The organism is Ruegeria sp. CDSA021 (assembly GCF_059612325.1).
The window spans coordinates 1-45,361 of the sequence record NZ_JBXWQJ010000024.1; the positions used below are offsets into that span (position 1 = coordinate 1).

Genomic DNA, 45,361 nt, shown 5'->3' on the forward strand with positions numbered 1-45,361 from the left:
GACAGGCAATGTTCATCGGGATTGATGGCCATTGCGACGGCCGCAAAGCAGGTCATTGTGGATGGTCAGAATGTCTCGGTGGCAGGCGGGCAGGAAAATATTTCCATCCTGCAGAATGCCTATCTGAAATGGGCGGGCGATGAGAAAGATCCAAACGTTATCGCCCAATCTGAACATGCCTATATGCCGATGCTGATGACGGCGGAAAATGTGGCGCAGGTATATGGGATCAGTCGTGACGCCCAGGATGAATACGCTGCACTTTCCCAAGGTCGGACGGCCCGGGCTCAGGCCGCTGGCGCCTTTGATGACGAGATCGTTCCGATCACTGCGATAAAGCGGGTCAAAAACCGCGAAACCGGAGAGGAAACCCTGGACGAGGTGACCTTGTCAAAAGACGAAGGCAACCGGCCGGGCACGACGGCCGAAACTCTCGGGGCATTGAACCCAGTTGTCGAAGGAGGCGTGATTACTGCCGGAAACGCAAGCCAACTCTCTGACGGGGCCTCGGCTTGTGTGCTCATGGAAGGCAAAGTGGCTGAGCAGCAGGGCCTCACACCGCTAGGTATCTATCGCGGCATGGCTGTTGCAGGAAACGCACCGGAAGAGATGGGGGTCGGCCCGATCTTTGCAATTCCAAAGCTGCTGAAGAATGCAGGTCTTCGCATCGAAGACATCGGCCTTTGGGAGCTTAACGAAGCCTTTGCCTGCCAGGTTCTGTATTGCCGTGACCATCTTGGGATCGATCCCGAAATCTACAACGTGAACGGCGGTGCAATATCGATTGGCCACCCCTACGGCATGACAGGTGCGAGACAAGTCGGGCATGCTCTGATTGAGGGGAGGCGTCGTGGCGTGAAATACGTGGTGACCTCCATGTGTGTCGGCGGAGGCATGGGCGCCGCAGCACTGTTCGAAGTCGCCTGACCCCACTGAAATTAGTTCAAGCAGAGCGTTATCTGGTTGAGACATTGACATTCTGTCATCTGCGAGGGTCGCCATCTGCAAGCCTGCGTTTCATGTCGACCGGAATTGGTGATACCTCCTGAGGCGTTATGACCAATGTCGCGCCAACGATCCTTTCCACGGTTTCCAGCCAGTTTGTCGATGACTGGCTGGCGGCGCTGCGTGCCCTGTGCCCAGAGGCGCAGATGGCTTCGCTGCTGAGCCGGTCCGGTCTGAACGCGGATACGCGCTCGCCGAATGGTCGCGTCACGCTGGATCAGATCGTTTGCCTCTATCAACTTGCTGCAGTTGAGACCGGCGATGAGATGATGGGGCTTTGGAGCAGGCCCGTGCGACCGCGTGCCCTGCAACACCTTCTGACGACAGTGCGCGAAGCCACATCCTTGCCATCTGCACTTTACCGGTTTTCGACCTTCTGGAATTTGCTGCTGGATGACTATCAGTTTGATCTGGATGACACTGACAGCGCCCTCACACTGAGCCTGAACCCGCAAACAGATGCGCCTGTGCAACGGTTTGGCCACATGCTGATCCTCAAACTTGCCCACGGGCTCATGTCTTGGCTGGCAGGGCATGAGGTTCCGGTTAAAGCCGTTGATTTCGCGTTTGATCGCCCGGACTTTGATCAGGATTACGCGATCATCTTTCCTGCATCGCTGCGGTTTGGCCAGCCCGCCACCGCAATCTCGTTCGATCCGAATGCACTGGGTCCCGTGCAGACGCGCAGCACCGCTGACCTTGACCGGTTTTTGCAAAACGCGCCGCGGGACTGGATTTTCACCTCGTCGCGTGAACACACCCAATCGCTGCGCGTGCGCACCTATCTGGGCCAAGCGGGATGGGACGCGGCCACCCTGACCCAGACAGCATCCGCAATGCACATGACCCCGCGCACCCTGATCCGCAGGTTGCAGGCGGATGGCACGTCGTTTCAGGCCATAAAAGACGCCCTGCGCCGCGACACCGCGATCCGCGACCTGCAGGCGGGGCGCAAAAGCGTTGAGGCAATTGCGCAGGATGTGGGCTTTTCCTCGGCTGCCAACTTTCATCGGGCCTTTCAGCGTTGGACCGGCAGCAGGCCAAGCTCCTACCGCAGGAAAAAACGTAAGGCGCCGTTTTTGTCACTTTTGGACAATGATCTGTCAGCGCAAGAGATAGAGCTTAGCAAGCCCGATCGCTAAATCTTGTTGCAACAAAGCATTCTTATCTAAATTTTCGCCTTTACAGCCCATCAATCCGGCCATCCGTGGCTGCGGGGTTATGGCGTCATATGAGAATGATCGCCCCTGAAAGGACCGACCAATGTCAGACAAACTCGCCACCATACTCCAAGCCGCACGCGACCACGCCGAGCAGGTCATCCTGCCCAATGTGGACGCCTGGAACGCCGCAAAGAAGTGGCCCCGTGATGCGTCTGACAAGGCCGGGGCCGCTGGCCTGACGGGGCTCTACGCCCCCGAGGAGTTTGGTGGTCAGGGCTTGCCACTGGCAGAGGGCATTCAGGTCTATGAACAACTGGGGTTGGGCGATGGTGCCTATGCCTTTGCCCTGTCGATGCATAACATCTGCACCTTCGCGGGCTGCGGTTATGGCACGGATGCGTTCAAGGAAAAATGGGCGCGGGATCTGACTTCGGGGCGCAAACTGGCGAACTTTGCACTGACTGAACCGCAATCCGGCTCGGATGCCACAAACATGTATTCGCGCGCCCAGATCAATGATGACGGCACTTGGACGATCAGCGGTGCGAAGGCATGGGTCAGCTTGGCCGGTGAGGCTGATGTCTATTTCACCGTGGTCAAAACCAGTGACGCACCCGGCCACAAGGATATGGCGATGATCGCCATTCCCGCCGACGCGCCGGGCCTCAGCTTTGGACCGCTCTATGATACCCCGTCCTACAGCTTCTTGCCTCTGGCCGAGATGTACATGGACAAGGTGGTGGTGAGCGAAGACAACATCATCCTGCCGATCGGTCAGGGCTTGCAAGGCTCGCTCATGGCGATCGATATCGCCCGTGTGTCGATTGCGTCAGGATGCTGTGGATTGATGCAAGCCGCATTGGATACGGCTCTGTCCTATTCCAAGAACCGCAAGATGTTTGGCGGCAAGAACCTCGATCTGGACGGAATCCAGTGGATGCTGGGTGAGGTTGCGACCGATCTTGAAGCCTCCAAGCTGCTTTATCGAAAGGCGGCAGAATCCCTTGGCACACCCGAAGGCCCTCTGATGGCCGCTCATGCCAAACGGTTTGTGCCAGATGCCGCAGTGAAGGTTGCGAACACCTGTACGCAAGTGTTGGGCGGTATGGGTCTGCTGCAGCCTTATGGTCTGGATCGTTTGTCCCGCCTCGCACAAATGCTGCGGATTGTGGACGGGACAACCGAAATCAGCCGTGTAGTTATCGGGCGGGCCCTGCAAAAACGAGCGGCAACCTTGCCTGATTTGCCAGTACCGAAAGGATTTGGTGAAACCGGCTGAACGTTCCACCCCCCGGTGAAGCGGAACCAACCTGAAAATCTCCTCACAGATCGGTAAAATCGAAAGATCGGCCGCACACGTGCGGCCGGTTACTCGAGATTGCAGACCTTGGTGCAAACGCAGCGAATTCACACTTTGTCCGCAGAGCGGTTATTCGGGGAAAATCGATCGATGTCCGAATTGCGGACAAAACGGCTATTGACATTTTCTATTCGAATGACCGCTTTGTGCGCATTGCAACCGCTGCGGAGGACACGTAGGGCGGGAAGCAATCATTCGCTGCAGATGCAAGCAGCTATGTTAGGATCTACGAGATCGGACATACAAACATGCGTAGGTAGCGATCTACAAGTCAGTCGGTCGACTCCTTTGAGGCTGTTTCCACGTTGTTTTCGCTCGCGTGCTCACTGCGAGCGTTCAATTCTTTGGGCCAGGCCAACTACATAGCCTATGACCCAACTTTCTAAGATCCTACTTCCAAAAGTAGTTCCGGGTTCACACTACCACCCAACGCTTATATCGCGATAAATTGGCGTTGAACGGGCTCTTGGTGTGCCGATAGTACGACCAGTAGCCCGGGAAGGCTCAGCCGTGTCGCGCTTCGAGATCGCCGGAACGCAAGGGCGTCATGCGCGGGATCAGCATGGGAACCATCGCCTGGTACGCGCGATACGTATCGCCAAACTCGCGCACCAGAGATCTTTCTTCGAACCATAGGCCAATCATCACGTAAACCGTCATCAGCCCGGCAAAGAGCGCGTGACCAACCGTCATGTGCGGCGTGCCGAGTAAGACTAGGATGACGCCAAGCTGCATTGGGTGGCGCACGAAACGGTAAAGTCCGGGCGTTTTAAACTCCGGTTTGGGCATAGGCTGAGCGCTGTTTGCAGTCCAAATCTGACGCAGACCAAACAACTCGAAATGGTCGATCAGAAAGGTGGAAAGCAAAACCAGAAAGACACCCAGTGCGCAGATGCCATAGGTCAGCCACGCCAGGGCACCATTGACGATCCAGATCGTTTCGGGCATCGGGCGCCATTGCCAAATGGCCAGGGTCAGAAACAGGGCCGATTGCAGCACATAGGTGCTGCGTTCTGCATCCGCAGGAATGATCCGCGTCCACCAGGATTTGAACGCCTGTCGCGCCATGAGGCTGTGAAAAAAGCCAAAGAGGAAGATCAGCCCGACATTGATGACGAGGGCGACGGGCCAGGCGGATGAGGTCCCATCGTTGATCGCTTTCGGAATAGGCAGTTGCAGGAGAAAGCCGATCATGTACAGAAAGGCCACATTGAAAAGAACATAGGCAGCGGCGCCATATAGGATCAGACCAGGGCGGTTCATAAGTCAGGCTCCAATTCATTTTTGTTTCAGATGATCTCTGTTTGCCCGAGCCGGGTGATGCGATGCTTGGTCCTTTCATGGAGGTTTTCTGGTGATTTTCTGGAGACTTGGCGACTATGTGTCCTGGCCGCTGCCAAAGCGCTGTGCTCGGATACGAAAACAGCTTTATTTGGGTGCCGCGAATTGCGTTCAAGCTTTACGAAAAAACTGAATTCGCGCAGAATTCCCCTGTGAAATATGCTTTTGATCAATACGTGCTGGATGCAAGCCGCCTGCAATTGACGCGGGAAGACGTTCCAATTGCTACAGAGCCGCAAGTGTTTGCGCTGCTTCGGCATCTCCTTGAAAACCGTGACCGTGTCGTTTCTAAGGACGAAATTTTTTCGATTATCTGGAAGGGCAGGATAGTTTCGGATGCAGCCCTAAGCAGCCGCGTCAAAGCGGTCAGAGCAGCCATTGGAGATGACGGCACGCGGCAGGCTTTGGTCCGAACTGTGCACGGGCACGGGTTTCAATTTGTTGGCACGGTCGAGGAAACGCATGACAAGACCGGCTCTGCAGCGGTTTTATCGCAACCCTCCATTGCCATCATGGCAACCGTAATAGTGCATCCAACAGATGCTCAACGGGCCTTTGGTGAAGGGTTAGAGGACGATATTAGCGCAGCCATTGGTCGGGTTGGAACGATTTATGTCGCGCGATACTCTGGTCAGAATGACCCAAAGCAAGCTGCCGAGGAATTGGGCGTTCGGTACGTGCTTGGCCTCAAATTACGATTTGCGGGGAATGCATTTCGCTTAAACGCTTCTTTGATGCATGCCGGACGGCAGGCAGAGGTTTGGGCAGATCGTTTTGAAGGGCAGCTTGACAACCCTTTTGAGGCGCAAGACCTGGTGGTTGCGGCCATTCTGGGCCGCCTCGTCCCCAATGTCATGATGGTTGAAGTGCAACGCGCTTTGGCTGAGGCCGACTTGACGGATGCATATCATGAACTTCTGCGAGCGACGCCGCTTTGTATGCGGATGGACGCGGATGACAATCGGCAAGCCGTGGTTCATTTGCGACGGGCATTGGTATCAGATCCCAAACATGCCTTGTCACATGCAATGCTTGCGTGGTGTCTGGGACAACAGGCGATGTCCGACTGGGCCGCTGACGGACCAGCCGCGCTTGCAGAGGCGATGGAACATGGCAAAATCGCGCTTGACCTTGCGCCACGCGATGCGTTGGTTCTGACTTTCGTGGCCACGGCCGAGGTGGCTGCAGGGCAACATACTGCAGCGCGCCATCACCTTGAGTCTGCCCTTGCGTTGGACCCAAGTCTGGCTTGGGCCTGGGCCATGTTGGGAGCCGTGGAAACCTTCGCCGGGAACATGAACGAAGCAGTAGCAAACTACGAAAGAGCTTTGCGTCTTAGCCCGCATGATCCGATGCGGTTTAGCTATTACTTTGGCATTGGCGCCGCCCGATACGGATTGGGCGAATATGAAGATGCCTTATCTCTGCTTGAACAAGGTTACATTGAAGCGCCCGGCTCTACATGGGCACCGCGACTAATCTTAGCCTGTGCTGCCGAACTTAACCTGACCGACAGGATGCATGCCATGGCCGCAAAGGTTCGTAGCGTGAGGCCGGATGCCACTGCCGAAAAACTTGTAGAAGCAAGTGTCGTGAAAGATCAGGCATACCGTGATCGAATGCTCAGTTCATTTCGCAAGGCAGGTTTTTAAAACTCAGATCCCGCGCCAAGGGCTCAAGCGACCTTTCTGTTTGGTTGGTAGTGTTTCAGGCGCGCAATTTGTGTATCGCCAAATCCACGCAAGGAGACTGTCTCGGCCTCACTGAGTTTGAAATCGTCGATCAATTCGTCGCGCATCGAGTCGCATATCGTGATCTCCATGGGGTTTGATTGAGCTTGCAAACGCGCGGCCATGTTCACCGCAGGGCCAAAGACATCATAGACGTATTTCTGGACACCGACCACTGAGCCTACGACAGAGCCGCTGGCAATGCCGATGCGAGCGCGCCATTTGTGCGGGTGCGTTTGATTGCGCCGCTCCAGAAAGCTAATCATTTTGGCCGCGACCCGCGCAGCTGAAAGCGCGTGATCTGGCGTGGAGTGCGGTAATCCAGTCACTGCCATGTAGCAGTCTCCGATGGTTTTGATCCTCTCGCTGCCGTGATGCTCACCAATCTGATCGAATGCTGTGAAAATTGAGTTCAGCTCGGAAACCGTCACATTCGGATCGCCAGCTGCGGCCATCTTGGTAAACCCGACAAAATCCAGCATTATGACGGTCACCGGCTCGAACAACCGTGGTGTGACAAATCCGAATGTCATGAACTCCTCGTAAACCGATTTTGGCATCATGTTCAGAAGTAGTTTTTCAACCCGCCTGTTTTCCCGCTCCAACTCGCGGGTTCGCTTGTCAACCATGGCTGCATAGCTATCGATCATGGCTTCGGTCTCGCGCAAGCGTGAGATGTTGTGGCCTTCGATGATAATCAACCTGTTGCCCTCGTGTTCCGCTTCATGGGCACTGAGTTCAACGACCAAAGTCCGATGTTTGACTTTCGTGCGAACCTCCACCGATTCCCTATCTGGCAGGTCTTTCAAGGCAATAGACGTGTCCAAATTCAAAACTTGACCCTGTGCCGCGCTCCCGAACCATGTTTCGAACGTTTGGTTCAGCGAAACGATGACGCCGGTGTCGGCGTCAACGATACAGATTCCAACATTTATGGAGCCAAGTAGCTTTGCACTAATTTCCTGGATCTGCATGGAATTACCTAACAATCAGCGAACGTCGCGCTTCAACGGCGCTCAGTGTTTTGGAAAGGTCGTCTGGAGCAAAGCCCGCTTCGGTCAACGTTTTGTCTAAAAGCGCTATGACTTTATCGAACTGCACATTTGTGACGGTCAAGTGATGATGCCCGCTCGCCAATCGCTGATCCGTGTACTTAGCAGGGCCCCCAAGAATCGACGCGAAGAATTTAGTCTGGTGATCAATCAGTTTAGCCATGTCGACGTCGTCGAAGAATGGGCCAACGATATCGCTGTCCAGCACCCGATCATAGAAATTGACAATCACCGAATGCAACGCACGCATGCCGCCATATTTGTCAAAAAGCGGGAGTGATCTTTGGCGTTCGGACTGCCCTAGCATGGAATGTCTCCTGAGAATGACTTGCCCGGCGAATTCCGCCGGGCTGATGGCTTTTCATGCTCTGTGAATGATGATCTCAGCGTACTCAGCCGGAACAATCATCGCCTGAGTATCGGTCGAGTGATTGCGCGCAACAGCGATCAGGTCTGCTGCGAGTTGCGGTGCGCGCTCGCCGACGGCGTTAAAAGCTTTGTGCATTGGACCGTATATTTCGCGCCACCGTTCCACCCAATGTTGCGGCGAACGTTCACGGAAAGTGAAATGGCGTTTCGTGATTTCAATTTTTTGAGCTTGTGCCCCAAAGAGCTCCTGCAAACGCGCCTTGGTACCCCACTCCAACGGAGAACGAACGCCCGAAACCGGTGGCACATGCCGTCCGATCGTTCGAAAGACTTCGCCTATGAAACTTTCTGGCGTCCAGTTGGCAAGACCGATGGTGCCTCCGCTGCGGCAGACGCGCAGCATTTCATCAGCAGCCGCCTGTTGATTGGCCGTAAACATGACACCAAATGTAGATGTGACATGATCAAAAGATGCCCCCTCAAAAGGCAGGTCTTCTGCGTCGGCTTCCCGAAATGAAACGGTTAACTGCTCGGCTTTGGCGCGGGCGGCACCCGCGCGCAACAGACTGGTAACATAGTCTGTGGAAACGACATTGCAGTGTCTCCGCGCTGCAGCCAGGGTTGCGTTGCCGTTTCCGGCGGCAACATCCAGAACGCGGGCGTCGGGTCGCAAATCCATCGCCTCTGCAAGGGTCTCACCAACGATTTGTAAGGTCGTGCCTACGGCGGCGTAATCACCTGACGACCATGTAGCGCGTTGTTTTGATTTGACCGCGGCCAGATCTGGTGCGGTGGCAATTGAGGCGGCTGTGTTCATTGTCTGTCTCCATTGATTTCGCTTTCAATGGAACAACTCTTGCCAAAAGCCGGGATTTGAAACTTGCAGAAGACCTGGAGAATATCTGATGTTTCCTGCAGGTTTGTCTGTTTCTAGTTGTTTCGATTGAAATCGTTGGATCTCCTCGTTCTGCGTGGCGCCCTGTCAAGTTGAGTTCGACGATTGCTGCTGACGAATGTCCACTATGCGGGTGCGGCTGCAACACCCGGATTGAGTGTTCAATGTCTGGAATGGCCCGGGATTGTCAGCGGCCAATGTCGGCTCTCGGCAGATCGCTTCGATTTATTCATAGTGCAGCATCGGTCAAAGTGAGCTCAGAGCCGCCATTCGCTGCGTAGTGCATTAGAGACCGCTCTGCGGACCGAGCGGCTTTGCCCATGTAGCGTATTAGTGATATCGACATAACGTCGGCGTACATATCCTTCTGGCAATGCCGACCCCATTTCTGGAGGAGGTTCAAAAGCGACCAAAAATGAAGAGTTCAATATTTCGGAAAACCAGTGCCGCCTGCATTCTGGCCTTCTCCCTTTCTCAAAGTGGGGCAGCTGCCGAAAACGCCTCTAACCCACTTTCAAAAGGTCGGAACACAGATCTCAGAATTCAGCATACTGACGGAAATAGCGGTGAAAAAACAGACTATTTCATTGATGGTGCCTTCATGGCGCTAGACAATTTGAAGATCAAATACGAGCTTCACTACAACAATATATCAGCAAATGGGATGTCCTCCAGCGACTGGGAAAAGGCGCTCGTTAAATTGATATACTTCCCAACGGAGGGCTTGCTCAATGAGACTTGGGGGTACCGCGCGGCGGTGGGCCTCGACTGGATAGTTGAGTTTGGCAATGATGACCAAGGTATTGGGACAGGTTCAGATCAGCTCGGACCGTTCGTCGGGGTCGCCTTTGGAAACCAAGATACTGGTCTTTCACTTATCCCCTTGGTACAGCATTTCTTTGACTACAATGGCGATACCGACATCAGCCAGACGGCGCTCAGGTTAATCACGCTACAACCCTTCGCAACCGACTACTGGGCCAAGTTGGATTTGAAAGTCCCATATGATTGGGAAGAAGATGCTTGGTCTGGCTCTGCAGAAGTCCAGATCGGATACAACATCAACGAAGGCATCGCAGTCTACGGCGAAGCGCTTCTGGGAATTGGTGGCAACCGATCTTTTGATGAAGGATTTGGTGTAGGCCTTCGCTTCCGATACTGAACCTTTAACCTTTTCCGACTTGGTCTCAGTAAACGTTGTTTGTTTATGACCGCTCAGGGCTCGATGCGGTCGTTCTTAGAGTTTGGGCGAATGTCTGCTGTGCGGACAGAGCAGCCGTTCGCAACCGTATCAACGGTTGCCGGATAGACCTGCCCCTAGGTAGTCAGCACCTGTCCTATGGATGCTAGATCGAGCGATACGCCAGACACGCAACTGTATTTTTGTCTGATCGCCTTGCGCAGCTCGACGACCAATATCAGTGAGGCACGGAACAGATAACTGAGAAGTTCGATCTTACCTAAAGGCCGAGGGTAGACTTCACTGAGCCGTCTACAACCCCAGCCAAAAGAGCGTCCCTATCGTTTTCGCAACCAGCCCGAAGAGCTTCAATAAAGTCTGCACGGACTTTTGCTCTTTCCTCGTCTGTTTTGGCGTACTGAGCGATATCAATATTCCGGTTTATGAAGACCAAGGCGACCATCTTGCCGACAACGTCGATGATCATCGCTTCATCACCATCGGTTTCTTCAACGACAGAATTGCACGTGTGATACATCAAAGGGAGGGCGTCTTGCACCATTTGATCAGCAACTTCATCTGCGGCGACTATTTGGGGGGTCGCGGCCAATGCTATGGTTGCCGCAAGTGAGAGTGTCAGAGTTCGCATAATATGGGTCTCCATTTTTTCTGTGCCTGGACAGAATTATTTTCTGTTTTTACCAATTATCGCGCCTGCCACGCCACCGGCAACGGCCCCTTCGGTTCCGCCTACTAACGCGCCGACTCCGGCCCCGATCACTGCACCCTTGATAGCGTCTTCTCTTTCTTCGTCTTCTCTTTCTTCTTTTTTGTCTTTGTTGTCAGCATAAGCCATCGAGGCCGGTGTCATGCTCAAGGCCATTGCTACGGCGCTCAAAATCATCAGCTTGCTCAGCTTGGCAGTCTGCATCTCTATTCTCCCTTGTTCCTTCATGTCACGTTAAGGCGATATTTCCGCCGGTAGCAAGCAATCTGAAGGAATCCTTGCCAGACATACTTCGTGTCCCGGCATGTGTTTGACATACAGCATTGATCACTCTGAACTCAAATCCGTCGTTCGCCGCACTTTATACGAAGGGCTGCACTGCGGACAAAGTTGCCATTCAATAGCACACACAGAGGCTCTACGAATTCACAGAAGCTCCAATTACGGAAGCATAACAGAAGCCCTGCTGCACTGCCTTTGTGGGCTACTACTCCGGTGAATACCAAATTGGCGAAGTCCATGCTCGTTCTTGTATCCACACCGCGACATCCTCAAGGAGCGGCAGGCCGTGGCGGACGGCGTCATACGTCGTCCAGCGTGGAGTGGGGATTTCGATGACGCGCATGTAGTACAGAGCATGTTCGCCAGGATCAAAATCGTCGTCTGTCCAATGACCAAACAACTCCGCAGCTCCGATTGAGTTACTGTAAGTCGCAGTTTCAGGATCAACCGTATTGCCAACGGGCGGCAGCTTGCCATTCACATCCGGCACGCGATCTCCTGACCACACTACATCTATGATGCGTTCTTGCGGCGCTCCGCCTTCATCGACCCAACCCTTGATGATTTGTACGCGATCGAGGTTGGCTCCGATCGGATCTTTTAATGCGTGCACCGCAAAAGTTGGTGGGCCGTCCAAAGCTGTCAGAGAACCGCCCATCGGCACGCCGTTGGCATAACCGTCTATTACAAGCTTTACGGGATCGTTGTTGCTTTGGAGCATTGCACCGCCAAAGAAACGCGGCTGTATCCTAGGGCCTGATGTGGCGAAGGTTTCGCGGCTTTGCATCGCGTCAAAAATCGCACTACGTGTGTTCTTGGACGCCCAGACGCCTGCGAGCGAGCCCGGGTTGGCGTCGGGGCCAAGCAACCAGCCGTCTATCTCGCCTTCGCGGCGTTGCTCGATAGTACCGTCGGCAACACCATGGCTGCCATTATAGGTCGCCTCATCGACATCACTTGGGGTACCATTATGATTGTCGGTGCCTCCGATGAAACCAAGTTTCCAAGGGTTCGCACCTAGCTTCTGCTCATAGTCGAGCCCTTTAGTCGCAGCCCAACGGACGAAGCCATCGTTGCGGAAGAAACGTTCACTGAATGTGGCGATACTCTCTGCATTCTCGAAGTTCGCAAACTCGTCGTTAGGCGAAACGCCGGGATGGGTTTCGGAATTGCCTTTGATCTGCATCATTTCGATCAACGGTTCCCACTTGGCGCGGCGCCCGGCATATTCACGCGTGATCGGACTTCCAGCATTGTCGATCGGCTCAAACATCAAGCCTTTGCTCCCGTTGGAATTATGTGGGATGGCCAACAGTTTAGAGCCCGCAGCTTCTTGCTCTTCCATCCACTCCCAAAGTTCTTCCTCGTCTGTAGTATCAAGCGCACTAAGCGGGATGTCCGGCACTTTGTTGTCTCGGAAAATCACGTTGCGATGCATGTTTCCGGCATTGGGGGCCGACGTCCATTCAAACGCGATAAGGCTGGTAAAAGTCCCTGGCTCGTAATGCGCCTCGGCAGCCCCCACCACATAGTATTCCCAAGCCGTTGCAGTTGTCTCAAGTCCAGCAAAAAAAGGTGGATGCTCAGGCTCACCAGATCGCATGTTGCTTATTACATATTTTACGAACCATGCGCGTTGAGTTTCTATGTCCGACAAACCGCGCAGCTCAGCAAGAGCTTCTTGGTAATGCCCTGGAGCAGATGGGATCTGCGTTGAGAGCATCTCGCCAAGAAATTCTGCATGATCGGAAACGGCCGCAAAATCCAGAGGTCGACCAATTCTGCGCTGCACGTTGTTTACCGAGACAGGTTGGCCCTTCGCGAAGCGATACGCGTCCGAAGGTGTCAGACGTGCACCTCCAATGTAGGCATCAAGAGAAAACGAAGTATGTACATGAGTTTCGCCGAAGTAAGCGTTCTTGATCGGGTTCTCAGGTACCATGGCCTCAAGCGCGCTCCAATCATCTTGTGCCAAAGCGGGAATTGCTACGGTCAGAAAGAGGAGTGGCAATGTTGGCAATGACTTTCTTTTCATTAAAACTCCCTTTCAATCTGTATCTGCCGATTATGGTGGCGAAAGACGGCTCCAAGCAATGTTAAATAGTTGGCAGATGCCATTGCACCTTTCCAATTTGTCGCAAGTGAAAGGTGAGAACATAGACATACGGGTGACTGTCATTGGACTAGTTGGCGCGGCAAAAATCCACTCGCGGGGCAGGCCTTGAGTGGCCGCTTTGGGCTTGGAGCAGTCATTGACTGCGACAAATGCGAATGGCAGTTCCGCGGACAAAGCTGACGTTCCCTTTGGAAGGCTATGTGTCCGCTTGGCTGAGAGACAACAAGTTTTATTTCAAAGTCGCATACTCATCTCATGCCATGCCATTCCTCCGTGGTCGGAGGCAGACCGCCTCAGATAACCATAGCCGAGCTTTTCATAGAGTGGCACATGATGCTCTTTGCACATCAGATGGATCGCCTCCTTGTTCATCTGCTGCATCCGCCTAACAAACTCATCCATCAGAGACCTTGAATAGCCCTTGCCTTGTTCGGTCGGGTCTACGACGACGGACAAGATGACCACATTGGGAGCGTCAGGGTCGTGGCCGATAAGCTCCTTGAAGTCCTCGTCAGACATCTCAACCTCATGAGCGCATCCGCAGTTGATGAAGCCCACAACCGTTCCATCCACTTCGAGGATTAGAAAGCCATCGGGGTAGGTCTCAATCCGTTTGCAGATTTTGGCGTGTGTCGCAGCCTCTTCACCTTCGTAGGCGGAGATCTCGATTTCAAAGCAGCGATCCGCATCGGCGGTTTGGGCATTTCTAAAATTGCGCATACAAATCTCCCATGTGTCTTAGAGAGATATAGCCCAAGAAACCCGAAGCTGTCTTGCGGCCAGCAAAGCGTATCGATAACCAGCCAAAGGCGCGAATTGCAGCCTCAGCCGATTTTGGCTCGAACTGTTCATCTGACGGCTTCAGCAGGTCATAGGGTCGGTTTAGGCGGCACCAAGGTCCGGAAAACGGACCAAAATTGCCAGTCGCAGCACGCGCATAATCACGAAGAGTTTGCAAAAGTCAGCGGCGAACGGCCGAAATGATGACGGACGGAGCCGGGACCAGAAAACCGCCATTGTGTTTAATACCTTGTGAGCGAGTACGTGCCGCCAGATCAGAGCGAATTGCATCTCGTTTTGTGACTGGCTGCGCTCCCAAAAGTGATGCTGCGCGAACGGCACCCTGATCAAAGGCATCAAACAAGTCTTCAGGTTGCTGCAGATACAGTTCTGAGGGCACGTCGATCAACTGAACCTCTGCAAATCCCGCTTTGGTGACCATAGGTTCAGCAGCAGAGCGGTCCACAAGCATATGGGCGTCAGGTCCGAAGGGCAATGTGACCGAGGGGTCGCCCAGGCGTCCAACCGCATCGAACAACCAACCGAATGCACCATTTGATCCTTTCCCTCTCCAGATTGAAAACGCGATACGCCCACCCGGTCTCAATGCTCTTGCCGCTTCCGCCAAACCACGTTCAGGATCGGGAAAGTGCGGTACGCCAAAACCAATAGTGACAGCGTCAAAACTGTTATCGGCAAAGTCCATTGACATCGCATCTCCTTGGACAAAGGAAGCGTCCGGCACAGCTGATTGAGCAAGGGAGATCATAGCCGCAGAAAAGTCGAGTCCAGTTACAGAAGCGCCTCTTGCCGAAAGTTCCGCAGCGACAACACCATGCCCGGTGCATAGATCAAGAACCGTTGACTTAGATCCAGCCGAAACCGCATCCGAAAGCCTTTGCGCAACAACGAGCGTAGCTCGGTCGAACCCATCTGCATAACCCTTGGCGATAGCTGGATTGGCCCAGCCTTCGCGCTCCATCTTTTCAAAATCATTGAGGTCGGTCATGCATCCTCCAAATCAGGTCAACGTAGCACCAACAGTTTTCTGAAGCTAATGGAAGCACTCTTGGCGCTGAACGACACCCTCCCGACAATCGCGCTATGACGTCTGCTGTAGGGCTCGGCGCTGTCATTCCCTCAATCGCGACGGATGTCTGCTCTGCGGACAAAGCGGCTGCTGTTTATGGAACGCTGTCGCTCTTGACTGAACCAAAAGTCGTTGCTTTCCAGACAACGCCAGCGCCAGTTCGGGTTGGCTAATCATAAGCTTGATGCTTGAGGTAAAGAGACAAAAAATGACAAACAAATGACCCCGCAAACTGCGGGGCCACTAAGGGTTTGACAAGAAGGCAACTCAGCTTTTTGAGGTTGCGCAACGGCCTGAGTTAGCTGGCAAGTGCAAGGTTGCACTTACGACCTTCTTCCATAGCCTTCTTCGTTCCGGTTAGGTCCACAATGAAATTTGCAGACTTCCTTGGAAATGCGATCAAGGTCTGTCCTTCGGCCACGGCAGTCGCCATATTTGCGTCCTTCACAACGATATAGCCACCAGAGTAGTCATCCGCTAGTTTCTTGCTTTTAATGCCTTTTGCACGTCCTTCATACACGAAGTCGTCAATTGCTATTTCTATTTTTTGACGATTTTTGATGTCGATGTCAGCTTGCGTGAATACTCCCAAGTAACCGTGTTTTTGGTTTTTGGTTAGACCCATTTGCATGACGTTCCCGCTCTCGAAGACTTTTTCTATCAGGCATGTACCAGAGTCGTTGTCAGCATAAACCGTCCAGCCTTCAACCTCACTGTAAATCTCGAAGTTGTCGCTACTTGCCGGAACCGGGTCTTTGGCGGCGGCAACAGTTGCATAAGCGGAGATTGCCACGGCGGCAAATATGGCAGCATGTTTCATGTAGTCCTCCCAAAAAGAAAAAGCGTCGTAAAGCTAATCTCGACGCAACGCAGACAAATATCGCGATGTGAATTCATTTCAAGTGTGAAAGCGTTTTCCGCAAACAACTCCTCGAAAAGCACTGCGGAGCGTCAGTGAACGCCTATTACTTGAAGAACTCGCAAGCTCTTCTTTCAATATGCAAATTTCAAAATACAAATCTCTTGTGGGCGTTTTGATCCAAACACATGATGGCTTCGTAAATGCCATACCCCTAACTGCTACCCACGGTCGTCTTCCATCCCATTAACGACCGTGGGTTTTTTCACTAATTTCTGTGGTTAACTCACCTTAAGCCAGCTGTTAAGAAACCGGGCGTGCAACACTAGCCGAACGTTTGTCCTTTACCCGCTTCTTAGCGGTTCGACCAAATAAGCGAGAATATCAGCTATATGGTCAAGATCATTCAGACTTCAGATCATTTACCGACTATATATTCCATTAACTTAAGGATTAAATGGTCTGGGCTGCCCATTGGATGAAGCGGAATTTTGGGAGAAGAACGTGCGATACGTTGCAAAAGGTATTTTGATTTGTTGCGCTGTCGCGTTTGTCGCTGTGTTTGCAGCTTGGCTTTTCCTGTCTTCTGCTTTGTTTTCCTCGGTCAGGACTACTTTCGTCGAAAACCTGATCTCTAAGAAACTTGGCCAGGAGGTTAGAATTGAAGATGAAGTGCGTCTGGGTATTGGCCGACAATTGCAGGTGTCAGCGGCAGGGCTGGAATTACCCGGTTCTCCGAATGCTGATGTGAAACTTGCAGCAATCGATGAGATTGAGTTTGAAGTTTCCGCGCGCGACCTTTGGAACAGAAAACTGTCACTGAGAGGTCTTTCACTCTCAGGTGTTCATCTGAACCTAGTCACAGACAAAGACGGCTTCGGAAACTGGCAGTCCATTTCCCAAACGGAAGCTGAAGCCGGGAGACCTGCAAATTCCCCGACGCCACTGTTAGCCGGAATTCTAACGGACCGCAAAATTGATCTGACTGATATCGCCATTCTTTATCAGAACGATTTAAACGGACTTGAGTTGGACTTGCAGCTTCCTGAGCTGCTCTTAAAGCGTGATACGGAAACCGATGTTGCGACAGCAGTCGGGGCCGGTTCGCTGAACGGAGAGAGGTTTGATCTTAACGCGACATTTCCCACGGAAGACCCGTTTCGGTTGGCGGTGAACTTCGAACAGATTTCGATTTTCGCCGAGGAAGTCCCTCAAGAGAACGGTCTGCAAGTGGCAACGACCGTAGAGATTGCCGAACTTGGCCAGCTTCTCGATATCCTGAAGCTGAGCCGCGTTTTGGAAGGTACAGGGAATATTGGCGCAACGTTCACATCAGTCGACGGCGTAGCAAGGATTGATGACCTATCTTTATTAGCGGAATTAGATGGCGGGCAAAGCCTTTCGCTGACGGGGCAGATCGGAGAATTGGGGAACCCGGAAGACGTATCGCTAACAACCCGAATAAGGTTGTACCCAGAAGATGCGGAACCAGCCCCAGCCGCCTCGCGATATGATCTTAAACTTATCGCAGTCGACATGGTTATCGACAGCGTACCCGGGCAGGTGCCGCAGCGACAAATGGTCATTAAGACCAACGGTTTCACGTTGGACACGTCCGGCGAAGGCCCGCCCCCGATTAAGTTCTCCGAGCTTTCCAGAACACCAGAAGGCGCCTTAAAAGTCGGAAACATCAACCTTAGAATTGGGAACCCAGCCGATCCGTTTATCATTTTGAACGGTTCGGTCGATGACGCGCTTCAGTTGCAAGGCATATCAGCAGAAGGCCTAATGGATATACCGGCAAGCAGTTTGATCTCGCAAGAATTGTTGGGACCAGACGACCAGCTTGGCAGGTTTTCCGGTGACTTCCATTTGAACGGCGACATCAATCAGCTTTCGCTGACGAATTTGGATGGAAAGACAAGCGATACAGACGTCTGGAACCTTGAGGTGCATGGCACTGTCGAGAATGTACTCAAATTCGAGGACCTGGATTTGGCAATTGATGTCGCAGTTCCATCCGGAGCGGATCTTTTGGGGGCACTATCGCTTGAACGTGTGGAAACCGGGCAGGCTCGCCTAGAAATCAACCTTGTTAGCGAAGGCACTGATTGGAACGCGAGTGCCAATGTTGAGGTCGCCGACTCTATCTTGCAGATTATGGCCGATCTTGATGATGCAACAAGCGACCCGGTGCTGCAGGGTTCCATTGAGAGTGACCTGATAAAGATAGATCAGATCCGAACTATCGTTCAGGCTGCCGCACAATTGCGGAAAATAGGCGGCCCAGAGCCGGAAGAGAAAGAAACTAAGCAAGAAGACGAGGGCGGCCAAGGTGCGTTAAGAGATGTAACGCTCAAACCTATCGGGCGCTCAATTCTCTTGTCCGGTATGGATATGGATGTCGACGTTGACCTTCGGCACATCGAAGGTGCCAAGGGCATCAGCAGTTTGCAAAGCGAACTGACGCTCAACGAAAATGAGCTCAAGGCCGGACCTTTGAAGTTCGAATATGGAGGTGCTCATTTCGACGTCAGCGGGCAGATGGATCTATCGAACGACGCGCATCTACTCACGTTGACCGGCAAAGCAGGAGGCTGGCAGCTGGATGAAATTCTTCACAACCTGAACTTCAAAAAGGGTGCGAGCGGTACGATCTATGCAGATTTTTCGGTGACCGGCGGAACCGATTCACCGAAGCATTTTGCAAACAGCATGAACGGTAACGCCACAGTTTCAATGCGTGACGGCTCGATCGAGACACAACTTTTGGATCTGGCAGGGCTAGGGGTGCTACCTTGGGTGTTTTCCAAAGAGAAACAAAAGGTTGCTCCAATCGTATGTTTGCGGGCGCCGATTAGCATTTCAAATGGAAGTTTTTCGACGAAACAAACCACATTGGAGACGGATCACGTCCAAGTCGTCGTCTTTGGCGGTGTTAATTTGGCGGGCAAGGTTTTGGACCTAAATCTTCAGCCCCGCAAAATTGGCGAACCTCTTTCGAAGAGCCCCTGGCCTGTGACCTTGAAGGGCCCACTAGCAAAGCCGAAAATCAAGGTCAAACACGGTCCGAAGCGACTGAAACGATCGGATGGTGCAGATAAGATGCCGGCAAATAGACAGCTTTGCGTTCCAGATATTCTGCAACTGCAGTAGTGACGGAGGCGATCAGTTGAAGTCAAATTGAGAGTTCAGATAGGCAGACTGTGCTTCCGAAAAGCAATTTCTGCTTTGGGCTCGAAGAAGACGTTCGCTGCACTTTGTATGAGTGTCTGCTATTCTTAGTTACCGGCCGTTCCGTCATGCTCGAACCTGAGGCTTTGAAGCGCCAGTTCCAATGATTAGTGTGGTATATTTAGTGGTATGCATCTTTGTTTCTAAGATTTTATAAATTTTTAACATGAAGTTAGATAAAATGTATAGTTGCTCCTCGGTCCGCCACTTGGTACTTTTGTCAGGCGACACATAGTTCTGCCATCAGCGACAGAACCTAGCCATTTTCGCCTTACTTCCTTCATCCAGCACCCAGACCGATTTCAATGATCCTGACTTCCTTTTGGGAAAATCAGGGCTGATTTGCAGATCAGACAGCGAAGCTGCCTGTTCCTGCTGATCTGCCACGTGGCGAATGCGGGAGGGGGCGCCCATACTGACCCCTCACAAAGGAGGGGGTGCGACATGTTCAATAAAATCGTGGTTGGCTTGGATGGATCGGAGGCGTCAGAATCAGCACTACGCGTTGCCTGTAATATCTCAAGCAAATATGGCTCCCAAATTCACCTTGTCCATACACCTCAGCCGCAAACCGTGGCTTTCGCAATGGGCGCTGTTGCTGGCTATCACGCCGTCACGACAATGCCTTCAGACGAAGAGGTTCAGCGGGCAGCAGACAAGATCATTTCCGCGGGCAAAGAGATTGCCAAAGAATACAATCAGACGGTTTCGCAAACGCTTACCCAACGCGGTGATCCGGTCGACGAGATCATAGCATGCGCCGAGCAATGCAAAGCTGACCTGATTGTGACGGGCCGCCGCGGATTGGGAAGCATTGGTAGCCTGATTCAAGGGAGCACCTCTCAAGGCATCAGTCGGAATGCCACTTGTGCGGTTTTGACCGTTGCCTAAATTTCAAACTTGGTCCCAATCGGCACAAAAACGATGACGATCAATAAGCTTTGCATTGAAGTCTCGTGGCAGAACTAAGTTTCGATGGCTACTTCGTGATGCTGAACTCCCGACTGTGAAAAAGGAGTCAGATATCCACTGCTTCATGACGGTGGCACGAAAACGGAGGCTGAAACAGAGGTCATGGGTGTCTGTGGTGATCACCGGAGACCAAACTGTGTTAGGCGAAACTACCCGAACTGTGGCGGAACAGATGAACTTCCTCTTTTTATTTGTGCATTGGTTCAAGGTCAGAAGATAGACTGTACGTATCTCTGATACGTAAATCCGTGCTAACTCTGGAGCCCGACATGAACACCCCGCCCCTGTTCGACGCTCATAAACCCTCTGAAATTGCGACGTTAGTTGAGACTGCTGGGGTCACAAAGGCAAAGTTGCCAATGGCACCCATGTTCGTTCTTGCGATGCTGGCCGGGGCATTCATAGGGTTTGGCGCAGCGGCTTATACGATGGCGGTTACTGGGGCAGACAGCGCTGCGGGGCCGATCCGCGTTCTGGGTGGCGCGGTGTTTTCCCTGGGCCTTATCCTGGTGATCGCAGGTGGTGCAGAATTGTTCACCGGAAATGTTTTGATGGTGATCGCAGCGGTCGACCGCAAGATACCGCTGCGACTGCTGTTTCGAAGCTGGGGCATCGTCTACGCCGGAAACTTCGCGGGCGCCCTCGGGCTTGCATTGGCCTTCTCTCTGACCGGCCTGCTCGAGGGGCCGATGGGCAATACCGCCGTGGTGATAGCCGATGCCAAAGCGGGGTTGGAACCGATGGCGGCCTTCGCCCGTGGCGCATTGTGCAACGGGTTGGTATGCCTTGCTGTTTGGCTGTCCTTTGCCGCCCGCAGCGTCGTCGGCAAGGTTCTGGCCGTTTTGTGGCCCGTCACTGCTTTTGTGTTGCTGGGGCTCGAGCATTCGATTGCGAACATGTTTTTCTTCCCGCAGGGTTGGGCAGCGGGGGCAACTGTTCCGGTTTTCTCAGCGGCGACCAATCTATTGTGGGTTACTCTGGGCAACATTGTCGGCGGGGCGGGAGGAGTCGCCTTGGCCTACTGGTTTGCTTATCTTGGCGCTAATAAACGGTAAGACCCACTTCTCCGATCACAGCGCCCGCCAGAGCAAAACGATCGGTTTCAGTTGGTTTTGAAGGCGTTGTCAATTGTGCAGCCCAGATCAAGCTTTTCCTGCACTTAATAGTCTAGATGCCGGGAGCATGGTTGTCTTCGTGGTCGATATCGGTTGTCGCATGATGGTGCAACACGAGGGGAAGCAGCACAGGCTTGCCTAAGTCCGCTGATTGGGATGCGAGCCGATTGATCAGTCAGATATGAGTTGGATGCGGAGGTAACTCACCGACCACGAGGCAAGGAGATGGCGCATTGGTTGATGACGGTGCCGGGAATTGGGCCGTTCTTTGCCACTGCACTAGTTGCCCTCTCGTTCCCAAACTGGATTCTTCGCCAACATCTAAATTCATTGATCCTCGTCAAGATTGGAAAAGGCAAGATGTGATACAGTAGATGCCTAAAATGAGGGCTATCATGGAAGAATTAGTCGAGATTGGAAGAACATTTGTTCAGGCAATGCGTGATCGCAGGGGCCTTGCAAATGTTGATGAAATGTATGCCGAGAACGCTCAATCCATAGAAGCGGTTGTGCCTCCGGTTCGACAGTTTCGCATCACCAAAGGCCGTGATGCTATCAAAGGGAAAAGAGAGGATTGGCTGGCAACTCATGAAATCATCGAATTCGACGTCGATGGCCCCTATGTTCATCCCCCAAACCGCTTCAGTGTGCGATATAAGGCTGACGTAAAGCAGAAGGAAACTGGACAACGTATCGCCTTGAGCGAGATTGCAGTTTATTCGGTAGCAGACGGAAAGATTGTACTGGAAGAGTTCTTCATGTTGCCGAAGTAGGAGCGGCAACCCGCAATACTGACGCAGTGTTGGTTTCATCCGCACGCTGGAAGTGTGACTTGTAAGTGCTTTGACACGATGGATGGACAATTGGGCATTTGTTTCGACCGCGTGATGCTTGCCCATGCGCAACAATTCCGTCAGTTCGGCGCAACCGAAATCGAAAGTCACGCCATGAAATCCGCATTAAGCCATTGATGCGGGTTAACAATCAGACTGCTGCGCCGGTTTTATACCCGAGTTTGGCCTGAACAACCCTCTAAAGGGCTCTGCTTGATCCAAAACAAAGCATTTTGCGGGGTTTGAGATAACGTCACCTAGTAGCTCTAACCGCGGTACGCCAGATCATGAAAAAGAATGTGCGCGCAATACTGATCGTCGTAATGCTCCTTCTCGCAGGTGCGGCGTTGTACATATTCGTTTCAGAAGACAACAGCGAATTGCCAGTTGGATTTGTACAGGGCAATGGACGGATAGAGGCCGAACAAGTGGAAATTGCCCCCACCTTCGCAGGGCGGGTTGCACAGGTTTTGGCGGCAGAAGGCCACTTGGTTGCTGTGGGTGAGCTGCTGGTCGAGATGGACACCGATGAACTGTCTGCAGCGCTTGATCGCGCCAAAGCCGAGGTAGCGTTGGCGCGTCAAGCCAAGGCCGAAGCCGAGGCTGTTGTTGTCCAACGAGAAAGCCAACAGCGTCGCGCAGCGCAGGAACTGGAACGGGCCAAGGCACTGTTGGCGGGTCAAAACATTTCGATGACCGTTTTCGAGGATCGCGAAACCGCATTTCAGGTTGCCGATGCCGTCCTGGGTGCGGCGAAGGCCCGGGTTGCAACATCAGACAGCCAGATCGCTGCTGCCGAAGCTGAAATGCGCCGGATCACAGCTCAGATCGAGGATGCTTCGCTTGTCGCCCCCATGCCAGGGCGCGTTCTTTACAGACTGGCTGAGCCCGGCGAAGTTGTCGGCGCGGGGGAGCCGATCCTCACGCTTCTCAGCTTAGAGAACGTCTATATGGACGTGTACCTGCCCGCTCGCGAAGCGGGGTTGCTGCCCATCGGGGCTGAGGCGCGCATCGTACTTGATGCCTTGCCGGATTTTGCCATTCCTGCAACCGTCACTTTTGTATCCCCCGAAGCCCAGTTCACTCCGAAGCAGGTAGAGACATTGAGCGAGCGTGAACAGTTGGTCTTTCGCGTTCGGGTTCGCATCCCCCAAGATCTGATCACAGAGCGGATAGAACATGTAAAAACCGGCCTTCGCGGTATCGCTGTGATCAGGCTTTCTTCTGATGGTGTATGGCCGGAATATCTGGAAAGGCGGATTCCACCCGAATTGTTCGAATGAATTCCCAGGCGGGCAAATCTGATTTCTGCGTCAGAGGTGTCACGCATAAGTATCGCCAACACATTGCACTCGATAACCTGTCGCTTGATCTGCCGGTTGGTCAGCTTATTGGGCTGATCGGGCCTGACGGGGTTGGCAAATCAACGCTTTTGGGTTTGATCACCGGCGCGAAGAAGCTTCAATCCGGCACGATCAAGGTTCTCGGAGGTTCGATCGACGACCGTGCCCATCGTCACGATATCTGCCCTGCGATCGCATTTATGCCGCAGGGGTTGGGCCGGAACCTCTATGCAGAATTGTCGGTGAGCGAGAACCTTGAGTTCTTTTCGCGTCTCTTCGGGCAGGGGCAACAGGAGCGTGACATCCGGATCGCAGCATTGCTGTCGGCAACCGGGCTTGCGCCATTCTCTGATCGGCTGACGGGAAAACTCTCGGGCGGCATGAAGCAGAAGCTCGGGCTGTGTTGTGCACTGATCCATGACCCTAAGCTTTTGGTTCTGGATGAGCCGACCACTGGCATCGACCCTCTGTCGCGGCGTCAATTCTGGGCGCTGATCGACGCGGTCCGAGAGGCTACACCCGACCTCTCCATACTGGTTTCGACAGCCTATATGGAAGAAGCCGAAGAATTCGACTTTATCGTCGCGATGGATGCCGGGCGCGTGCTTTTCCATGGTTCTCCGGCAGAATTGAAGGGAGCAGCCAGCGATCTTGAAATGTCCTACCGGCGACTGCAGGCGCACGGGGAGCCCCTGATCGCACCAAAGAAAGCGCCCACACATCACCATGAGGCCGACCCGGTGATCACAGCACGTGGATTGACGCGGCGCTTTGGCGATTTCACCGCGGTCAATGACGTCGAATTCTCGATCAACCGTGGTGAGATCTTCGGTTTCCTCGGATCGAACGGCTGCGGCAAGTCGACAACCATGAAAATGCTGACAGGTCTTTTGCCCGCAAGTGAGGGTGAGGCGCTGTTGTTCGGAAGGCCGGTTGACTCGCGCGACCTGACGATGCGTCGCGAGATTGGCTATATGAGTCAGGCATTTTCTCTTTATGGCGAGTTGACCGTTCGACAGAACCTTCAGCTTCACGCCCGCATCTTTGCGATCACGGATCGAGAGATGCGTATCAATGAATTGGCAGAGCGCTTTGGCCTGACTACACATATGGACATGCTGGCCACGGCGCTGCCACTTGGCATCAAGCAACGTCTCTCCCTGGCGGTCGCTGTAATCCACCGACCTCGCGTGCTGATCCTGGATGAACCAACTTCGGGGGTGGACCCTGAGGCGCGCGACTCGTTTTGGGCTCTGCTGATTGAGCTTTCGAGAGATGAGGATGTAACGATTTTCGTCTCGACCCATTTCATGGCCGAAGCAGAGCGCTGTGATCGGGTGTCATTCATGCATGCGGGCCGGGTTCTGGCTGAGGGAACACCGGATGCGTTGATCACCGAGGCACAGGCAGACAGTCTGGAGGAAGCATTTGTCACGGTATTGAAGGCCGCTGACCCTCCGGCACCGGTGAAAGCTCCTGAGGCTTCGGTTCATGCCCTTGATGACAGCGCTGGCGGGGGTATCAGGCGCGCACTGGCATATACGAGGCGTGAAACCATCGAGATTTTGCGCGACCGCGTGCGTTTGGCGTTTGCGTTCCTGGGCTCGGTGATCCTGATGCTGGTCTTTTGCTATGGGATTACGCTGGACATCGAAGAACTGGATTTCGCGGTACTGGACTTGTCGCAAGGACCCGAAAGTCGCGCCTACATTGCTGAAATTTCCGGATCGCGCTACTTCAACTCAACGCAGCCACTGACGAGTATCGATGAGGGCCATGAACGGCTGGCCCGAGGAGATGCCTCGCTGGTTGTCGAACTCCCACCTGATTTCGGGCGCAAGATCCGCTCTGGCGAAGCAACGGACGTGCTCGCAATTGTGGACGGCGCAATTCCATTCAAGGGCGAGACCGTGGAAGGCTATGTGGCGGGGCTCCACTATACCTTTTTGGAAGCAATGGCCCGCCAAAACGGTGTGCATCCGGTCGAGATCGCCCGTATCGAGCCACGCTTCAGGTACAACCAGAGTTTCGAGAGTATTGCCGCAATGGCTCCGGCCATGCCTGCGATCCTTTTGATAATGTTACCGGCAGTTCTGATTGCAGTCAGCGTCGCGCGTGAAAAAGAGTTGGGAACAATCACCAATTTCTATGCGACGCCAACGACGCGGCTTGAGTTTCTGGTTGGCAAACAAATCCCTTATATCGCAATCGCGTTCGCCAATTTCCTGCTCTTGGCTGGAATGACGGTCTTTGTTTTTGATGTACCGCTCAAAGGCAACCCGGTTCCTCTGGCAATCGGCGCGTTGCTGTATGTCTGGGCTACAACATCCTATGGGCTACTCATTGCGACCATGACTTCAAGCCAGGTGGCCGCTACCTTCGCCACCGCGATCGCCTCGGTCGTACCGACCATTCAGTTCTCCGGGTTGTTACAACCGGTGTCAACGCTTGAAGGCGGCGCGCAGACAATTGGGTCGCTCTGGCCGTCATCCTATTTCCTGCATCTGAATGTCGGTGCCTTTACAAAAGGGCTGGGCTGGGATGCGCTTGCCCCCGATCTTCTGGCTCTGGCCTTTTTCGGGCCGGTGCTGACGCTGATCGCTGTCCTTTTACTTCGAGCGCAGGAGAAGTAAATGCAACGGTTGTCCTGCATCTTCTGGCTTGGCTTGAAAGAAATGATGAGCCTTAGGCGTGATTGGGTGATGATGGCGCTGCTGGTCTGGTCATTCACGCTGGCACCCGTGATGGAGGCGACGGGGGTTTCGAACTCGGTCAACAACGCCTCCATTGCATTTGCCGATGAAGATGGATCACCCCTTTCACGGTCCCTTGCCACAGCATTCTTCCCTCCTGAATTCCAGCCAGTTGCCCAGATCGAACCGGGCACCGGAGCTGAAAAGATGGATGCCGGGCTGTTCCTGTTTGTGGTCGCAGTGCCACCGGGGTTCGAGAAAGATGTTCGCGCCGGGCGCTCACCTGAAATCCAGGTTCTGATTGATGCGACGGCGATGGAACAGGCCGGGATTGGTGCAAACTATATCATCAATATCCTCAGCGCCGAGATCCGTCGCTTTGCCATCGGTGCGGACCTGATAGAGACATTGCCTGTCGATATCATCATGCGCAGTGCGTTCAATCCCAACCGTGATACTGTTCGTTTTGCCGGCATCGTGGCGCTCATCGGCCAGATCATGTGGCTGACTACGATCCTCACCGGTGCTGCAATGATCCGCGAGCGTGAACATGGCACAATTGAACACCTGCTTGCGATGCCGCTTACCCCGCTTGACATTGCGATGGCCAAGATTTGGGCAAACGCAGCGGTGGTTCTTGTCGCGGCCGCTTTATCGCTGACCTTTGTTATGCAAGGTTTCCTGGGGATCAGCATCGCGGGGTCGAAGGTGTTGTTTTTAGTTGGCACCGCCCTGTTTCTCTTCACGGCAACCGCACTTGGGGTATTTCTTGCAACGATTGCGCGCTCAATGGCGCAGTTCGCGCTTTTGGTAATGCTGACAGTCCTTCCAATGCTGATGCTGTCAGGAGGAGAGACACCGATCGAGGGTCAGCCCGACTGGCTTCAGTTCGGAACATCGATCCTTCCTTCCCGCCACTATATGTCCGCCGGTCAATCCATCATCTTCAAGGGTGCTGGGTTTGAAACGGTATGGCCAGAGTTCCTATGGATGGCGTTACTGGGCGCAATCCTTCTGGTGTCAAGCCTGATGCTTTTCAGACGCTCGTTGGCGCAATAGAGTCAGATCAGTTTGCCCCTTGGCCTGGACGTATGATTGGTAATGCGCCTTGTTTCATTCGGAATACTGATACGGCCGGGATGTCCTTTTGGCGTGATACCGAGGACGCCTGGTTGCGCAAGATCAAGGTAATTAGACGCGTTTTTTGCCATAATACCGCCTCCCCCCAATCGCACCAAAGGAGGAGGATCAGAAAATGCTTGAAGACAAAAATACCCCGCAACTGTTTGCTGGAACACATCCGCTCTCTGATAATTTTCGACGCGAAATGGAATCCATGATGTCGCGCTTTTTCGGGGGCGCAGCGCCATTCCTGCCGCTGGAAACAGCCGCGCAACGCACGGGCTTCCCGTCGTTGGACATGACGGGTGCGATTTCGCCGGCGATTGACATCCACGAAACGGATACAGCGATCGTTCTCACGGCTGAATTGCCGGGTCTCGAAGAAGACGACGTCGAAGTCGAAATCAAAGACCGTAGATTGACGCTGCGGGGCCAGAAGAATGTTACGCATGATGACACAGGCGATCTGCGCGTTAGCGAGAGAAGCTATGGCAGTTTCACCCGGACAATGACGCTGCCTGATGCAGTCGATATCGAGGAGATTTCCGCTGCGTTCGACAAAGGTGTCCTGCACGTCACGATGCCGAAAACCGAACCTCAGGATCCCAGCCGGAAGATTAAGGTCTCATCGAAATAGGCGCAATGGAGGCGAACGCGCAACCATCATGGTCCGGGCAGCATGCGCGGACCCTTGGTGTTCTTAAAACGAGCACATTATTGCCCACCATAGCGGTTTCACTGCTGCGCATGATAATGTGCCAATAGGGCTAGAGAACTGAGATGGACGATGCGGACGCCGGACAAAAGCGATGTGGAAAGTGACACGGGCGATGTCCGAGCATTTCTGGAGAGCTTGACGGGGCCGTCCCGCGGAACCGTTACCTGGCTTGTCGGCAACGCTTTGGCTGCTTCGGTGGGTCCTGATCGTATCCTGAAGTTCAGGCGGAAAGAGGATTTGCCCCCGCATGACGAAGACGTGGCGACCATTCAGTGGTCGCAATGCGGTTATGCGCTAAACGCGTTGCCTGGCCGGGATATTTGGGTCAATGGTCAAAAAACTGCTTCGGCAGTTCTTGGGCATGGCGACATGATTGAGTTCGGTGAAGAGGGGCCCATGTCTCGCTACAGGGTGTGTGACCACTCATTCCCTGCACATCACACGGTCGAGGACATAATAAGTGACGCTTATGTGTATGCGCGCTCCAGCCGACGACCCTTCGCCAGAAAAATGTCCGGTGCGCTGCGCGAAGGCGGGCGTAGGCTGACATCACAAACCACGGTTTTGTTCAGGGTTACCGTTACCGGTGTGCTTCTTCTGATCTTTGCCTTTGGCTATTTGCTTTTTCAGAACGACCGGAAGCTGGCGGACAGCCTTAAACAGGAGTCTCTCAAGATCGAGGCGGTTGCTGTCATGCTTACGCAGACGCGAGAAGATGCACTGACGGCGGATGATCTGGTCACGCTCAGAGAAGCGTTTGACAACCAGGTGATTTCCACCGAGCAGCGCCTTGGCACTTTGGAAGAACGCGCTGGTGCGTCAAGGCGAGTTATCACAGCCTCGACGCGATCTATTGCCTTTATCCAGGGTGCTTACGGATTGCGACAGACCGAAAGCGGCAAATTGCTGCGGCATGTGCTTGGCCCGGACGGGGAGAAACTAAAAACTCCATTCGGGAAACCATGGATTGAGCCAGATGCGGCAGGCGCGCCAGCAGAGTTTCAGTTCACCGGAACCGGGTTTCTGTTGCAGGGCACCTCTCTGTTGGTGACCAACCGTCATGTCGCCTTGCCCTGGACGACCGGGGATCGGGCGCAGGCCCTGAAGGCAGCAGGGTTTGAAGCCGAGATACTTAGCCTGCTGGCTTATCTGCCAGAACAATCCAAGCCAATGGAAGCGGTATTGCTTAGGGCAAGCAACACGGCCGATCTGGCACTTCTGTCCGTTGATGCAAACCGTGTTCAAGGGCTCGGGCTTTCACTGGCACCAGACCCGCCGCGTGCAGGTGAAGAAGTTTTCCTGCTTGGATTTCCGACTGGCCTTAAGGCCTTGATCGTGCAGGCCGGGCCAGATTTTCTGAAAACGCTTGAGAGAGACGGCGCCGTCGATTTCTGGACTATTGCAAAACACCTTTCAGAGCAGAACAAGATCAGGCCTCTGGCCAGCCGGGGGATCGTCGCCCAGACCAGTGCCGGTGCAGTCGTCTATGATGCTGAAACCACAACCGGCGGAAGCGGCGGACCTGCCCTGAACCGAAATGGCGAGGTGGTTGCTATCAATGCCGCGATCTTACCTGAATTTGGCGGCTCGAATATTGGCGTTCCGGTGTCACACCTCAAGATACTTCTCGATGAAAGCGATTGATCCGCATATTCAATCGCGCGTCTGATAAGGCGAGTTTTGCACAAGAAAAACCACAGCCAGTGGGATGATGACAGAGATCAACCCCACGGTAATCAGCAAGTTCCCCAAGTGGCTATAGTCAGCGACGGAGGCAACGTTACCCGTTCTGGGATCGGTAACCGCGCGGGTAACGGTAAAGATCTGATTCAGGTATTTTGTACCGAGACTGCTTGCTGACAATGCCATGTTGGTGAACGACGCCATGACCGCAAAAAAGGTAGCCTTCAGATGTGTTGGGGCGTTGCGCGCGATCCAAGCCAACATTGGGACCATCGCGATCTGACCCAACGGTGACTCAACGGCTGTGTCAAGAATGGCGATAAACCTTGCATCCACGACCCCACCTGTGCGCGCGGCCGTCCATTCATGCACTCCGTAGTACAAGGCAAGGTTTGGCAGGGACAGCACTCCGGCGGCAATCGTGAGTAACAGAACAACCTGCGCAATCGAACGACTTGCCATAAACGGCCTGAGGATAATCAGGCCAAGCAGAGCAAGTAGCGAGGTCAGAAGCGCTAGAATGGCCAGGAACTGTTCGTCAAACCCAAGCTCGTCGATCTCGAACCAGGTCAGGCCCGGTCCTGGCAAGGGAACTGCTCGAAAAACGAAAATGATAGTTGCTGTCCCGATCAGAACTTTGGCCTGTTTCGACTCCAGCTCTCTCAGCAAACGCGACATGAGGTAGAGAATGACCGTGAGCGACACCGCAAAAACGGTCTCTTGCGCGAAGGCAAAATTTGCGGTTCCCAACACTATGCTGAGAACAACAAACGCAAGTCCGCCCAGCAGTATCGGCCACCTGACTTCGGTGGTTTGATCTGGTCTGTGCGGAAGGTGTCCTCGACGAACGAGGCGACGCTGTATCAGAGCGTGAAGAACCACTCCGCTGACAGACAACAGTGGGATAGCCAGGGCAATGAGATAGACCCGACCGTAGAGAACCAAACGATCGGCTTGCTCCAGATTTTCCGCCCCCGAAAAAATCCAGATGTTAACCGCGGCGACCCCTGCAAACCCGGATATGATCGCAATCCTGCCGAGGGTCTGCATGGTGGTGTGCCGGGCACGAACTTCGTCCTGAATAAACGCGCGTCCGTCTCGGTCCGATTGCGGCACTGCTTCGACTGTCATGGCGTCAGCAACGACATCCTGAATGGCATAACCTGAAGGAGCCAACATCAAGGCAACGACGTACCAATCCTCAAGTGGCATTATGCCGGCCATTTGGTCAGGCGCAGCCACAAGCCTGTACATGATGAGCAATGACGTCGTGATAAGGGATGCGCCAACGACAATCAGCAGGGATTTCCAGCGCCAGAACAGATCAACAAGATGACCCAGCGGCATTTTTAGAATCCACGGCAACCCGGCCCAGAATGCCAATCCCGCAACAGAAGCGGCGGATAGATTCAGATAGTCTTTAAGAAAAAACGCACCGACGACGGATGTTAGTCCCGAAACCCCGGCCGCAAAGTAAACCATCAATGGTGGCAAGTAAGACCATTGCAATTGTGCGACCAGATCAACGAAAGTCCGGTGCCACCAGCCTGAAATCCGCCTTCCAATTGTTGATCGGTCAGTGTTCATGCGTCAGTCGGACCCCGTTCTGATGACCCTGTGCTGTCGGTTTTCCTCTCAGAGAAATCCGGCACCAAAAAGCAGAGCGCTGGTCAGCACCCCAAGGATTGGCACAACAAGAGGTACGCGGAAATGTTCCCGAGTTGACCCTGGCCGGGACTTCAGCAATATCAGCGAGACGTTGACCAAAACAAACACTCCCAAAACGATCTGGGATGTGCGTTCCGCTAGTATGCCGATTGGCAGAGTTTGCGTCAGCAGAAGGATTATCGCAACTACCAACAGGGTTGCGACGACCGGTGTTTGGGTAACCTGCGGGACAGTCGCCAGTATTTTCGGAAGATGATCCCGGTCGGCAAGACCATAGATCACCCGCGACGCCATAATCATCTGGATCAAGACGCCATTGACTGTTGCAACAACCGCGACTGCGGCGAACCCTTGTTTGATTACTTCGGGTGCGTCGAAGAAAACCAGCGTGAGTGGGGCGGCCGAGGTCGACAAGGTATGGATAGGAACAACGAGCAGGACCGTGATCGAGGTCGCTAGATACAAACCCGTCGCCAGAACGAGCGTCAGAAGGATAGCCTTTGGTATTGTGTGGGTTGGGTCTTTTACCTCTTCGGCGACGTTTGCCATGTCCTCAAAGCCGACAAAGGCAAAAAATGCCAGCAGAGATGCCGCCATAATACCGCGCCAGGTACTGAGCTCGAGTCCTGGAATCATCTCACTAATTTCATGGCCTTGCGGTTCCTGCACAGACATGCCCCAGCCAATCACAAAAAGAAGCCCCGCGATCTCGATGACCGTGATCACGGCTGCCACAAATACCGATTGTGTAATGCCCCAGATTGCAATCAGCCCCATGACCGACACAACGCCGATCGTAAGCAATGCGGTGCCAAGCCCCGTCAGGGTGTGAAGGTATGAGGCCGCCCCAATCGCGACAGCCGAGGCTGAAATAATCCCAGACGCAGCAACGGCAAGACCGATTAGAACCGCCATCCAGCTCCTTTGAAATCCCGCTTCAACGTATGCCGCTTCACCCGCGCTTACGGGAAAGCGTGTCGCGAGTTCGGCGTACGACAAAGCCGTCAGCGAAACGACGAGCGCTGCAACAAGAAACGAAACTGCAGCATAAGGGCCCGCGACCTCGGCGGTTGCGCCGACGAGCACGTAAATTCCCGCACCGACGGTAACACCGAGCCCATATAATGTAAGCAACGGGGTGGTGAGAGAACGTCGGAGTTTAGGGGACGGTGGATCAACTGTATGCATTCACCTCACTCCTTGATGGACAATTGCCTGGGTACCGAAGCTGTGCCGCAAACAAGCACCCCGATGATAAACCAAGGGCTCATCACCGCTCATGCCGAGCTCCTTCTAAAACATTCATACTTTGATATGTAATGCTTAATTTGGCATTGATCTATGTCATCAGGCGCTAAGACTGATCAGAGAGGCGGATCCGACTGCTGCGACCGTCGTTTCGTGATGGTTTTTGCCAGCTGGTACTCAAAGGTTGAATATGAGCGAGATCAATGAGCATTCATGCAATAGCGCGTATTCTAAACTCGAAATTCTGACTTTGGAGGAGGAACAGATGCCAGTTTGTCGCGCACTTCTTTTGTCAGTATCTGCTGCAAGTGCTGCACTGGCGCAGGATATAGACCTTCAAAATGGGCACGATCTCTACAGAACTTATTGTTGGCAATGCCATGGTTTCGAGGCCACAGGAGATGGTCCAATGGCGGAGATGCTGGCGATAAGGACGCCTGATTTGACTAGGCTTGCGGCCCAAAATGACGGCGTTTTTCCGATTGAGGCGGTGGCGCGTCAAATTGATGGTCGCGCACCATTGCTCGCGCATGGCGGAGAAATGCCCATTTTTGGACCAGCTTTGGATTCGGACCAAAAAGTTGCGCTGACCATGCCTGACGGCCAGCCGATGTTCGCAGGTGTGCCGTTGGCAAATGTGATTTATTATCTGGAGTCTATTCAAATCGAGTAGGTTGGTACAAATGCCGCCATTAGATTGTAGAGCACCACTGCCCACGTTTGTTAACGCCGGTTGATCTACATTAAGGTTATTTTCTACGAGAATTGGTAACATTCAGCATTGGGAAGATGAGGAGGAATCTCCGATGCCTGAAGAGAAGCCAAAATCAAGTTACTCCAACCCACTTGTCGATGTTTTCAAGCAGATGCAGCCGACTACTACGGCCAATCCGTTTTTAGGCGCTCAGCTTGAGCAATTCTGGGACACGCAGGAGAAATCACTGAAAGAGACAGAGGCCTTTGCTCAGCATTGGTTTGAGAGGCGTCACGAGGCTGTTCGAACCGCGCTTGAAACTGCGCGCTCGGCATCTGCTGCAGACCCGACTGATCCAGCAAAAGCACTGCAATCCATAGCTGAGTGGCAGAAGCACTCAGCCCAACGCCTTGTGGCTGACGCTCAGGAATGGTTCGAAACAGTTGCCCGATGTGCAGCATATGCAGCGGAAACCGAAGTCGAAGCTGTGGAAAAGACAATGGTTGATGTTGCAAGCACAGCTAAGAAGGCGGGCAAATCTCCGAATTCCGATCCGGTATAGAGAGCCGTATCACCACAGAGGTCGGAATGATCGCAACTGGAGCAAAGGAGGGTAGCTAATATGTATAAAAACATTCTGGTACCAGTCGCACTGGACAACGATCACGATACACAGGCCTCATTTGAAGCTGCTCGTTTGCTGGCGAATGCCGATGCGGAATTCACAGTGCTTCATGTGCAGGAACCGATCCCTGCATATGTGGCATCTCAGATACCCGAGGAAGTTCTGGCAAACACGCGAAAAGAACTTCAGGAAGGCTTACATCGAAACGCTGCAGAGCTACCGGGTGCGACACCGCGGCTTATTTCGGGGAGCGCTGGCCGAGCGATCGTTGATTTCGCAAATGAAAATGACATCGATTGCATAGTGCTGGCCTCACACAAGCCGGGGATCGAGAACATTTTTATTGGGTCGACTGCGAACCGGGTCGTTCACCATGCTAATTGTTCTGTCCACGTGGTCCGCTGAACCGGTCTCTGGTAAGGGCCGCACGTCGATTATGCGGCCGGTTACTCGATATTGCAGACCTTGGCGCAAACGCGGTGAATTTACCCTTTGTCCCGCGACTCGTTCCTTGCCTGGCGAAATCTTGCTGCACCCGACATGAATGGCGGCTGTAACACTGCATTGCCGCGCTAAAGATGATGCCTGCGCGGCAAAATCCGTGCTGCGAGCGCTCGCAGCGCGAAAATCAAATTCACGGGTTGGGGCTCGAAACAGAAGTTCTCCGCGCACAGGATCAATGACTGCTATCCAGCGATTGACCGACAGTGACGGGACCGCTTTTGACCGATACGACCCCTCGTGTCAGAAGGCCGCCAATCTCTGATCCCAATTGCAGTTCAGAAACCTGACCAAGGTGATGCGCAACGATGTGCCCCGCCTGATCTAAAAGGACAAGGCTTGGTGTGCCGCGCATGCCAAAGCGAGACATCGTGTTTGGCAATGGTCCTGCGCCCTGTTTGTCCACGCCGACAGGGAACGTGATGCGATATTCATGCAGGAAAGTTTGCAAAGACACCGGTGTCATAGCGTTGTGATGCTCGAACCCGGTGTGCAGGCCAATTACGGCTACCTTCTCTTCAGAAAACGTCCTCTGAATCGACTGCGCCAAGGGGATACCGTGCAGGACACATCCTGGGCACAGCATTTGAAAGGCCTCAATGACGACAACCCGTCCTTTTAGGTTATCTAGGGTTAGGGGCGTGTCTGTGTTGAACCATTCCCTGACGTCTAACTCTGGTGCTTGCATTTTCCTCGTCCTCAGTAGCAGGCAGCCGCCGTGGGTTCGGCGGCTGCGCAATCGAATGTTAGTGAAGCTTGCCCGGCAGGCTCAGATCGCCGGATGCGACGTCGAAGACATCTGTGGCGCACAGCAAGGGCGCATGGATATTAGCGTTCACACGCAAGGCCGAGGTGACACCATCGTAAGCCACGCCATCCAACTCCACATCGCTGGCGAAGCCTGCGTTCACCGAGATTTCAGGGCCGTCGAACAAGGGCGTAAATCCAGGGCTGTCCAGAAAGATCGGAAACCCAGGCCATGTCGCAGGTAGCTTGGGTAAGGAACCTTCGGGGATGTCACGCACCGCAAGCGCGTCGGGTCCGCAAGCTTCGGTCGGGGTCAACACAACCCAGTGGCTGTGCCATTCGATGCCGTCATTGGCCGGATCTCCGTCGCCGTTCTCGTCAAAAAGCGGTGTGTCATCAAAATCTGGATGACTGGTTGCGGCCATTGCAAGGATGCCTGTGCCGCCTTCGAACCCAACGGCCGAAGGGTCCAAAGAAGTAGGCCAAACATAGGACCAGACGTCTGATCCACCGACCTCTCCGGTTGCCACCGGAACTGAGGCGCCAGCCGCTCCATTCGTTGTCATGTGAAAAGTGACGGTGTTTCCATTGCGGTGCGCGTGCGCGGCCAGAATGTCAAAGTCCGCGACTTTACTGGCGTCTGCCGAAGATATGATGGCGCCATCTTGATGGATGGCATGGTTCCCATCAGCAAGAGCTGTGCTGCCGATGAACAAGACCAGAGTGGAAGTGAGCATTGAGAGTTTCATGGGTGTCTCCTGTTAAAAGATAGCGAGTCGCTACTATAGTGAGAAATACATTGCAACTATAATTTCGAGTCGCTACTAAAAGTGTTATGAACACAGATCATCGCATACGCACACTGATCAACCGCCTGGCCCGGATTGATGCTTCCGAAGGATGGGCGGGAGATTTGAACCCGACTCAGAGGATGGCGCTCGAGTACCTCGCTGAGGCGAACATGTTCTCGCGCTCGCCGTCGCATGTTGCAGAATACATCGGAACAACCCGTGGAACGATGTCACAGACGCTCAAAGCTTTGGCGCGCAAAGGCTATGTAGAAGAGCATCGCAAAGAACATGATCAGCGGTCGATTTCCTACGAACTCACAAAGGAAGGGGGCGAGATCGTACGTCAGCCGAACCCTGTTGCTCAGGCAGTAGGAGATATGCCTGCAGAAAACCAAGCCATGCTTGAGCAGGGGCTGATGCAAAGCCTCAGTCTGGCCTTGACCGCAAATGGCGGTCGTTCGTTCGGCCAATGCAAATCCTGCACTCATCATGATGCCACGACTAAAAACGGTTTCTGCAAGTTGTTGGGTATTTCATTGGAGCCCGGAGAGAAAGACAAGATCTGTCTTGAGCACAAGGAAGCCAGATGAACCATCCAGACCTGTCAGCGACTATTGACGACATATTCTTCGGAGAGGTCAAAGATCGCGGGCAAAACAAACCGCCATCAGCCATTCAGAAAGATCGGGTGAACGGGCGGCAAACTATTACCTCGCTTGGATTTTCCGGGGACGCTCAAGCGGATTTGACCGTGCATGGTGGCGAAGACAAAGCCATCCATCATTATGCTTTTGATCACTATTCGGCTTGGCAAGCAGAGGGCCTAATGGCACCCGGCACAATACCAGCGGCGTTTGGTGAGAACATTTCTACGATGGGACTGACCGAGGAAAACCTCTGCATCGGCGACATCCTGTTACTCGGGACGGCGGTAGTTCAAATTAGCCAGGGACGGCAGCCGTGCTGGAAACTTGGGCTAAATACAAGGCGCAAGGAAATGCCCTACCAGTTTCAGAAGACGGGCCGAACCGGATGGTACTATCGTGTGCTCGAACCTGGCGAAGTTGGCGCCGGTGATCGGATCACCTTGGCTGAAAGGCCAAATCCGAATTGGTCTGTATTGGCTGTTACACGCGCACGGCTGACCCGTCGCATATCGCCACAAGATGCCGAGGTTTTGTCTCAGATGAAAGAACTTGCTGAAGGTTGGCGACAAGCTTTTGGCAGAATGGCTGAGGGCAATGCCAAGGAGGATACATCGGCAAGGCTTGGAGGCTCCGGATAAGACATCCAACGCGCGTTCAGTCGTGACGTAGTTTCCTCGAGCTTAGTAACCTTCTCAACTCCATGATGGTCAAATCCGCGTTTGTCAGTCGCTGGGTGGAGCAGGCAAGAAATGAGACATCAACTTCAGCATCGATGAAATGCCATTAATCACCTTGGGCCAAAAATGCTTGACGTTTGGGTCAAAATTGAATGACGTGATTGACCTGTTTATTGAGGTTTTGGCCGTCAATTGAGTCAAATATCAGTGACGTTCCACAGTACTGAAAACATTGAACAATTTCTGTTCAGAGACTTTTTGCCCCTTATCTGCCACTAATATCCAGCTGCTTTCCGGACCGGCCGTCCGCTGACTTTCTGTGTCCGAACGTCGCACCCCTATCTTCGCTCGGATGATGGCCGGTTTAGCCGCTGAGCACGGCGAGAAAAAGACGGTAATGATCGACGCGACCTATCTCAAGGCACACCGCACCGCGACCAGTATGGCCGCAAAAAAGGGGGCGTGGCCGCCTGATCGGTAGAACCAAGGGGGGCATGAACACCAAGCTGCACGCCATCTGTGATAGCCAAGGGCGTCCGCTCAACCTGTTCGTTACCGCCGGGCAGGTCAGCGATTACATCGGTGCTCGGGCTCTGCTCAGCAGTATTCCAAATGCGGACTGGCTGCTCGGGGATCGCGGCTATGATGCTGACTGGTTCCGAGACGCGTTAAAAGACAAAGGGATACGCGCCTGCATCCCCGGCCGTAAGCAACGCAAGACCCCAGTCAAAAACGACAAACGCCGCTACAAACGCCGCAACAGGATCGAGATCATGTTCGGCAGACTCAAGGACTGGAGGCGCATCGCAACCCGCTATGACCGCTGCCCCAAAGTCTTCCTTTCTGCCATCGCCCTCGCAGCAACCGTCATCTATTGGTTATGAATCCTGACCCTAAGTCCGGCATCAGCTCGCCCAAACGAAACCGTTGAGCAAGTGACTCGCTAACCAGCCATTCGAGACGCGGTTTGAAGACGACCGCAGTGCGGGACTTCGCTGCCGGTCGCTGAACGTCTGCGTCCCGATACGCTGAATCTCAGACGATCCATCCAAAGATACACCCCGCCCCGAGCGACCCCAGAACTGCAAGTAGCAGATAGAGCATGAACGGTTGCAATTTTAGCACCGGTGCGATGGCCATAGCACCCCAGATGCTGACCGCGCCGCCCGAAACAAGGAACGCCATCGCTGCGCCGTCGGACATGCCGTTGTCGATCAACCCTCGTGTCAGTGGGAGCGCAGCGTAACCGTCGAAATAGGCCGGGGCACCGACGAAGACAGCGGCGGGTATGGCCCACCATTTGTCTTCGCCAACATATGCTGCCAGTGCGCCCGGTGTAAGGGCCGCGTTCAGGGCATACTCCGCGGCAAATGCCGGGATCAGGCAAATCAGGATAAGCCGCGTAGTTGCCCAGAACTGTTTGCTGAAAGAATGACGTCGCGCCTCAGACCGCCAGACCCTAGGATCAAAGGGCTGCTCTTCGCCGCATCGTGCAACACTTAGCTGGCGCGCCAGACCATTGTCCCGAAGCGCATTCATGGCCCATGGCGTCTTGGCGAACAGGCCGGTGATCGCGCCGCCGAATAGACCCAATCCGAAGGCGGCAAGCGTCTTGCCAATCGCAAAGCTCAGACCAAGGGTTGCCGCTGTTGTCGCGAGCATTGCGGGGTCCGTTATCGGAGAGGACAGCCAGAAGGCCATGATCGGAGCGAGCGGCACGCCCGCAGCTAGCAAGCCGGCCATCAAAGGCAGCACGGTCACACCGCACACGGGTGTGATGGCTCCAATGAGCGAGGCCGCCAGAACCGTTCTCAGTGTCCTGCCCTCGAAGGCACCAGCGATGTGGGTATCCGCGCCGCTTGCGATGATCCAGGCTGCAAGCACGATGCCCGGAATGACGATGGGGGCCACGACAATCAGGCCCCATAGAACAAACTTTGCTGCGTTTACCGCGTGTTCCGGCCAAGCAAGACAGATGCCTGCCAGCAGCAGCAAAGACACGCCCCACACCAGGGGTTTCCGGTTAGATGGTTGGTGGGCAGCTGTCTGATCTGACATGGGATACTCCTCTGACCTTGAAAAATAGTGCGGCACAAGGCATCTGTGAAACGCATAGTTTCAATTTCCGATATTGGAAAAACAGATGGAAAATCTGGATAGCGATCTTCTGCGAACCTTCGTCGCCGTGGCTGATGCCGGAAGCGTCACGGACGGTGCTGCCCGCATCCACCGGTCGCAATCTGCGACAAGCCTTCAAATCAAGCGCCTCGAAGCGATCCTGGGTCAGCCGGTCTTTGAAAGGCATGGTCGCGGGGTGGTCCTGAGCGACACGGGACGAAAGCTATTTCCAGTCGCGCAGGAGGTGACGGCACGTCTCGATGTGGCACTACGAGAGATTTCACAGAACACAGTAAGCGGCAAACTGCGTTTGGGCATACCCGACGATCATGGGCGCGCCAGACTTGCGGCGATCATTGCGACTTTTGCCCGTCAACATCCGAAAGTCGAACTGGATGTCACCTGCGCCCTGAGCACAAGTTTTCCAGAAGCCCTCGATAAGGGGGCGCTGGACCTAGCGGTCTATGAGGTTGAAAGCCCATCCAGCCACGAAGAGGTCATCTATGAAGACCCGACATGTTGGGTGTCGTCGGCGCACCGGCTCTTTCGGGCCGATGAAAGCCTTCCAGTGGCCTTGTTCGATCATGCGTGCTGGTGGCGCGACGCGGCGGCCATTTCATTGCAAGCCCGTGGAAAGCCATATCGCGTTGTCTACTCCAGCCAAAGCGTCTCTGGTGTGCTTGCAGCAGTAGAAGCCGGGATCGCAGTGGGTCTGCTCGGCCGCTCCTCGCTGCACGGCGGTCTATCGGTGGTGAACGATGCATTGGGCCTCGGAAACACACCCGCCTCCAAGCTGGTGATGGCATCGAGCAAGCCGAAAGTACAAGGGCCTCAGGACGCTATGAAGGCCGCGATCCGAGCCGCATTTATGGCCAAACCATGAAAAAACCGACCTTCCCTGCACTCTGTTGAATGGGCAAGTCGGGCTCACAGTCAGATTTCGCCGCTCGATGAATGAACTACGGTTGACCAGCAAGGCTCCCTTTGGCTATGACATCATCGAATTGGAAAAGTGGGAACAAAGCCCCATTTCGCCGCGTTTGTTCCAAAGTCAGGTATGGCGAGACCCGAACGAATACCGATTTACACTCAACTGTGCAGCATACGAGTGCGAACAGTCTCGCAAAAAATGAGAGAGGCTTGGCCCATAGCCTCAGACGCCGGTTTAGCGGTGACGCTCTAAGAACGCGTCTTTTTCGGCCTGCGTTGGCATGTCGCCTGAGAATATCTCGACATATCGGCATCCAGCTTCCGCTCGTTGTAAACGGGGCTCTGTCACATGCATGGAATAATACCCGGTCTGTGTTAGAAGCACGGTGAGCGCACGATAATGGGCCGCGTCCCCTGTTATTCCAAATCGTTCAAACAGGGCTTTGACTGCAACCAACCGATCTTCGTCAGATTTGTCGACGAAGGTTTGCAGCCGTGGATCGTTGCGCGCCCAGTTACGGATTGCAAGATCCAGCGGCGCATCGAAAAGATCTTGGTCAATCCAGCAATCAATGAGGTTAAAGAGACCCGCGCAGAGACTGTCGGCTGGAACTGCGCACCGCTCCAAGATGACGCCAGTGTTCCGGTTCTGCCAGATGTCTAGGATGGCGTCATGAAGATCGGACAGATCCTTGAAGTGCCAATAGAAACCAGTGCGCGTCAAATTGAGTGTTTTTGCAAGCTGCATGATCTTCACCGCCTCAATCCCATCGCTCACGAAGAGCGCATAGGCGGCGTCAATCCATGTCTCTCGGGTCGCGCGGGCCTTGGCTGTTTCGTCCTTTCTCATAGTTGGATTCTTAAAGAACTTGACAGTGGTGTCAATTGCGGAAATTTTAACTTGACACAAGTGTCAATAATCAGCACTCAAGGAGGCCACAATGTCCACTGATCCATTGCTTCAACCTTATCAGTTGAAACACCTCACATTGCGCAATCGGATCATGACAACCAGCCATGAACCTGCCTACCCACAAGACGGCATGCCCAAGGAACGCTACGCGGCCTATCATGCCGAACGGGCCAAGGCGGGTGTAGCCCTTGCGATGACGGCGGGGTCCGCTGCGGTCAGCCGAGACAGCCCACCCGTGTTCAACAATATCCTTGCCTTTAAGGATGAGGTTGTACCGTGGATCCAAAACCTGACAGACGCGGTGCATGAACATGACTGCGCTGTGATGATCCAGTTGACCCACTTGGGGCGGCGCACGAGTTGGAACAAGGGCGATTGGTTGCCGTCGGTGTCATCATCAAAACACCGCGAACCTGCCCACCACGCTTTTCCAAAGTTGATCGAGGATTGGGACATTGATCGGATTATTTCTGACTTCGCTGATGCTGCGCAGCGGATGCAGGCGGGCGGTATGGACGGGATCGAGTTGCAGGTTTACGGTCATTTATTGGACCAATTCTGGTCACCGCTGACCAATGATCTGACGGGTCCATATGGTGCTGACACGCTCGAAAATCGCATGCGGTTCCCGCTCGATGTGGTCGAGGCAATCCGCAAGCGCGTCGGCGCAGACTTTATCGTCGGGCTGCGCTACACGGCCGATGAGGCGCAAAAGGGTGGCATCACCCACGACGAGGGGCTGGAGATTTCAAAACGCATCTCGGCCACGGGGCAGGTTGATTTTCTGAACGTGATCAGGGGACGCATCCATACCGATCCAGCTATGACGGATATGATTCCTGTTCAAGGTATGAAGTCTGCTCCGCACCTCGATTTTGCAGGAGAAGTGCGCAAGGCAACGGGTATGCCAACCTTCCACGCCGCTCGCATCCCTGACGTGGCCACTGCGCGACATGCTGTGCAAGCTGGCCTGCTCGATATGGTCGGCATGACCCGCGCTCACATGGCTGATCCACACATCGTGCGCAAAATCATTGAAGGGCGTGAAGATGACATTCGCCCCTGCGTTGGCGCGACGTACTGCCTTGACCGCATTTATCAAGCAGGCGAGGCGTTATGCATCCACAACGCTGCTACCGGGCGTGAATTATCGATGCCGCATGAGATTGCAAAAGCGGGGGTTGCGAAGAAGGTTGTAATCGTCGGCGCAGGTCCAGCGGGGTTGGAAGCGGCTCGCATCGCCGCAGAACGTGGCCATGCTGTGACTGTGTTTGAGGCTGCAGATGCGCCCGGTGGACAGGTGCGCCTGACCGCACAATCATCTCGCCGCCGGGAGATGACCGGGATCATTGATTGGCGCATGGCGCAATGTGCAGCACGTGACGTGATATTCCAATTCAACACCTGGGCCGAGGCCGACGACATCACCACCCTCAACCCGGATGTGGTCATTGTGGCGACGGGCGGCATGCCCAATCTGGAACTGTTTGAACAGAAAGGTGAGCAGGCGAATGTTGTGTCCACCTGGGATCTGATCTCGGGCGATGTAAAGCCTGCGGGCAAGGTTCTCATCTACGACGAAAGCGGTGATCATCCAGCTTTGCAAGCCGCTGAGATTGCCGCAAATGCGGGGTCCGCGGTCGAGGTTATGACGCCGGACCGCAGTGTCTCTCCGGGCGTGATGGCGATGAATTTGGTGCCTTACATGCGCGCGCTTCAGGATAAGGACGTGACCTTTACCATCGCGCGGCGCTTGATGGGGGTTGTGCGCAGTGGCAACACATTGGCCGCCACAATTGGGACCGATTACAGCGATTACAGTTACGAGACCCAGGTCGATCAGGTTGTCGTGAACTATGGCACCTTGCCGCTCGACGATCTGTATTTTGATCTCAAACCATCGTCGTCGAATTTAGGCGAGGTCAACTATGACGCGCTGATCGAGGGCACTCCGCAAACTATTCAGCGCAATGAAGCAGGCACCTTCCAACTGTTCCGCATTGGCGATGCAGTATCGGCACGCAACACACACGCGGCGATCTATGACGCCTTGCGTTTGGTTAAGGATATCTAGCATGCGCAGCAGCAAAACCATTCACGTCGTATCCTGCCATGCAGAAGGCGAAGTCGGCGATGTGATCGTTGGCGGGGTGGCACCGCCACCCGGCGAGACCCTTTGGGAACAACGCAGTTGGATCGCCAAGGATCAGACCATCCGCAACTTCATGCTGAACGAGCCACGCGGTGGCGTGTTTCGCCAAGTGAATCTTTTGGTCCCTCCGGTGCATCCAGAGGCACAAATGGGCTGGATCATCATGGAACCAGAAGACACGCCGCCGATGTCCGGGTCCAACTCGATCTGTGTCTCAACGGTACTGCTGGATAGCGGGATCATTCCAATGACCGAACCCGTAACCAAGATGGTACTCGAAGCACCCGGTGGACTGGTCCGCGTGCACGCCGAGTGCCGGAACGGCAAGGCAGAGCGGATCACCGTGCGCAATCTGCCATCCTTTGCGGGTGCATTGCGCGTACCTTTGGATGTGAAGGGTATCGGCCAATTAACCGTCGACACAGCCTTTGGCGGTGACAGCTTTGTTGTGGTGGATGCGGCAACCCTCGGGTTCGAACTTGTCGCGTCCGAGGCCAGGGCGCTGGCAAAACTTGGCGTGTCGATTACCAATGCGGCCAATGCGCAGCTAATGTTCCGCCATCCAACCAATCCCGATTGGAAACATTTCTCCTTTTGCCTGTTCGCAGGACCAATCACACGCGAAGGGAGCCACCTGACCACCTCGGCTGCCGTCGCGATCCAGCCTGGAAAAATCGACCGCTCACCTACGGGTACAGCCGCCTCTGCACGCATGGCACTGCTTCATGCACGCGGCGAGATGCAAGTGGGGGAGACCTTCACGGCCCGTTCAATCATTAACTCGGAATTCCACGGACGGATCGTCGAGAGAACTACGCTAGGTGACACGCCCGCGATAATCCCTGAAATCACGGGCCGCGCGTGGATTACAGGCACACATCAGCATATGCTTGATCCCAAAGACCCCTGGCCTGAAGGGTACCGCCTGAGTGATACTTGGCCCGATTTGAAGGGGAGCTGAGAATGGCCGATATGAACATCCCTTATTTGTCGCAGGACGATATGATCGGATTGGGTCTAACCACCGAGCAAATCGTCGATAGCATCGAATGTGCTATTCGTGGGAGCGTGAACGGCACTGTCTGGGGCGCACCTAAAGCAGTGATCACGCCACCTGATGATCCGCGTTATATGATGGCCGCTCTGGCGGCGATGGATGATCCATCTCTACTTGCTGTCAAAACGGTTGTGCTGAACCCTGAAAATAACGCAAGCGGTCTGCCACAGATCAATGGTCTTGTGACAATGCTCGACAGCGTCAGGGATTTCCGGCTGCCGTGCTTGATGGCAACTGGATCACCGAGGTGCGCACGGCGGGGCTTAGTGCGATGGCTGCAAAATATATGGCCAACTCGGATGCAAAAACCATCGGCTTTGTAGGGTGCGGTGCTCAGGCATGCAGCCATCTTGACGCTTTTGCCGACACCTTCGACCTTGAACACATGTGTTATTTTGGCCGCGGCCAGGCCAATCAGGACCGGCTCGCAGAGCAAGCCAAAGCACGTGGCATACCTTCGACTGCGTGTGCTTCCGGGCAAGAGGTTGCGGCCAGCTGCGACTTGCTGGTGACCACCGTCACACATACTGGCGGTGCAGCCCCGTTTCTCGACGCGTCTGGGATGAAGGCAGGGTCATTTGCGGCTCTTGTCGATCTTGCTGCCCCGTGGAAGCGCGACAGCATTGGCACGCTCGATTGCGTCGTGATCGATGATCTCAAGCAAGAAGCTTCGTCGCCCAACAAGCTGTGTGATCCCGGGTTCATCCACGGTGATCTAGCTGGTTTAGTGACTGGCGAAACAAATGGACGCAACGCGCGTGAGGATCGAACAGCATTCATCTTTCGTGGACACGCGCTAGGTGATTTAGCATTGTCCGTATTGGTTTTGGAAACGCATCGGAAACGCGACGTCGTGTCCGTCGTCAGGGATTTTGGGACAGATGGCCGCCTGATCTAAGAGAGGGTCTGGCTCAACTGGTTGTTGTGATTA

Annotated in this window: 40 protein-coding genes and 1 pseudogene; 25 read left to right on the plus strand and 16 right to left on the minus strand. The window is 54.1% G+C overall.

Going from position 1 to position 45,361, the window contains the following annotated elements; translation table 11 throughout:
- The 3 genes from AC2FLD_RS20805 to AC2FLD_RS20815 form a co-directional block, all read left to right on the plus strand.
- The coding region (locus AC2FLD_RS20805) for an acetyl-CoA C-acyltransferase (RefSeq protein ID WP_496673805.1) at positions 1-927 on the plus strand (927 nt) is incomplete at its 5' end.
- A gap of 128 nt (positions 928-1,055) precedes the next feature.
- A complete protein-coding gene (locus AC2FLD_RS20810; protein ID WP_246097261.1) occupies positions 1,056-2,147 on the plus strand; it encodes an AraC family transcriptional regulator in 1,092 nt (363 codons plus the stop codon).
- A 121-nt stretch (positions 2,148-2,268) separates the two neighbouring features.
- Entirely contained in the window at positions 2,269-3,447 is a 1,179-nt protein-coding gene (locus tag AC2FLD_RS20815; RefSeq protein ID WP_142638596.1) for an acyl-CoA dehydrogenase family protein, read from the plus strand.
- Positions 3,448-4,032: 585 nt separating this feature from the next.
- Here AC2FLD_RS20815 and mddA read toward each other — a convergent pair.
- Positions 4,033-4,791: a methanethiol S-methyltransferase gene (mddA, locus tag AC2FLD_RS20820; RefSeq protein WP_299640394.1), complete on the minus strand. Its 759-nt coding sequence runs from the start codon at positions 4,789-4,791 to the stop codon at positions 4,033-4,035.
- A gap of 230 nt (positions 4,792-5,021) precedes the next feature.
- Between mddA and AC2FLD_RS20825 the strand changes: the two genes are divergently transcribed.
- Positions 5,022-6,521, plus strand: coding sequence for a winged helix-turn-helix domain-containing tetratricopeptide repeat protein (locus AC2FLD_RS20825; RefSeq protein ID WP_496673803.1), 1,500 nt, complete (start codon positions 5,022-5,024; stop codon positions 6,519-6,521).
- A gap of 23 nt (positions 6,522-6,544) precedes the next feature.
- On the opposite strand, the gene AC2FLD_RS20830 is transcribed toward AC2FLD_RS20825, so the two are convergent.
- The 3 genes from AC2FLD_RS20830 to AC2FLD_RS20840 are packed head-to-tail and all read right to left on the minus strand — an operon-like array spanning position 6,545 to position 8,837.
- On the minus strand, positions 6,545-7,573 hold the full coding sequence (locus AC2FLD_RS20830) for an adenylate/guanylate cyclase domain-containing protein (RefSeq protein WP_496673800.1): 1,029 nt from the start codon (positions 7,571-7,573) through the stop codon (positions 6,545-6,547).
- A 4-nt stretch (positions 7,574-7,577) separates the two neighbouring features.
- Complete coding sequence (locus AC2FLD_RS20835) at positions 7,578-7,958, minus strand: group I truncated hemoglobin (protein ID WP_496673797.1); 381 nt, start codon at positions 7,956-7,958, stop codon at positions 7,578-7,580.
- Positions 7,959-8,012: 54 nt separating this feature from the next.
- Entirely contained in the window at positions 8,013-8,837 is an 825-nt protein-coding gene (locus AC2FLD_RS20840) for a class I SAM-dependent methyltransferase (protein WP_496673794.1), read from the minus strand.
- Positions 8,838-9,330: 493 nt separating this feature from the next.
- Between AC2FLD_RS20840 and AC2FLD_RS20845 the strand changes: the two genes are divergently transcribed.
- Positions 9,331-10,077, plus strand: coding sequence for a hypothetical protein (locus AC2FLD_RS20845; RefSeq protein ID WP_496673791.1), 747 nt, complete (start codon positions 9,331-9,333; stop codon positions 10,075-10,077).
- 298 nt (positions 10,078-10,375) lie between these two features.
- On the opposite strand, the gene AC2FLD_RS20850 is transcribed toward AC2FLD_RS20845, so the two are convergent.
- The 6 genes from AC2FLD_RS20850 to AC2FLD_RS20875 all read right to left on the minus strand — a co-directional run bounded on the left by AC2FLD_RS20850 (position 10,376) and on the right by AC2FLD_RS20875 (position 15,910).
- A complete protein-coding gene (locus AC2FLD_RS20850) occupies positions 10,376-10,744 on the minus strand; it encodes a hypothetical protein (RefSeq protein WP_496673788.1) in 369 nt (122 codons plus the stop codon).
- 36 nt (positions 10,745-10,780) lie between these two features.
- Positions 10,781-11,026: a YMGG-like glycine zipper-containing protein gene (locus AC2FLD_RS20855; protein ID WP_496673785.1), complete on the minus strand. Its 246-nt coding sequence runs from the start codon at positions 11,024-11,026 to the stop codon at positions 10,781-10,783.
- A gap of 283 nt (positions 11,027-11,309) precedes the next feature.
- The gene (locus AC2FLD_RS20860; protein WP_496673782.1) at positions 11,310-13,139 is read right to left on the minus strand and encodes a DUF3604 domain-containing protein; all 1,830 of its coding nucleotides are present in this window, start codon (positions 13,137-13,139) and stop codon (positions 11,310-11,312) included.
- A gap of 315 nt (positions 13,140-13,454) precedes the next feature.
- On the minus strand, positions 13,455-13,940 hold the full coding sequence (locus AC2FLD_RS20865) for a GNAT family N-acetyltransferase (protein WP_496673779.1): 486 nt from the start codon (positions 13,938-13,940) through the stop codon (positions 13,455-13,457).
- Between the two features lie 241 nt (positions 13,941-14,181).
- Positions 14,182-15,009, minus strand: coding sequence for a class I SAM-dependent methyltransferase (locus AC2FLD_RS20870; RefSeq protein ID WP_496673776.1), 828 nt, complete (start codon positions 15,007-15,009; stop codon positions 14,182-14,184).
- A gap of 379 nt (positions 15,010-15,388) precedes the next feature.
- Positions 15,389-15,910 (minus strand): hypothetical protein, encoded by a 522-nt coding sequence (locus tag AC2FLD_RS20875; RefSeq protein ID WP_496673773.1) that lies wholly within the window; start codon positions 15,908-15,910, stop codon positions 15,389-15,391.
- Between the two features lie 543 nt (positions 15,911-16,453).
- Here AC2FLD_RS20875 and AC2FLD_RS20880 point away from each other — a divergent pair.
- The 9 genes from AC2FLD_RS20880 to AC2FLD_RS20920 all read left to right on the plus strand — a co-directional run bounded on the left by AC2FLD_RS20880 (position 16,454) and on the right by AC2FLD_RS20920 (position 29,623).
- Positions 16,454-19,105, plus strand: a complete 2,652-nt coding sequence (locus AC2FLD_RS20880; protein ID WP_496673771.1) for an AsmA family protein — start codon at positions 16,454-16,456, stop codon at positions 19,103-19,105.
- 522 nt (positions 19,106-19,627) lie between these two features.
- Complete coding sequence (locus tag AC2FLD_RS20885) at positions 19,628-20,074, plus strand: universal stress protein (RefSeq protein ID WP_496673768.1); 447 nt, start codon at positions 19,628-19,630, stop codon at positions 20,072-20,074.
- Between the two features lie 350 nt (positions 20,075-20,424).
- Positions 20,425-21,210, plus strand: a complete 786-nt coding sequence (locus tag AC2FLD_RS20890) for a formate/nitrite transporter family protein (protein ID WP_496673765.1) — start codon at positions 20,425-20,427, stop codon at positions 21,208-21,210.
- 455 nt (positions 21,211-21,665) lie between these two features.
- On the plus strand, positions 21,666-22,043 hold the full coding sequence (locus tag AC2FLD_RS20895) for a SnoaL-like domain-containing protein (protein ID WP_496673762.1): 378 nt from the start codon (positions 21,666-21,668) through the stop codon (positions 22,041-22,043).
- Positions 22,044-22,390: 347 nt separating this feature from the next.
- Complete coding sequence (locus tag AC2FLD_RS20900; protein ID WP_496673760.1) at positions 22,391-23,386, plus strand: HlyD family secretion protein; 996 nt, start codon at positions 22,391-22,393, stop codon at positions 23,384-23,386.
- A complete protein-coding gene (gene rbbA / locus AC2FLD_RS20905) occupies positions 23,383-26,079 on the plus strand; it encodes a ribosome-associated ATPase/putative transporter RbbA (RefSeq protein ID WP_496673759.1) in 2,697 nt (898 codons plus the stop codon). Before AC2FLD_RS20900 ends, rbbA begins: the two co-directional genes overlap by 4 nt.
- Entirely contained in the window at positions 26,080-27,198 is a 1,119-nt protein-coding gene (locus AC2FLD_RS20910) for an ABC transporter permease (protein WP_496673756.1), read from the plus strand.
- A 196-nt stretch (positions 27,199-27,394) separates the two neighbouring features.
- Positions 27,395-27,898: an Hsp20/alpha crystallin family protein gene (locus AC2FLD_RS20915; RefSeq protein ID WP_170359678.1), complete on the plus strand. Its 504-nt coding sequence runs from the start codon at positions 27,395-27,397 to the stop codon at positions 27,896-27,898.
- Between the two features lie 150 nt (positions 27,899-28,048).
- Complete coding sequence (locus AC2FLD_RS20920) at positions 28,049-29,623, plus strand: S1 family peptidase (RefSeq protein WP_496673753.1); 1,575 nt, start codon at positions 28,049-28,051, stop codon at positions 29,621-29,623.
- Positions 29,624-29,632: 9 nt separating this feature from the next.
- Here AC2FLD_RS20920 and AC2FLD_RS20925 read toward each other — a convergent pair whose 3' ends face one another.
- Complete coding sequence (locus AC2FLD_RS20925) at positions 29,633-31,249, minus strand: MFS transporter (protein ID WP_496673750.1); 1,617 nt, start codon at positions 31,247-31,249, stop codon at positions 29,633-29,635.
- 48 nt (positions 31,250-31,297) lie between these two features.
- Entirely contained in the window at positions 31,298-32,518 is a 1,221-nt protein-coding gene (locus AC2FLD_RS20930; RefSeq protein ID WP_496673747.1) for an APC family permease, read from the minus strand.
- A gap of 250 nt (positions 32,519-32,768) precedes the next feature.
- Between AC2FLD_RS20930 and AC2FLD_RS20935 the strand changes: the two genes are divergently transcribed.
- The 3 genes from AC2FLD_RS20935 to AC2FLD_RS20945 all read left to right on the plus strand — a co-directional run bounded on the left by AC2FLD_RS20935 (position 32,769) and on the right by AC2FLD_RS20945 (position 34,302).
- Positions 32,769-33,251 (plus strand): c-type cytochrome, encoded by a 483-nt coding sequence (locus tag AC2FLD_RS20935; protein WP_496673745.1) that lies wholly within the window; start codon positions 32,769-32,771, stop codon positions 33,249-33,251.
- A 133-nt stretch (positions 33,252-33,384) separates the two neighbouring features.
- Complete coding sequence (locus AC2FLD_RS20940) at positions 33,385-33,834, plus strand: phasin family protein (protein ID WP_496673742.1); 450 nt, start codon at positions 33,385-33,387, stop codon at positions 33,832-33,834.
- Positions 33,835-33,894: 60 nt separating this feature from the next.
- Entirely contained in the window at positions 33,895-34,302 is a 408-nt protein-coding gene (locus AC2FLD_RS20945) for a universal stress protein (RefSeq protein ID WP_496673739.1), read from the plus strand.
- Between the two features lie 271 nt (positions 34,303-34,573).
- On the opposite strand, the gene AC2FLD_RS20950 is transcribed toward AC2FLD_RS20945, so the two are convergent.
- On the minus strand, positions 34,574-35,086 hold the full coding sequence (locus AC2FLD_RS20950) for a redoxin domain-containing protein (RefSeq protein WP_496673736.1): 513 nt from the start codon (positions 35,084-35,086) through the stop codon (positions 34,574-34,576).
- A gap of 58 nt (positions 35,087-35,144) precedes the next feature.
- A complete protein-coding gene (locus AC2FLD_RS20955) occupies positions 35,145-35,894 on the minus strand; it encodes a hypothetical protein (RefSeq protein WP_496673733.1) in 750 nt (249 codons plus the stop codon).
- Between the two features lie 86 nt (positions 35,895-35,980).
- Here AC2FLD_RS20955 and AC2FLD_RS20960 point away from each other — a divergent pair, with 86 nt between their 5' ends.
- The 3 genes and pseudogenes from AC2FLD_RS20960 to AC2FLD_RS20970 all read left to right on the plus strand — a co-directional run.
- Positions 35,981-36,526 (plus strand): MarR family winged helix-turn-helix transcriptional regulator, encoded by a 546-nt coding sequence (locus AC2FLD_RS20960; RefSeq protein WP_377189551.1) that lies wholly within the window; start codon positions 35,981-35,983, stop codon positions 36,524-36,526.
- Entirely contained in the window at positions 36,523-37,221 is a 699-nt protein-coding gene (locus AC2FLD_RS20965; protein WP_496673730.1) for an MOSC domain-containing protein, read from the plus strand. The genes AC2FLD_RS20960 and AC2FLD_RS20965 overlap by 4 nt, the downstream gene beginning before the upstream one ends.
- A gap of 379 nt (positions 37,222-37,600) precedes the next feature.
- Positions 37,601-38,144 (plus strand): annotated as a pseudogene (locus tag AC2FLD_RS20970) (IS5 family transposase); the annotation flags it as partial.
- A gap of 151 nt (positions 38,145-38,295) precedes the next feature.
- On the opposite strand, the gene AC2FLD_RS20975 reads toward AC2FLD_RS20970, so the two are convergent.
- Positions 38,296-39,318: a permease gene (locus tag AC2FLD_RS20975; RefSeq protein ID WP_496673727.1), complete on the minus strand. Its 1,023-nt coding sequence runs from the start codon at positions 39,316-39,318 to the stop codon at positions 38,296-38,298.
- A gap of 85 nt (positions 39,319-39,403) precedes the next feature.
- On the opposite strand from AC2FLD_RS20975, the gene AC2FLD_RS20980 reads away from it, so the two are divergent.
- Positions 39,404-40,261: a LysR substrate-binding domain-containing protein gene (locus AC2FLD_RS20980; protein ID WP_496673725.1), complete on the plus strand. Its 858-nt coding sequence runs from the start codon at positions 39,404-39,406 to the stop codon at positions 40,259-40,261.
- Between the two features lie 282 nt (positions 40,262-40,543).
- Here the strand turns inward: AC2FLD_RS20980 and AC2FLD_RS20985 are convergent, their stop codons facing one another.
- Entirely contained in the window at positions 40,544-41,158 is a 615-nt protein-coding gene (locus AC2FLD_RS20985) for a TetR/AcrR family transcriptional regulator (RefSeq protein ID WP_496673722.1), read from the minus strand.
- Positions 41,159-41,249: 91 nt separating this feature from the next.
- Here AC2FLD_RS20985 and AC2FLD_RS20990 point away from each other — a divergent pair, with 91 nt between their 5' ends.
- The 4 genes from AC2FLD_RS20990 to AC2FLD_RS21005 are packed head-to-tail and all read left to right on the plus strand — an operon-like array spanning position 41,250 to position 45,328.
- On the plus strand, positions 41,250-43,295 hold the full coding sequence (locus tag AC2FLD_RS20990; protein ID WP_496673719.1) for an oxidoreductase: 2,046 nt from the start codon (positions 41,250-41,252) through the stop codon (positions 43,293-43,295).
- A 1-nt stretch (position 43,296) separates the two neighbouring features.
- Positions 43,297-44,334, plus strand: coding sequence for a trans-3-hydroxy-L-proline dehydratase (locus tag AC2FLD_RS20995; protein WP_496673717.1), 1,038 nt, complete (start codon positions 43,297-43,299; stop codon positions 44,332-44,334).
- A gap of 2 nt (positions 44,335-44,336) precedes the next feature.
- Entirely contained in the window at positions 44,337-44,753 is a 417-nt protein-coding gene (locus AC2FLD_RS21000; RefSeq protein WP_496673714.1) for a hypothetical protein, read from the plus strand.
- Complete coding sequence (locus AC2FLD_RS21005) at positions 44,678-45,328, plus strand: hypothetical protein (RefSeq protein ID WP_496727232.1); 651 nt, start codon at positions 44,678-44,680, stop codon at positions 45,326-45,328. Before AC2FLD_RS21000 ends, AC2FLD_RS21005 begins: the two co-directional genes overlap by 76 nt.
- Positions 45,329-45,361 lie beyond the last annotated feature (33 nt).

What these genes read in the sequence shown, in the direction of transcription:
- AC2FLD_RS20975 (WP_496673727.1), bottom strand. Translation starts at nt 39,318, where the DNA reads ATGTCAGATCAGACAGCTGCCCACCAACCATCTAACCGGAAACCCCTG.
- AC2FLD_RS20950 (WP_496673736.1), bottom strand. Translation starts at nt 35,086, where the DNA reads ATGCAAGCACCAGAGTTAGACGTCAGGGAATGGTTCAACACAGACACG.
- AC2FLD_RS20980 (WP_496673725.1), top strand. Translation starts at nt 39,404, where the DNA reads ATGGAAAATCTGGATAGCGATCTTCTGCGAACCTTCGTCGCCGTGGCT.
- AC2FLD_RS20900 (WP_496673760.1), top strand. Translation starts at nt 22,391, where the DNA reads ATGAAAAAGAATGTGCGCGCAATACTGATCGTCGTAATGCTCCTTCTC.
- AC2FLD_RS20830 (WP_496673800.1), bottom strand. Translation starts at nt 7,573, where the DNA reads ATGCAGATCCAGGAAATTAGTGCAAAGCTACTTGGCTCCATAAATGTT.
- AC2FLD_RS20965 (WP_496673730.1), top strand. Translation starts at nt 36,523, where the DNA reads ATGAACCATCCAGACCTGTCAGCGACTATTGACGACATATTCTTCGGA.
- AC2FLD_RS20995 (WP_496673717.1), top strand. Translation starts at nt 43,297, where the DNA reads ATGCGCAGCAGCAAAACCATTCACGTCGTATCCTGCCATGCAGAAGGC.
- AC2FLD_RS20870 (WP_496673776.1), bottom strand. Translation starts at nt 15,009, where the DNA reads ATGACCGACCTCAATGATTTTGAAAAGATGGAGCGCGAAGGCTGGGCC.
- AC2FLD_RS20810 (WP_246097261.1), top strand. Translation starts at nt 1,056, where the DNA reads ATGACCAATGTCGCGCCAACGATCCTTTCCACGGTTTCCAGCCAGTTT.
- AC2FLD_RS20835 (WP_496673797.1), bottom strand. Translation starts at nt 7,958, where the DNA reads ATGCTAGGGCAGTCCGAACGCCAAAGATCACTCCCGCTTTTTGACAAA.
- AC2FLD_RS20890 (WP_496673765.1), top strand. Translation starts at nt 20,425, where the DNA reads ATGAACACCCCGCCCCTGTTCGACGCTCATAAACCCTCTGAAATTGCG.
- AC2FLD_RS20940 (WP_496673742.1), top strand. Translation starts at nt 33,385, where the DNA reads ATGCCTGAAGAGAAGCCAAAATCAAGTTACTCCAACCCACTTGTCGAT.
- AC2FLD_RS20865 (WP_496673779.1), bottom strand. Translation starts at nt 13,940, where the DNA reads ATGCGCAATTTTAGAAATGCCCAAACCGCCGATGCGGATCGCTGCTTT.
- AC2FLD_RS20815 (WP_142638596.1), top strand. Translation starts at nt 2,269, where the DNA reads ATGTCAGACAAACTCGCCACCATACTCCAAGCCGCACGCGACCACGCC.
- AC2FLD_RS20935 (WP_496673745.1), top strand. Translation starts at nt 32,769, where the DNA reads ATGAGCGAGATCAATGAGCATTCATGCAATAGCGCGTATTCTAAACTC.
- AC2FLD_RS20960 (WP_377189551.1), top strand. Translation starts at nt 35,981, where the DNA reads ATGAACACAGATCATCGCATACGCACACTGATCAACCGCCTGGCCCGG.
- AC2FLD_RS20925 (WP_496673750.1), bottom strand. Translation starts at nt 31,249, where the DNA reads ATGAACACTGACCGATCAACAATTGGAAGGCGGATTTCAGGCTGGTGG.
- mddA (WP_299640394.1), bottom strand. Translation starts at nt 4,791, where the DNA reads ATGAACCGCCCTGGTCTGATCCTATATGGCGCCGCTGCCTATGTTCTT.
- AC2FLD_RS20990 (WP_496673719.1), top strand. Translation starts at nt 41,250, where the DNA reads ATGTCCACTGATCCATTGCTTCAACCTTATCAGTTGAAACACCTCACA.
- AC2FLD_RS20860 (WP_496673782.1), bottom strand. Translation starts at nt 13,139, where the DNA reads ATGAAAAGAAAGTCATTGCCAACATTGCCACTCCTCTTTCTGACCGTA.
- AC2FLD_RS20895 (WP_496673762.1), top strand. Translation starts at nt 21,666, where the DNA reads ATGGAAGAATTAGTCGAGATTGGAAGAACATTTGTTCAGGCAATGCGT.
- rbbA (WP_496673759.1), top strand. Translation starts at nt 23,383, where the DNA reads ATGAATTCCCAGGCGGGCAAATCTGATTTCTGCGTCAGAGGTGTCACG.
- AC2FLD_RS20930 (WP_496673747.1), bottom strand. Translation starts at nt 32,518, where the DNA reads ATGCATACAGTTGATCCACCGTCCCCTAAACTCCGACGTTCTCTCACC.
- AC2FLD_RS20920 (WP_496673753.1), top strand. Translation starts at nt 28,049, where the DNA reads ATGCGGACGCCGGACAAAAGCGATGTGGAAAGTGACACGGGCGATGTC.
- AC2FLD_RS20985 (WP_496673722.1), bottom strand. Translation starts at nt 41,158, where the DNA reads ATGAGAAAGGACGAAACAGCCAAGGCCCGCGCGACCCGAGAGACATGG.
- AC2FLD_RS20845 (WP_496673791.1), top strand. Translation starts at nt 9,331, where the DNA reads ATGAAGAGTTCAATATTTCGGAAAACCAGTGCCGCCTGCATTCTGGCC.
- AC2FLD_RS20840 (WP_496673794.1), bottom strand. Translation starts at nt 8,837, where the DNA reads ATGAACACAGCCGCCTCAATTGCCACCGCACCAGATCTGGCCGCGGTC.
- AC2FLD_RS20915 (WP_170359678.1), top strand. Translation starts at nt 27,395, where the DNA reads ATGCTTGAAGACAAAAATACCCCGCAACTGTTTGCTGGAACACATCCG.
- AC2FLD_RS20910 (WP_496673756.1), top strand. Translation starts at nt 26,080, where the DNA reads ATGCAACGGTTGTCCTGCATCTTCTGGCTTGGCTTGAAAGAAATGATG.
- AC2FLD_RS20945 (WP_496673739.1), top strand. Translation starts at nt 33,895, where the DNA reads ATGTATAAAAACATTCTGGTACCAGTCGCACTGGACAACGATCACGAT.
- AC2FLD_RS20955 (WP_496673733.1), bottom strand. Translation starts at nt 35,894, where the DNA reads ATGAAACTCTCAATGCTCACTTCCACTCTGGTCTTGTTCATCGGCAGC.
- AC2FLD_RS20875 (WP_496673773.1), bottom strand. Translation starts at nt 15,910, where the DNA reads ATGAAACATGCTGCCATATTTGCCGCCGTGGCAATCTCCGCTTATGCA.
- AC2FLD_RS20885 (WP_496673768.1), top strand. Translation starts at nt 19,628, where the DNA reads ATGTTCAATAAAATCGTGGTTGGCTTGGATGGATCGGAGGCGTCAGAA.
- AC2FLD_RS20855 (WP_496673785.1), bottom strand. Translation starts at nt 11,026, where the DNA reads ATGCAGACTGCCAAGCTGAGCAAGCTGATGATTTTGAGCGCCGTAGCA.
- AC2FLD_RS20850 (WP_496673788.1), bottom strand. Translation starts at nt 10,744, where the DNA reads ATGCGAACTCTGACACTCTCACTTGCGGCAACCATAGCATTGGCCGCG.
- AC2FLD_RS21000 (WP_496673714.1), top strand. Translation starts at nt 44,337, where the DNA reads ATGGCCGATATGAACATCCCTTATTTGTCGCAGGACGATATGATCGGA.